The organism is Rhizobium sp. TH135, from assembly GCF_002855515.1.
Lineage (GTDB): Bacteria > Pseudomonadota > Alphaproteobacteria > Rhizobiales > Rhizobiaceae > Allorhizobium.
Window position 1 is genome coordinate 344,393 of record NZ_PKRP01000002.1, and the last position, 57,671, is coordinate 402,063.

52 protein-coding genes (2 of these 52 running past the window's edge) are annotated in these 57,671 nt (G+C 62.2%); 40 read left to right on the top strand and 12 right to left on the bottom strand.

From position 1 onward, the window contains the following. Together C0V73_RS06700 and C0V73_RS06705 are read left to right on the top strand one after the other, a co-directional pair. Positions 1 to 629: the final stretch of a GMC family oxidoreductase N-terminal domain-containing protein gene (locus C0V73_RS06700; protein WP_102019227.1), read on the top strand. 1,036 nt of this gene lie to the left of the window's left edge; only the last 629 of its 1,665 coding nucleotides appear in the window; the start codon falls outside the window, past its left edge; the stop codon is at positions 627 to 629. A gap of 50 nt (positions 630 to 679) precedes the next feature. After that, complete coding sequence (locus tag C0V73_RS06705; protein ID WP_102019228.1) at positions 680 to 1,213, top strand: gluconokinase; 534 nt, start codon at positions 680 to 682, stop codon at positions 1,211 to 1,213. A 3-nt stretch (positions 1,214 to 1,216) separates the two neighbouring features. On the opposite strand, the gene aguB is transcribed toward C0V73_RS06705, so the two are convergent. The 4 genes from aguB to C0V73_RS06725 all read right to left on the bottom strand — a co-directional run bounded on the left by aguB (position 1,217) and on the right by C0V73_RS06725 (position 6,302). Next, positions 1,217 to 2,086 carry an N-carbamoylputrescine amidase gene (gene aguB / locus C0V73_RS06710; RefSeq protein WP_102019229.1) on the bottom strand — a complete coding sequence of 290 codons (870 nt, stop codon included), beginning with the start codon at positions 2,084 to 2,086 and terminating at the stop codon, positions 1,217 to 1,219. An 11-nt stretch (positions 2,087 to 2,097) separates the two neighbouring features. Continuing rightward, the gene (locus C0V73_RS06715) at positions 2,098 to 3,396 is read right to left on the bottom strand and encodes an FAD-binding oxidoreductase (RefSeq protein ID WP_102019230.1); all 1,299 of its coding nucleotides are present in this window, start codon (positions 3,394 to 3,396) and stop codon (positions 2,098 to 2,100) included. A 9-nt stretch (positions 3,397 to 3,405) separates the two neighbouring features. After that, positions 3,406 to 4,764: a glutamine synthetase family protein gene (locus C0V73_RS06720; RefSeq protein WP_102019231.1), complete on the bottom strand. Its 1,359-nt coding sequence runs from the start codon at positions 4,762 to 4,764 to the stop codon at positions 3,406 to 3,408. Between the two features lie 284 nt (positions 4,765 to 5,048). Continuing rightward, complete coding sequence (locus C0V73_RS06725) at positions 5,049 to 6,302, bottom strand: FAD-binding oxidoreductase (RefSeq protein ID WP_102019232.1); 1,254 nt, start codon at positions 6,300 to 6,302, stop codon at positions 5,049 to 5,051. A 165-nt stretch (positions 6,303 to 6,467) separates the two neighbouring features. On the opposite strand from C0V73_RS06725, the gene C0V73_RS06730 reads away from it, so the two are divergent. Next, the gene (locus C0V73_RS06730) at positions 6,468 to 6,830 is read left to right on the top strand and encodes a YbaN family protein (protein WP_102019618.1); all 363 of its coding nucleotides are present in this window, start codon (positions 6,468 to 6,470) and stop codon (positions 6,828 to 6,830) included. On the opposite strand, the gene C0V73_RS06735 is transcribed toward C0V73_RS06730, so the two are convergent. Continuing rightward, complete coding sequence (locus tag C0V73_RS06735) at positions 6,805 to 9,639, bottom strand: EAL domain-containing protein (RefSeq protein ID WP_102019233.1); 2,835 nt, start codon at positions 9,637 to 9,639, stop codon at positions 6,805 to 6,807. The two genes, C0V73_RS06730 and C0V73_RS06735, sit on opposite strands and share 26 nt — an antisense overlap. A gap of 39 nt (positions 9,640 to 9,678) precedes the next feature. Further along, on the bottom strand, positions 9,679 to 10,587 hold the full coding sequence (locus C0V73_RS06740) for a FecR domain-containing protein (protein ID WP_102019234.1): 909 nt from the start codon (positions 10,585 to 10,587) through the stop codon (positions 9,679 to 9,681). A gap of 280 nt (positions 10,588 to 10,867) precedes the next feature. Between C0V73_RS06740 and C0V73_RS06745 the strand changes: the two genes are divergently transcribed. Together C0V73_RS06745 and C0V73_RS06750 are read left to right on the top strand one after the other, a co-directional pair. Further along, complete coding sequence (locus tag C0V73_RS06745; protein WP_102019235.1) at positions 10,868 to 12,379, top strand: FAD-dependent oxidoreductase; 1,512 nt, start codon at positions 10,868 to 10,870, stop codon at positions 12,377 to 12,379. Further along, the gene (locus C0V73_RS06750; RefSeq protein ID WP_102019236.1) at positions 12,376 to 12,993 is read left to right on the top strand and encodes a CDP-alcohol phosphatidyltransferase family protein; all 618 of its coding nucleotides are present in this window, start codon (positions 12,376 to 12,378) and stop codon (positions 12,991 to 12,993) included. The genes C0V73_RS06745 and C0V73_RS06750 overlap by 4 nt, the downstream gene beginning before the upstream one ends. A 17-nt stretch (positions 12,994 to 13,010) precedes the next feature. Here C0V73_RS06750 and C0V73_RS06755 read toward each other — a convergent pair whose 3' ends face one another. Further along, entirely contained in the window at positions 13,011 to 13,619 is a 609-nt protein-coding gene (locus C0V73_RS06755) for a sigma-70 family RNA polymerase sigma factor (protein WP_172450083.1), read from the bottom strand. Positions 13,620 to 13,773: 154 nt separating this feature from the next. Here C0V73_RS06755 and C0V73_RS06760 point away from each other — a divergent pair, with 154 nt between their 5' ends. The 29 genes from C0V73_RS06760 to secD all read left to right on the top strand — a co-directional run bounded on the left by C0V73_RS06760 (position 13,774) and on the right by secD (position 48,132). Continuing rightward, positions 13,774 to 14,565, top strand: a complete 792-nt coding sequence (locus C0V73_RS06760) for a TVP38/TMEM64 family protein (RefSeq protein ID WP_102019238.1) — start codon at positions 13,774 to 13,776, stop codon at positions 14,563 to 14,565. A 35-nt stretch (positions 14,566 to 14,600) separates the two neighbouring features. Continuing rightward, positions 14,601 to 14,846 carry a zf-HC2 domain-containing protein gene (locus C0V73_RS06765; RefSeq protein ID WP_102019239.1) on the top strand — a complete coding sequence of 82 codons (246 nt, stop codon included), beginning with the start codon at positions 14,601 to 14,603 and terminating at the stop codon, positions 14,844 to 14,846. A gap of 87 nt (positions 14,847 to 14,933) precedes the next feature. Then, positions 14,934 to 16,163, top strand: a complete 1,230-nt coding sequence (locus tag C0V73_RS06770; RefSeq protein ID WP_102019240.1) for an ABC transporter substrate-binding protein — start codon at positions 14,934 to 14,936, stop codon at positions 16,161 to 16,163. 96 nt (positions 16,164 to 16,259) lie between these two features. Beyond that, the gene (locus C0V73_RS06775) at positions 16,260 to 17,894 is read left to right on the top strand and encodes an ABC transporter permease subunit (protein WP_245407898.1); all 1,635 of its coding nucleotides are present in this window, start codon (positions 16,260 to 16,262) and stop codon (positions 17,892 to 17,894) included. A 2-nt stretch (positions 17,895 to 17,896) separates the two neighbouring features. Next, positions 17,897 to 18,568, top strand: a complete 672-nt coding sequence (locus C0V73_RS06780) for an ATP-binding cassette domain-containing protein (RefSeq protein ID WP_102019241.1) — start codon at positions 17,897 to 17,899, stop codon at positions 18,566 to 18,568. Further along, positions 18,561 to 19,664, top strand: coding sequence for an FAD-dependent oxidoreductase (locus tag C0V73_RS06785; RefSeq protein ID WP_102019242.1), 1,104 nt, complete (start codon positions 18,561 to 18,563; stop codon positions 19,662 to 19,664). The genes C0V73_RS06780 and C0V73_RS06785 overlap by 8 nt, the downstream gene beginning before the upstream one ends. A gap of 100 nt (positions 19,665 to 19,764) precedes the next feature. Further along, positions 19,765 to 21,549, top strand: coding sequence for an SLC13 family permease (locus C0V73_RS06790; RefSeq protein ID WP_348627172.1), 1,785 nt, complete (start codon positions 19,765 to 19,767; stop codon positions 21,547 to 21,549). Between the two features lie 111 nt (positions 21,550 to 21,660). Further along, positions 21,661 to 22,467, top strand: coding sequence for a transglutaminase family protein (locus C0V73_RS06795; protein ID WP_102019243.1), 807 nt, complete (start codon positions 21,661 to 21,663; stop codon positions 22,465 to 22,467). An 89-nt stretch (positions 22,468 to 22,556) separates the two neighbouring features. Further along, the gene (locus tag C0V73_RS06800) at positions 22,557 to 23,609 is read left to right on the top strand and encodes an AI-2E family transporter (protein ID WP_102019244.1); all 1,053 of its coding nucleotides are present in this window, start codon (positions 22,557 to 22,559) and stop codon (positions 23,607 to 23,609) included. A 204-nt stretch (positions 23,610 to 23,813) separates the two neighbouring features. Further along, positions 23,814 to 24,059 carry a hypothetical protein gene (locus C0V73_RS06805; RefSeq protein ID WP_102019245.1) on the top strand — a complete coding sequence of 82 codons (246 nt, stop codon included), beginning with the start codon at positions 23,814 to 23,816 and terminating at the stop codon, positions 24,057 to 24,059. A gap of 2 nt (positions 24,060 to 24,061) precedes the next feature. Next, positions 24,062 to 24,349 carry a DUF1488 family protein gene (locus C0V73_RS06810; protein ID WP_102019246.1) on the top strand — a complete coding sequence of 96 codons (288 nt, stop codon included), beginning with the start codon at positions 24,062 to 24,064 and terminating at the stop codon, positions 24,347 to 24,349. A gap of 669 nt (positions 24,350 to 25,018) precedes the next feature. Further along, positions 25,019 to 25,282 (top strand): hypothetical protein, encoded by a 264-nt coding sequence (locus tag C0V73_RS06820; protein WP_102019248.1) that lies wholly within the window; start codon positions 25,019 to 25,021, stop codon positions 25,280 to 25,282. A 78-nt stretch (positions 25,283 to 25,360) separates the two neighbouring features. Further along, the gene (locus tag C0V73_RS06825; RefSeq protein WP_102019249.1) at positions 25,361 to 25,564 is read left to right on the top strand and encodes a hypothetical protein; all 204 of its coding nucleotides are present in this window, start codon (positions 25,361 to 25,363) and stop codon (positions 25,562 to 25,564) included. Between the two features lie 97 nt (positions 25,565 to 25,661). Then, positions 25,662 to 27,941, top strand: coding sequence for a glycosyltransferase family 4 protein (locus C0V73_RS06830; protein WP_102019250.1), 2,280 nt, complete (start codon positions 25,662 to 25,664; stop codon positions 27,939 to 27,941). Between the two features lie 38 nt (positions 27,942 to 27,979). Further along, positions 27,980 to 29,293, top strand: a complete 1,314-nt coding sequence (locus tag C0V73_RS06835) for a glycoside hydrolase family 130 protein (protein ID WP_102019251.1) — start codon at positions 27,980 to 27,982, stop codon at positions 29,291 to 29,293. Positions 29,294 to 29,327: 34 nt separating this feature from the next. Continuing rightward, positions 29,328 to 30,494, top strand: a complete 1,167-nt coding sequence (locus C0V73_RS06840; protein ID WP_102019252.1) for an AGE family epimerase/isomerase — start codon at positions 29,328 to 29,330, stop codon at positions 30,492 to 30,494. A gap of 139 nt (positions 30,495 to 30,633) precedes the next feature. Continuing rightward, entirely contained in the window at positions 30,634 to 31,815 is a 1,182-nt protein-coding gene (locus tag C0V73_RS06845) for an FAD-binding domain-containing protein (RefSeq protein WP_102019253.1), read from the top strand. Beyond that, the gene (locus C0V73_RS06850) at positions 31,812 to 33,131 is read left to right on the top strand and encodes an AarF/ABC1/UbiB kinase family protein (protein ID WP_102019254.1); all 1,320 of its coding nucleotides are present in this window, start codon (positions 31,812 to 31,814) and stop codon (positions 33,129 to 33,131) included. Before C0V73_RS06845 ends, C0V73_RS06850 begins: the two co-directional genes overlap by 4 nt. Before the next feature lie 390 nt (positions 33,132 to 33,521). Next, positions 33,522 to 34,535, top strand: coding sequence for a substrate-binding domain-containing protein (locus C0V73_RS06855; protein WP_102019255.1), 1,014 nt, complete (start codon positions 33,522 to 33,524; stop codon positions 34,533 to 34,535). A 75-nt stretch (positions 34,536 to 34,610) separates the two neighbouring features. Further along, on the top strand, positions 34,611 to 36,167 hold the full coding sequence (locus tag C0V73_RS06860) for a sugar ABC transporter ATP-binding protein (RefSeq protein ID WP_102019256.1): 1,557 nt from the start codon (positions 34,611 to 34,613) through the stop codon (positions 36,165 to 36,167). Between the two features lie 13 nt (positions 36,168 to 36,180). Then, complete coding sequence (locus C0V73_RS06865; RefSeq protein WP_102019257.1) at positions 36,181 to 37,182, top strand: ABC transporter permease; 1,002 nt, start codon at positions 36,181 to 36,183, stop codon at positions 37,180 to 37,182. Between the two features lie 30 nt (positions 37,183 to 37,212). Further along, on the top strand, positions 37,213 to 38,178 hold the full coding sequence (locus tag C0V73_RS06870; RefSeq protein ID WP_172450084.1) for a sugar-binding transcriptional regulator: 966 nt from the start codon (positions 37,213 to 37,215) through the stop codon (positions 38,176 to 38,178). Positions 38,179 to 38,182: 4 nt separating this feature from the next. Continuing rightward, positions 38,183 to 39,181: an aldo/keto reductase gene (locus tag C0V73_RS06875; RefSeq protein WP_102019622.1), complete on the top strand. Its 999-nt coding sequence runs from the start codon at positions 38,183 to 38,185 to the stop codon at positions 39,179 to 39,181. Positions 39,182 to 39,241: 60 nt separating this feature from the next. Then, positions 39,242 to 40,969, top strand: coding sequence for a glycerol-3-phosphate dehydrogenase/oxidase (locus C0V73_RS06880; RefSeq protein ID WP_102019258.1), 1,728 nt, complete (start codon positions 39,242 to 39,244; stop codon positions 40,967 to 40,969). Next, a complete protein-coding gene (locus tag C0V73_RS06885; RefSeq protein WP_102019623.1) occupies positions 40,969 to 41,811 on the top strand; it encodes a class I fructose-bisphosphate aldolase in 843 nt (280 codons plus the stop codon). The genes C0V73_RS06880 and C0V73_RS06885 overlap by 1 nt, the downstream gene beginning before the upstream one ends. Continuing rightward, positions 41,804 to 43,303, top strand: a complete 1,500-nt coding sequence (locus C0V73_RS06890) for an FGGY-family carbohydrate kinase (RefSeq protein WP_172450085.1) — start codon at positions 41,804 to 41,806, stop codon at positions 43,301 to 43,303. Before C0V73_RS06885 ends, C0V73_RS06890 begins: the two co-directional genes overlap by 8 nt. A 59-nt stretch (positions 43,304 to 43,362) precedes the next feature. Next, a complete protein-coding gene (locus C0V73_RS06895; protein WP_102019259.1) occupies positions 43,363 to 44,988 on the top strand; it encodes a GMC family oxidoreductase N-terminal domain-containing protein in 1,626 nt (541 codons plus the stop codon). A gap of 140 nt (positions 44,989 to 45,128) precedes the next feature. Next, a complete protein-coding gene (locus tag C0V73_RS06900) occupies positions 45,129 to 45,533 on the top strand; it encodes a hypothetical protein (protein WP_143708313.1) in 405 nt (134 codons plus the stop codon). 82 nt (positions 45,534 to 45,615) lie between these two features. Continuing rightward, positions 45,616 to 48,132, top strand: coding sequence for a protein translocase subunit SecD (secD, locus tag C0V73_RS06905; protein ID WP_102019261.1), 2,517 nt, complete (start codon positions 45,616 to 45,618; stop codon positions 48,130 to 48,132). Positions 48,133 to 48,470: 338 nt separating this feature from the next. Here the strand turns inward: secD and C0V73_RS06910 are convergent, their stop codons facing one another. Further along, entirely contained in the window at positions 48,471 to 49,931 is a 1,461-nt protein-coding gene (locus C0V73_RS06910; protein ID WP_102019262.1) for an FAD/NAD(P)-binding protein, read from the bottom strand. Between the two features lie 140 nt (positions 49,932 to 50,071). On the opposite strand from C0V73_RS06910, the gene C0V73_RS06915 reads away from it, so the two are divergent. Continuing rightward, positions 50,072 to 50,626: a flavin reductase family protein gene (locus C0V73_RS06915; protein ID WP_102019263.1), complete on the top strand. Its 555-nt coding sequence runs from the start codon at positions 50,072 to 50,074 to the stop codon at positions 50,624 to 50,626. A gap of 29 nt (positions 50,627 to 50,655) precedes the next feature. Beyond that, positions 50,656 to 51,534: a hypothetical protein gene (locus C0V73_RS06920; protein ID WP_102019264.1), complete on the top strand. Its 879-nt coding sequence runs from the start codon at positions 50,656 to 50,658 to the stop codon at positions 51,532 to 51,534. On the opposite strand, the gene C0V73_RS06925 is transcribed toward C0V73_RS06920, so the two are convergent. Further along, the gene (locus C0V73_RS06925; protein ID WP_102019265.1) at positions 51,510 to 51,956 is read right to left on the bottom strand and encodes an Rrf2 family transcriptional regulator; all 447 of its coding nucleotides are present in this window, start codon (positions 51,954 to 51,956) and stop codon (positions 51,510 to 51,512) included. The genes C0V73_RS06920 and C0V73_RS06925 overlap by 25 nt on opposite strands. Before the next feature lie 265 nt (positions 51,957 to 52,221). Between C0V73_RS06925 and C0V73_RS06930 the strand changes: the two genes are divergently transcribed. The 4 genes from C0V73_RS06930 to C0V73_RS06945 are packed head-to-tail and all read left to right on the top strand — an operon-like array spanning position 52,222 to position 56,225. Next, complete coding sequence (locus tag C0V73_RS06930; protein WP_102019266.1) at positions 52,222 to 53,574, top strand: LLM class flavin-dependent oxidoreductase; 1,353 nt, start codon at positions 52,222 to 52,224, stop codon at positions 53,572 to 53,574. Positions 53,575 to 53,585: 11 nt separating this feature from the next. Next, entirely contained in the window at positions 53,586 to 54,425 is an 840-nt protein-coding gene (locus tag C0V73_RS06935; RefSeq protein WP_102019267.1) for an ABC transporter permease, read from the top strand. Positions 54,426 to 54,471: 46 nt separating this feature from the next. Further along, positions 54,472 to 55,449: an ABC transporter substrate-binding protein gene (locus tag C0V73_RS06940; RefSeq protein ID WP_102019268.1), complete on the top strand. Its 978-nt coding sequence runs from the start codon at positions 54,472 to 54,474 to the stop codon at positions 55,447 to 55,449. Positions 55,450 to 55,451: 2 nt separating this feature from the next. Beyond that, positions 55,452 to 56,225: an ABC transporter ATP-binding protein gene (locus tag C0V73_RS06945; RefSeq protein ID WP_102019269.1), complete on the top strand. Its 774-nt coding sequence runs from the start codon at positions 55,452 to 55,454 to the stop codon at positions 56,223 to 56,225. 406 nt (positions 56,226 to 56,631) lie between these two features. On the opposite strand, the gene C0V73_RS06950 is transcribed toward C0V73_RS06945, so the two are convergent. The 3 genes in view from C0V73_RS06950 to C0V73_RS06955 are tightly spaced (at most 35 nt apart) and all read right to left on the bottom strand, a layout consistent with a single transcriptional unit that may run on beyond the window. Beyond that, a complete protein-coding gene (locus C0V73_RS06950; protein ID WP_172450086.1) occupies positions 56,632 to 57,087 on the bottom strand; it encodes a periplasmic heavy metal sensor in 456 nt (151 codons plus the stop codon). Between the two features lie 35 nt (positions 57,088 to 57,122). Next, the gene (locus C0V73_RS23055) at positions 57,123 to 57,494 is read right to left on the bottom strand and encodes a hypothetical protein (protein WP_172450087.1); all 372 of its coding nucleotides are present in this window, start codon (positions 57,492 to 57,494) and stop codon (positions 57,123 to 57,125) included. Then, on the bottom strand, positions 57,481 to 57,671 hold the 3' end of the coding sequence (locus C0V73_RS06955) for a sigma-70 family RNA polymerase sigma factor (protein ID WP_210200154.1). It continues 526 nt past the right edge of the window; 191 of the gene's 717 nt are visible here — the last part of the coding sequence; its start codon lies beyond the right edge, outside the window; its stop codon occupies positions 57,481 to 57,483. Before C0V73_RS06955 ends, C0V73_RS23055 begins: the two co-directional genes overlap by 14 nt.

Below are 57,671 nucleotides of genomic sequence, written 5' to 3' on the forward strand. Positions count from 1 at the left end.
GTGCCTTCCTGAAGACCGATCCGTCACTCGATCGGCCGGATATCCAGCTGCATTTCCTGGTCGCCATGGTCGATGATCACGTGCGCAAGATGCATTGGGGCTACGGCTATTCCTGCCATGTCTGTGTGCTGCGCCCCCATTCGCGCGGCACCGTCCGCCTCGCGAGCGCCGATCCCATGGCCGCACCGCTGATCGATCCCGCCTTCCTCTCGGATGCACGCGACCTCGAGGCGCTGCGAAAGGGCGCCCGGGTGATGGCGCAGATCATGGCCGCCCCGGCGCTCAACAAGTATCGCGGTGCCGAACTCTATCCCGCCGGCCCGTCCGACGCGGAACTCGACGCCGTCATCCGTGCCCGTGCCGATACGATCTATCACCCCGTCGGCACCTGCCGCATGGGCTCGGATCCGGCCGCGGTCGTCGATGTCAGCCTGAAGCTCAACGGCGTCGAAGGGCTGCGCGTCGTCGACGCTTCCGTCATGCCGCGCCTGATCGGCGGCAACACCAATGCACCTGTCATCATGATGGCGGAAAAGATCGCGGCCGCTATCCGGGCGGAGGTCCGACCGGCAAGGGAACGGGTGGCCGCGAAGGGCGCGAACAGCGAGAGCGGATTGCATTTCGCCTGAACCTTCCTATTGTCGCCACCCTTGGATGAGGGTGCATAAAGAGGAAGAGAATGCCGCCAGAAATTCTGCCAACCGCCCCGCAGGCGGTGATCGTCATGGGCGTCAGCGGCTGCGGGAAGTCTTCGGTCGGCGAGGCGCTGGCACAGCGGCTCGGGCTTCCCTTCATTGAAGGCGACGTGCTGCATCCGGAAAGCAATGTCGCAAAGATGGCGGCCGGAACGCCGCTCACGGATGAGGATCGCTGGCCCTGGCTCACCGTGATCGGCGAGCGCATGGCGGATGCTCTGGCGCGCGGGGAGGGGATCATCGTGTCCTGCTCGGCGCTGAAGAAGATCTACCGCGAGCATCTGCGCGCCGCGACTGGCGGCCGCCTGTCCTTCGTCTATCTCGATGGTTCGCGGGAATTGCTCGGACGCCGCATGGGCGCCCGCACAGGTCATTTCATGCCGCTGACGCTGCTCGATAGCCAGCTCGCTACCCTGGAAGTGCCAACGGGTGAGCCGGGCGTTGTCACAGTCTCCATTGATCAGCCGGTCGAGGGCATCGTCGCCGATGCGCTCAACGGTCTGAAGGCGGAAGCCTGAGCCTCAGCCCTCGTAGCCCATCAGCGGACCGTAAAGCTCCGGCCGGCGGTCTCTAAAGAGGCCCCAGCTGGCACGCTGCCTTGCGATGCCATCGAGGTCGAAGGTCGCCGTCAACACCGTCTCCGTCTCCCGGTCGGCGGTCGCCACCATCGCACCCGTCTGGTCGCAGATGAAGGACGAGCCGTAGAAGGTGAGCGAAGTGCCCTTGCGGCCGTCTTCCTTGCCAATGCGGTTCGACGCGATGACCGGCATGATATTGGCCGCCGCATGCCCCTGCATCACCCGCTGCCAATGGCCGGAGCTGTCGAGGCTCGCATCCTGCGGCTCCGAGCCGATCGCGGTCGGATAGAACAGAAGTTCGGCGCCTTGCAGCGCCATGGCGCGGGCCGCTTCCGGGAACCACTGATCCCAGCAGATGCCGACGCCGATCGCCGCATGCCGCGTCTCCCAGACATCAAAACCGGTATCGCCGGGCGAGAAGTAGAACTTCTCGGTATATCCAGGACCATCCGGAATATGGCTCTTGCGATATATGCCGAGCACGTCGCCGGTCGCATCGACAATGGCCACGCTGTTGAAGAAGGTCTGCCCCGCCTTTTCGAAGAAGCTGACGGGAATGACGACGTTGAGCTCTTCGGCCAGTGCTGAGAAGTGGTCGATCAGCGCGTTGTCATGCGCAGGCTTGGCGAGATCGAAGAACTCCGCGATCTGGTCCTGGCAGAAATAGGGTGCCTCGAACAGCTCCTGGATCAGCACGATCTGCGCACCCTTGGATGCTGCCTCGCGCACGAGCTTTTCGGCCCGTGCGATATTGCCGGGCAGATCCCATGTGCAGGCCATCTGGGTGGCGGCGACGGTGACGGTACGGGTCATCTCTTCTCTCCTCAAACGCCGAGCCGGTCGCGCATGCCGTAATACCAGGCACCAAGCGCCGTGAACGGCACGCGGAACATCCGGCCGCCCGGGAAGGGATAGGCCTGCAGCGACGACCAGACGTCAAACCGGCTCATCTGGCCGTGCACCGCTTCACCGAGGATCTTGCCGAGCAGATGCGTCGTCGTCACGCCATGGCCGCTGTCGCCATGCGAGAAGTAGACGGTGTCCGACAGCTTGCCCATATGCGGGATGCGCGTCAGCGTCAGCGCGAAATTGCCGCTCCAGGCATAGTCGATCTTCACGTCCTTCAGCTGCGGGAAGGTCTTGAGCATGTTCGGACGGATGACGCCCGTCAGGTTCTTCGGATCCTGGCCGCCATAACCGATGCCGCCACCGTAAAGCAGGCGGTTGTCGGCCGTGCGACGATAGTAGTCGAGCACGTAGTTCGCATCTTCGACGCAATAGTTGGACGGCAGCAGTTCCTCGATCAGCTTCCGATCGAGCGGCTCTGTCGCCATCACCTGGCTGGAAACCGGCATCATCTTCTCGGTCACCTTCGGAGCTATGCCGGCCATATAGGCATTGCCGCAGACCAGGATGTGCTTGGCCCTGACGATGCCGCCTTCCGTGCAGACGAAGGGCTGCGGGCCGGTGTCGAGATGCACGACCTTTGAGTTTTCAAAGATCTTGGCGCCGAGGCTTTCGGCCGCTGCCGCCTCGCCGAGCACGAGGTCGAGCGGATGGATATGGCCGCCATGCCGGTCGATCATGCCACCGACATAGCGGTCGGTCTTGGCATACTTGCCGACCTCGGACTTGGAGACCATCTCCAGCCCGTCATGCCCGTGCTTCATCCAGTGTGCCCGGACGTCCGCCATCTCCTTCACCTGCTTGTCGGTGAAGGCTGCGAAGAAGCCGCCGTCGACGAGATCGCATTCGATCCCGTATTTGGCCACACGCTCACGAATGATCCGGCCACCCTCGAGCGACATCTCGCCGAGACGATCCGCCTTTTCCTGGCCATAGCGGCGGGCGATAGTCTCAAGGTCGCGGCTATAGCCGTTGACGATCTGGCCACCATTGCGCCCCGAAGCGCCGAAGCCGATGCGATCGCCTTCGAGAACGATGACGGCATAGCCCTTTTCCGACAGCTCAAGGGCTGCCGAAATGCCGGTGAAGCCGGCGCCGATGATGCAGATGTCTGCGGTGTGCTGGCCATCCAGCTTCGGGCGCACCCGCTTGTCGCGGGCAGAGGCTGCGTAATAGGTGGCCGCATGGCCGGGATTGGGTCCGATCGACTTGGTCATGGCTTCACCTCACACGGTCCGGATATAGGCGTCGTATTCGACGTCGGTAACGCGCAGCGAGAACTCCGAGAGTTCCTGCTGCTTGCAGGCGGTATAAAGGCTTCGGTATTTCGGCCCGAGCGCCGCATAGGCGAAGCTCGACTTGGCAAAGCGCTGCAGCGCGTAGTCCCAGTTGGTCGGCAGCGGCTCGTGGTTGACGGCATGGTCGTCGCCGGAGATCGCGCCACCGGGCGAAAGCTTCTCCTTCATCCCGGCGAGCGCCGCCGACAGGATCATCGCCAGAACGAGATAGGGATTGGTGTCGGATCCGGCTACGCGATGCTCGATGCGGGTCGCAGGCTTTGACGCGGTGATGACGCGCACGGCAGCCGACCGGTTGTCGAAGCCCCAGGATGCATAGGTCGGTGCATGTTCCGATGGGCGCAGCCGGCGATAGGAGTTCTGGTGCGGCGCAAAGATCGCCATGCTCTCGCCCATGCTTTCCAAGAGACCGCCGACCGAATGGAAGAGGGCGTCCGATGGGCCGTTCTCGCCGACATAGATGTTCTCGCCCCTCTCGTTGAGAACGGAGAAGTGCACATGCATGCCGCTGCCGGCCTGGGTGCCGTAGGGCTTGGCCATGAAGGTGGCGTCGAGGTCGCTGGCGCGCGCCACGCCCTTGACGATCCGCTTCAGGAGGACCGCGTAATCGGCAGCCGCCAGCGCATCCGGCACGTGGTTGAGATTGATTTCGTACTGACCAGGACCGTTTTCGCGCAGCGTCGTATCCGCTGGCACATTCTGGGCGCGGGCGGCCGTCGAAATGCCGTGGAAGACCTCTTCGAAGTCCTGCAGTTCGGAGATCGACAGCACCTGCGTCTGGCCGGTATGCCAGCGACCGTCTCGTGTGTTCGGCGGGCGCACCGGGTCGAGCGCCGAGCGCACCGGGTCGATCAGGTAGAATTCGAGTTCGGTGGCAACTACGGGGGTCAGTTTCGCCGCCTTGAAGCGGTCGAGCACATGGCCAAGCACCTGACGCGGGTCGGCATAGAAACTCTCGCCTTCCGGCGTGTACATCTGCAAGAGCACCTGCGCCGTCGGGCGCGACAGCCAGGTCACGCGGGACAGTGTGCCGGGAACGGGGAAGCAGATGCCATCAGGATCGCCCGTACCTTCGGCGAGGCCCGCTGCATTCACGTCACGGCCCCAGACGTCGAGCGCATAGACCGAGCGGGGCATGGCCATGCCCTTGGTCAACACGTCGATGGCCCGCTCACGCGGGATCCACTTGCCGCGTGGCACGCCGTTCACGTCGATGACGAATGCTTCAAGTACTTCAATATCGGGATTTGCCGCGAAGAATTCGCGTGCCTCTTCGGCCATGTCCATGGATCACCGTGTGGCTGATGTCGATCGGGTTCGAAACGCGCAATGGAGCACGAACGGATGCTGGTCCGCTAACGATAGACGCTTTTCGCGTTATGGATCAAACACCGGCGCATGCCACTGTCCGTCTCTTCCTAATCCCCTCGACCGGCGGCGTTCTTGCGACGCGTGCTTCGTTCCGGCCTGTTTCCACCGGGAAACAATTTGATCAAATTATTCGGAATGACTACCACCTCGGCGCCAAAAAGGCTAGCCCCCTGAGAAGGGGGCTAGAAAAGCTTTGTTTTTCAGGGGCGAAAACGCTCAGGGCTCCAGGCCTTGGCGTCGATGAATGTCTTTTCCCCATCCATCATTTCCCCGATTAGACGGCCCGTCACTGGCCCCAGCGTCAGGCCGTGATGCGCATGGCCGAAGGCGAACCACATGCCCTCGTGACGCGGCGCCTTGCCGATGACCGGCATCATGTCGGGCGTGCAGGGGCGTGCGCCCATCCAGGGTTCGGCGTCGAGCCGGTCGGCGAGCGGGAAGATCTCGCGCGCCACCTTTTCCGCCCGGGCGAGCTGGACGGGAGACTTGGGCGCATCGCGATTGGCAAACTCCGCACCCGTCGTCAGGCGGATGCCCTTTTCCATTGGTGCCAGGAAATAGCCGCGCTCGGCATCCATCGTCCAGTTGTTGAGAACGGCATTGCCTTCTGGCGCATAATGCATGTGGTAGCCGCGCTTGACGCCGAGCAGGAAGCGGTAGCCGAACTTACGGGTGACTTCCTCCGACCAGGGGCCGAGTGCCAGCACCACATCGTCGCCCTCGACCATGCCGTCATCGGTCTTCACGCGCCAGCCCTTGCCGGATGCGCTTGTTTCCAGTGATGTGGCATCACCCTTGACGAAGCGCCCGCCGAGCGACTGGAAATAAGTGAGATAGGCTTGCGTCAGACCATGCGGATTGGTGACCGACCAGGGGTCGTTCCACTTCAGACCACCGACGAAATCGCCGCGAATATGCGGCTCTTCCTTGGCAAGCTCTTCGCGGTTCAAGGCCCGGTAGCTGACGCCGTATTCGCGGGCGAGGCGAGCCGCTTCGGCAAGCTCGCTGTCGCGCTTGGCCGTCGTCCGGAAGATCTCCATCCAGCCGTCCTTGCGGATCAGGTGGTCGGCTTTGGCCGCCTGGATCAGGTCCTGATGCTCGGTGATCGAATTTTCGATCAGCGGCGCATAGGCGCGGGCAATCACCTCATGCCGGCTCTTGTTCGAATGCCACCAGTAGCGCGACAGGAACGGCACGAGCTTCAGGATGGCGCTCGCATGATAATGCGCGTCGATCCGGTTGTTGAAGCCGTAGCGGATCAGCAGGCTCAAGTCCTGCGGGAAGCCATAGGGCACGACGCCCTCACGCTGGATCAGGCCGGCATTGCCGAAAGAGGTTTCCTCGCCAGCGCCGCGGCGGTCCACCAGCACCACCGAACGCCCGCGACGGGCGAGATGGATGGCTGTGGAAACGCCGATAATGCCGGCGCCGAGCACGAGGGTAACCTTGGACATGTCAGTTGAATTCCTGAAGGTGGGATTGCCGGGCAAGGATGCATTTCAGCCTGTTGCGGCGCAAACGAAAAATCGCCGCATTTGCCGCAATCCTCAAAATCCTTGCCGATCCCGAATCATGCCATATCTCCAGTCGAAGCGACGGCAGCCAGCGAAGGGGATTTGATGCGCCTGCTCATTCTTGGCTGCGCCTGGCTGATGGTCGGGATCGGTGTCATCGGCATCTTCCTGCCGGTCCTGCCCACGACACCCTTCATGATCCTGGCGGCAGCGCTGTTCGCGCGCTCATCTCCGCGCTTCGAGCAATGGCTGCTGGACCACCCGCGTTTCGGCCAGCCGCTCATCGACTGGCGCCGTGAAGGGGCCATCTCCCAGAAGGCAAAGATCGCCTCGGTCTCGCTGATGGCGGTAAGCTACGGCATCGTTCTCTTCTTCGGGCCGCCCCAGCACTGGCTCAAGCTCGTGATCGGATTGATCCTCGTCGCTTGCGCGGCTTTCGTGCTCACCCGGCCTGCGCCAGGCCACTGACACCGATCTCATCGCTGCTTGCCAGCAGCGAATGGGCTGCCGAAAGCGCCTGGATCTGGCGGGCTGATTGCGGTCGCCCGAAAAGATAGCCCTGTCCTTCTTCACATTGCATCGCGGCCAGCATTTCACACTGCAGGGCATTCTCGATGCCTTCACAGACAACTTTGAGACCGAGACCATGCGCAAGTGTGGTGACCGTCTGCACGATGGTCTGTGCTGCGCTGTCGCTCACCATCTCGCGAATGAAGGACTGGTCGATCTTGAGCTTGTCCAGCGGCAAGCTGGAGATGTAGCTGAGCGACGAATAGCCGGTGCCGAAATCATCGAGCGCGATGGTCACGCCGAGACCGCGCAGTGCCTCCAGCTTATCCAGAAGCTCCTCCGACTTTTCGAGGAAGATCGATTCCGTGATCTCGACATGGAGGCGGTGCGGTGCGAGCCCGCTGATGGCGAGCGCCGCGCGAATATCGGAAAGCAGGTCGCCGCGCAGAAACTGCACCGGTGAAATGTTGACGGCGACGCTGACATGCGCCGGCCAGCTGGTGGCCGCCTTGCAGGCTTCCTTGAACATGAACTGACCGAGATCGCAGATGAAGCCGTTGGCTTCTGCGATGCTGATGAATTCCGCCGGCGAGATCATGCCGAGTGTGGGATGTTGCCACCGCAACAGTGCCTCTGCCCCGACCAGTCGCCCGGTCTTCAGCGCGACCTGCGGCTGATAGAGCAGGAAGAACTGGCCCTGTTCCAGGGCGCCACGCATCTCCGCTTCCAGAAGTCGCGAGCGCGCTCGGCGCAGCGCCGATGAGGGATCATAGGCCCGCCAGCCGCTGCCGCCGACCCGCTTCGCTTCGATCAGCGCGAGTTCTGCTGCCTCCACCCATTTGCCGGGATCGCCGAGATCGAACGACCCGCTGCAGGCGCCCACCCGTGCATTCAGTTCGATCTTGATGCCTTCGACGCCGAAAGGCGCATCGAAGAGGGCTAGCAGCCCCTCGGCGCTTTCGGCCAGAGCGGACTCACCTTCAATGCCCGGCGTCGCCAGACAGAGCACGTCCCCTGCAAGCCGCGCGCAAAGGCCATCGATACCGGCATGGCGACGCAGGCGCGCAGCCACGGCCTGCAGCACGCTGTCACCCTTTTCCCGGCCGAGCGTTTCATTCAGATGGCCGAAGCGGTGGAGGTCGATGGCAAAAACCGAGAAACCACGACCATCCTTCGCCATGGCATCGCCGAGGCCCCGCCGGGTGAGAAGCCCCGTGAGATCGTCGACGCGGGCCATCTCCTCGAGCTTGGTCTCGTAAAGATGCCGTGCAGTCATGTCCCGCAGGCTGATGCAGGTGACATGGGTTCCGACGGAAGAATGGCCCTGGCCTTTGCCGCTCTCGTAGGGCGAAATGGTGATGACAGCTTCGAGATGACGGCGCCCGGTCCGTCCCGGCATGCTGAAGGACAGAGGCGCGCTATGCGCCCGGTCGGGCTCGGCAGCATGGTTTGCTTCGAGGGCAAGGACTGCGTCCATCAGTGCGCGCGGCACGAAGCTGCTCAGATTGGTGCCGCGGGTGACCGGCTCGTCCAGTTCCAGCATGTCGGCAGTGGTGTGGCTGGCATCGAGCAAATTGCGCTGCTGGTCAAGCACGATGACCGGGTCGACACTGTCGTTGATCACCCGCTTGAGCACTCGGCGAATGTCCCGGTTCTCGGTGATCGCCAGTTCGGCAAGCCAGCCATTGAGACCGATCTTCTCCGCCATCAGCATCAGGAAACCGAAGGCCAGCACTGCCCAGATCGTGGCTGTCTGAAAGACGATCGCTTCGTTCTTGTAGAGGAGAAAGGCCGCCGCCTCTCCGATGGTCACGATCGCCGCCGAGGCTGCGAGCGGTACGGCCAGCGAAAGGCGATGAAAGGTCAGCGTATAAGCGATGATCAGGGCTGCGAGCAGCAGGACGATCGGCTCTGCCCGCAGGCGCGTCAGTAACCGGTCCTGCACCAGGGTCTCGGTCGCAAGCACATGCAGCATCGGCCCGCTCAGGATGCCATAGACCGGCACGGCAAAGAGATCCTTCAGTTCGGTGGCATAGGCACCGACCACCACGGCCTTGTCCTTCAGAGCGTCGCCTGCCACTGCCCCGGACAGGACGTCCGCGACGGAATAGGTGGGCACGGTCTCCGGGTTGATGGAAAAGTCGATGTCGAGCCGGGTCGTGCGCGCATCGCTGTAGCCGGCCAGGACCGCCGGTGCCGATTGTGTCGGGATGCCGTCAACGAGATCCGTCACTGGGAAGGATCGCATCAGGCCGTCTGCATCCAGTGAAACGTCCACCAGTGCCGTCCAGGCGTTTTCCGCAAAGAGCGGAATGGGGGAGGTCAGCGTCAACGGAGCGTTTGATTGTGCTCCGAACTGCTGACGAAACATCGGCAGGATCACGCCGCCGCCGGCATCTTCGAGCGCCTTTGCCAGCCGGGCATCGCTCTTCGGCCGGGAAGGCGTGCTGAAATCGATGTCGAGGAAGATGTCTCGGGCGCCGGCCGCGACCAGCCGGTCGATCAGCTCGGCATGCACATCCCGTGGCCAAGGCCAGGTCCCGACCTCGATCAGGCTTTTCTTGTCGATGGCAACGAAGACGAAGTCGCCGCTGGCGTCACGAGGAGCCGCAGCGGCACGGAAGGCAATCAACTCGTTGTCGACATGCTGCACGACGGAGAGCGATGGCAGCAGGAAGGGGAGCGCCATGATCATCGCGATCATGGCGAGTCTGAGTGAGGTCAGGGACGACAGGGTGCCGCGCAAAGTTGTGGCGCGACCCGTCATGCGCAGACCGAAGGCTCGCCGACGGCTGAAGCGCTCGGGTCAGTCGTCATCGTCATCGTTACCGCCCTTGCCTTTGCCCTTGCCGTGTCCGCCGGCATTGCCGTTACCGTTGCCACCAGCGTTGCCATTGCCGCCAGCGTTGCTGCCGCTTGAGCTGCCGTTTTCTCCGGAATTGCCATTTCCATTACCGCCGGAATTGCCCTTGCCGTTGCCGTCGGCATTGCTGTTCGACGACGAATTGTCCTTGTCCGAGGATTTGCCAGCGCTCTCGGCCTTGGACTTGCCATTTGATGTGCTGCTGGCTTTGTCCGACATCGCGGCATCGCTCTTCACGCTTCCGACGGCAGGCACTGCAGGAGACGAGGGAGCGACACGGCTGATACTTGGTTTCTGCGAAATCCCCGCGACCGTCATTCCTTTAGCATCGACCCGGGCGCCCTGGCCGGCGGAAAGCTCGCTGCGTTCGCCGCTGCGGAAGCTGGTCACCTGCACGAGGCCGCGATCGACGGCGACGGCCGCATCCCTCTTGCCCACCTGGACGGTGAAACGCGTGCCCTTCACCACGGCGGCGAGGAACGGTGTCTGCACAGTCGTATGCGGCTTTTGTCGCTTTTCGATTTCCAGACTGATCTCGCCAACCTGCTGCACGACTTCGGTCTTGCGGTTGGCCGTGCTGCCCCGGGTGATGATCGAGGCGAGCGTATTGGGCTGGAAAGCGATGCTCTCGCTGCCCCGAACCAGTTGCAGGCGTCCGCGCGGACCTGTTGATATCCAGGCCTTGTTCGGAACTGCCATGCCCTTGCGCAGCGGAACCCAAGTTTCCTTGTCGGTCGTGTAAGAGACTTCGCTCGTGGAGCGCGCGGCGACCCAATCCTCGGCGGCCGCCGCAACGGACGCGGAAAGGCACGCAAAAACAAAACAGACGATGGTGGAAACGATGACGCGCATGTTGGGCACTCCCTTGAGTGCCTAATTGAGCATCTGTTCCTTAAGATTCTTCTGAATTCGATACCTCGGTTTTATCAACTGGCCCATTTTTGGTCGCGAGCTGTACGGTTCTGAGAAAGCGGGCGCCCGCGCATCGTCTTTGTCTATGTTTGAAGCGGCTTGCAGTGTCGCTTGGCCTGCCCGTTTTCGAGGAGCTGCAGAAAAATGACCGTGGCCGTGTAACAATCGGCTTGGTTGCGTGTCATGTCACTACAAGCCCCCTTATCTCGCAGAGGTACGCATGGATCGCACAGAGCCGAAAACGACCCGACCCGGCTCCGACTGGCAACGGCCCAAGCGCTTCGATCGCAACCTGGTTGTCATCGGTGCGGGCTCTGCCGGTCTGGTCTCGGCCTATATCGCGGCCGCCGCCAAGGCGAAGGTGACGCTGGTCGAGGCGAACAAGATGGGCGGCGATTGCCTTAACTTCGGCTGCGTGCCCTCGAAGGCGCTGATCAAGAGCGCCAGGGTGGCGCACCAGATGCGCCACGCCGACCATTATGGTCTGGAGCCGGTCGAGCCCAAGGTGCCTTTCTCCGCCGTGATGAAGCGGATCCACAAGGTGATCGCCGAGATCGAGCCGCACGACAGCGTCGAGCGCTACACCGGCCTCGGCGTCGAAGTCCTGCAGGGCTATGCAAAGCTGATCGATCCCTGGACGGTGGAGATCGCGCTGAACGATGGCGGCACGCAGCGTCTGACGACACGCGCAATCATCATCGCAACCGGTGCGCAGCCTTTCGTGCCCCCGATCCCAGGCCTCGCCGAGATCGGCTATCTCACCTCGGACAACATGTGGGAGCGGCTCCGCGATCGCCCTGCCGTGCCGCAGAGGCTCGTCGTTCTGGGCGGAGGGCCGATCGGCTGCGAGCTGGCGCAGAGTTTCGCGCGGCTCGGTTCAAAGCTCACGCAGATCGAGATGGCACCGCGCCTGATGATGCGCGAGGACGAGGATGCAGCCGCGCTGGTCGAGGCTTCGATGAAGGCCGATGGCGTCAATGTCCTGACCAGCCACAAGGCGGTCGCCTGTGGAACAGATGCCGGCGAGAAGTGGATCGAGGTCGAGAAGGAGGGGACCAAGTTCCGCATCGGCTTCGACGAGATCATCGTTGCGGTAGGACGCGCGCCGCGGCTGAAGGGCTTCGGGCTCGAAGACCTCGGCATCAAGGTCGACAGGGTCGTCGAGACCAACGACTACCTCCAGACACTGCATCCGAACATCCTGGCGGCAGGCGATGTGGCAGGACCCTACCAGTTCACCCATGTCGCCGGGCATCAGGCCTGGTTTGCGGCGATCAACGCGCTTTTCGGGGATATCAAGCGCTTCAAAGCCGATTACAGCGTCATCCCCTGGGCGACCTTCACCGATCCGGAAGTGGCCCGGGTGGGCTTGTCCGAGGCCGAGGCGAAGGAGAAGAATATCCCGCATGAGGTAACGCGCTTCGGTATCGACGATCTCGATCGCGCAATTGCGGACGGATCCGCCCGTGGCTTCGTCAAGGTGCTGACCGTGCCGGGCAAGGACAAGATTTTGGGCGCCACCATCGTCGGTGAACATGCCGGAGATCTGCTCGCCGAATTCGTCTTCGCCATGAAACATGGCCACGGCCTCGGCAAGATCCTCGGCACGATCCACATCTATCCGACGCTCGCCGAGGCCAACAAACTAGTCGCCGGCCAATGGCGACGCAATCACATCAACGGCTTTCTCCTGTCACTGCTCGAACGCTTCCAGACCTGGAGGCGCGGATGATCGATGCGAAAATCCTGCCGCTGCAGAAGGCAGCGCTGCAGCCCGTCGCCGAATTCCTGGCGCATCGCGGGGTGCGGGCAGATCAGATCAGCCTTGTCGGCTTCCTCACAGGGCTCGGAGCCTTCGCCGCACTCTGCTTCGGCTATTTTCTTGTGGCGCTTCTGCTGATCCTCGTGAATCGTGCGCTGGATGGCCTCGACGGCGCCGTCGCCCGCATTTTGGGGCCGACGGATCGTGGCGCCTATCTCGATATCGCGCTCGACATGGTCTTCTATGCGCTGATCCCGCTTGGCTTTGCGGTGGCGATCCCTGAGGTCAATGCGCTGCCAGCTGCCGTCCTGATCGTTTCCTTCGTCGGCACAGGCTCTTCCTTCCTCGCCTTCTCGGCGGTCGCCGCGAAACTTGGTCGCAAGGCGCCGGAATTCCCCACCAAGGGCATCTACTACGCCGGCGGTCTGGCCGAAGGCTTCGAGACGATCGCGGTCTTCGTCGTCATGTGTCTCCTGCCGCACCATTTCCCGCTGATCGCCTATGGCTTTGCTGCCCTTTGCGCGCTGACGACAGTCATCCGCTGGCGCCAGGGCTGGCTTGCCTTTTCGGGAGGTGACCGATGAGCCTTGCCCTATCTCGGTCAGAGGCCCGCATTCAGCCGGTCGAGCGCATTGCGCACCGTCAGCCGTGCCCGGTGCAGAAGCACGCGCATATTGCCCTCGGAGATGTCGAGCAACGCGCAGACCTCCGCCGGATCGAGCTCCTGCTGGCCGCGCAGGATCAGCACCGCCCGTTGCGCGGGCGGCAGCGTTTCGATGACCGCCTCGACGTGTTGCAAAACGCTTCGACCCTCGATGTGGCGCTCGGGCGTCAGGTCTTCCCAGAGCTCGGGTCTGGTGCGCCAGTGCCCGCGCCCGTCGAAAGCCTCGCCGAGACCGTTGCCATCCCCCAGATCGTCGAAGGATACGATGCGGCCTTCGCGGCGAGCGCGACTGCGCGCCTTGTTGAGGAGGATCGTGTAGATCCAGCTTGCGAGCGACCCGCGTCCCTCGAAGAGATCGATGCGGCCGAGCACAGCCACCCAGGTGTCCTGGACGACTTCTTCCGCGATGTCGCGCGACCGGACGATGCCCGCGCAAAAGCGGATCATCGCGGCATTGTGCCGGCGATAAAGCAGCTCGAAGACTGCGGCATCCCCGTCAACGAGGTGCCGCGCCAGAGCCAGATCGTCACCTTCATCCTGCGCCACGCCGCCCCCTGCCTCAGCCCGGGCGCCATTAGCAAAACAATCGCCTTCCATGTCCAGCAGCATTCGACCCCATCAAGCCATAGTGACCATGGGGGATCAGTCGCGCCGGAACCGGTGATCTTACAAGGCGCGCGGGCGTTTCAAGGAAACCACGATGACTGACAGCCGTTCCCCGCAGCACGGCCGTCCCCCGGAGGACGCACCCACCCCCTCGAAGGAGGCTATCGGCCGCCGCAGCCTCTGGCGTTACACGCCTGTCGTCCTCATCGTCGCGGGTCTGGCACTCGGTTATGCCTTCGGCCTGCAGGACTATCTCAGCCTCGGATTTCTGGCCGAACAACGTCAGGCTCTGAGGGCCTATGTCGATGCCAATTTTCTCTGGTCCGCGCTGGTGTTCCTCGCCGTCTACATTCTGGCTGTCGCCTTCTCCTTTCCGGCAGCCTCCGTGCTGACCATCTTCGGCGGCTTTCTCTTCGGCTGGATGATCGGCGGCGCGCTGGTTGCCATTGGTGCCACGATCGGTGCGGCGCTCCTGTTTCTCGCCACGCGCTCTGCCTTCGGCGACTTTCTGCGCCACCGGGTCGATGGCGTGGTCAAGAAGATGGCGGATGGGTTTCGTGAGAATGCCTTCGGCTATCTCTTCGTCATCCGTCTGGCGCCGGTCTTTCCCTTCTTCGTCGTCAACATCGCGGCCGCCCTGTTCGACATCAGCCTCGGCCGGTTCATCGCCGCGACCTTCTTCGGCATCCTGCCCGGCACCTTCGCCTATGCCTATCTCGGCCAGGGTGTCGACAGTGTGCTGGTGGCGGCACAGGCGAGCGGTCGGGAAGCGCAGATCTCGGATCTCGTGACACGCGACATCACGCTCGCCTTCTTCGCGTTGGCGCTGGTGGCGCTGATCCCGACGCTCGTGCGCCAGATCCGCAAGCGCAGGACGTCGCCATGAGACTTCGTTTCACCATGTCCGGGGAGGGCTGAACCATGTTTCGATGCAGTGAAGTCGCCGAGCGTGCCAGCCTTCTGATCGATGGCGATCTCGGCTTCTGGCCGCGGCTGAACATCAAGCTGCATCTGGCCATGTGCCGGGGATGCCGGGCCTTCGTCGAGCAGATGCGCATCACCCATGATCTGACCGCCATGGCAGGCGCCATGCATGATCCGGCGCCGAGCGAGGAGATCAAGGCCGCACTCGCACGACGACAGATGGGGTCTGGCAAGAAAACGTGAGATCCGCCGGATTTCTGAACCGTAATTCAAACAGGAGCCGCAACGCCTCAGCGTCCGGCGGTCGATTTTGAGGGAGTAGGGCACACAATGCGATTGATGACAGGGATTTTCGCCGCCGCACTGATGGCAGCCACAAGTATCATTCCGGCGAAGGCCGCTGGCCCCGAGCTGACCGATTGGGCTGCCCTCGAAAAGGCAGCGTCCGGCCAGACGGTCTATTTCAACGCCTGGGGCGGGTCTGAAAACATCAACGCCTATCTCGAATGGGTCGGCGCCGAAATGCAGTCACGCTACGGTGTGACCGTGGTGCAGGTAAAGCTCGAGGATACCGCAAGCGCGGTTGCCAAGGTGATCGCCGAGAAAGCCGCCGGCAAGAACGAGGGCGGGTCGGTCGATCTCATCTGGATCAATGGCGAGAACTTCGTCTCGATGAAGCAACAGGATCTGCTTCTCACCCCCGGCTGGGCAACGGCGCTGCCAAACTGGCGTTATGTCGATATCGAGAACCAGCCCACCATCTTGACCGACTTTACGGAGCCGACGGACGGGCTGGAAAGCCCCTGGGGCGGCGCGAAGATGGTCTTCTTCTACGACAGCGCCCGCACCGACGCATCAAACCTGCCGGACAATGCCACCCAACTGCTCGACTGGGCGAAGAACAACCCCGGTCGCTTCTCCTATCCCGCGCCCCCTGATTTCATTGGCTCCTCATTCCTGAAACAGGTGCTGAGTGAAGTGATCGCCGATCCCGCCAAGCTGGCAAAGCCCGTGGCCGAGGAGAGCTTCGAGCAGGATGTCGAGCCGCTGTTTGCCTATCTCGACCAGTTGCATCCGGTGGCCTGGCGTTCGGGCAAGACCTTCCCGCAGAACTATCCTGATATGAAGCAGAAGCTGGCTGACGGCGAGTTGGACATCATCTTCGCCTTCAATCCGTCCGAAGCCTCTGCCGGCATCAAGGCGGGCGAGCTGCCTGAGACGGTACGCTCCTTCACCTTCTCCGGCGGCACGCTCGGCAACACCCATTTCGTCGCCATTCCCTACAATGCCAATGCCAAGGAGGGGGCGCTGCTGACAGCGAATTTCCTCATCTCGCCGGAAGCCCAGCTTCGCAAGCAGGACCCGACCTATTGGGGTGACCCAACCGTTCTTGCCATGCCGAAGCTTCCGGAGGCGGATCGTGCCGCCTTCGCAGCCCTAGACCTCGGCGTCGCAACGTTGACACCGGACAAGCTCGGCCCGGTGATTGCCGAGCCGCATGCGAGCTGGATGGTGCGTATCGAGGTCGAATGGCGCCGGCGCTACGCCAGCGGCAACTAAGCTGTGACAGCCCGAGCGACCGATTGCTCTTTCTTAGCCGGACTGACCGCACGTCTCCCGAGGAGTGCGGTCGCCCTCACGCTTGGCCTTCTGGTCTTGCCGATTACGTTCGGGCTCCTCGGCACGCTGCTGCCGGCCTTCGGCTATCTGCCCGCGCTCGGCGGAGATGACCTCAGCCTGCAACCCTTTCGAGCCCTTGTGGCGACACCGGGTCTGGCCACAGCCTCAGTCTTGAGTGTGGCAACTGGGCTCGCCGCCACGTTCATCTCTCTCGGCATCACGCTGATCTTCATTGCGAGTTACGCGGGCACACCGACGCTGTCGCGCCTGCAGCATCTGCTGTCGCCCCTGCTGGCGGTTCCGCATGCGGCCGCCGCCTTCGGCTTTGCTTTCCTGATTGCCCCGTCAGGCTTCCTCATCCGCCTCGTCGCGCCACTTCTCGGCATCGACCGGCCGCCGGATATTCTGATCCCGCATGATCCGATGGGCCTGACGATGATCGCGGGCCTTGTGATCAAGGAAACGCCCTTCCTCTTTCTCGTCACGCTTGCAGCCCTGCCGCAGGTCGAACTCCCGGCGGCTCGGAGGCTTGCAGCCTCTTTCGGCTATGGACGCATCGCAGGCTTCGTCTACCTGCTCTGGCCGGCGCTCTACCGCCAGATCCGTTTTGCCGTCTATGCTGTCATTGCCTACTCGTCCTCTGTCGTGGACGTGGCCCTGATCCTCGGCCCTAACTTGCCCGGCACGCTGGCAACCCGGCTCGTCCAGTGGATGAATGATCCGGATCTGTCCGCGCGTTTCCTCGCCTCGGCCGGTGCCGTTCTGCAACTCGGCCTAACGCTGTCCGCACTGCTCACCTGGTTTGTCCTGGAGCGGCTGGCGTCCGTCCTGCTTCGCCGCACGAGAGAAAAAGGATGGCGGTTCCTGCGTGACCAGTTCCTGCGCCGCGCATCGATCCTGGCCGTCGGCCTGATCGGCGGCGCGGTGTTTGCAGGCCTTGCAACTCTGGCCCTCTGGTCTCTCGCCGGCCTCTGGCAGTTTCCCGATCTCCTGCCGCAGAGCTTCACGCTGAGGAGCTGGATGAGTGCCCTGCCGCGCATCGCCGACCCGCTGGTGACGACGCTGGTGACAGGCCTTGCCTCAACGCTCATGGCCATCCTGCTGACCATCGGGTGCCTCGAACGCGAGCTTCAGACGGGACGCAGCGTCGGCGAGAAGGCGCTGTTGATGCTCTATCTGCCGCTGATCGTGCCGCAGATCACCTTTGTCTTCGGCCTGCAGCTTCTTTTCATTGGCAGTGGCGGCGGCGAATACAGGCTCACAGCCCTCGTGCTCGTCCACCTCGTCTTCGTGCTGCCTTATGTCTTCCTCTCGCTGGCCGATCCCTGGCGGGCACTCGACCGCCGTTACGAGATCATCGCCGCGGCCCTTGGCCGGTCGCGGATTTCGGTGCTCCTGTCGGTCCGTCTGCCCATGCTGATCCGTCCGATCCTGACGGCGCTCGCCGTTGGCTTTGCCGTCTCGGTCGGGCAGTATCTGCCGACATTGCTGATTGGCGAGGGGCGGCTCTCGACCATCACCACGGAGGCCGTCGCTCTCGCCTCTGGCAACAACCGTCGCGTCATCGGAGTCTATGCCCTGCTGCAGACCATCCTGCCCTTCCTCGCCTTCGCGCTCGCGGCTCTGATCCCCGCGGCCCTCCACCGCAATCGCCGGGACATGAGGGTGTGACGATGCTCCAGCGACAGCCCACCCCCGGCCTTTCACTTGCGAATATCCTGATCCGCCTCGGCGATGTCAGCCTGATCGAGCTCACAGCAGACGTGCCTTCCGGTTCGGTCTTCACCGTCATGGGACCATCGGGATCCGGCAAATCCACCTTGCTGTCTTATGTCGGTGGGTTCCTCGATCCGGCGTTCCACGCGAAGGGCGCCGTCTCCGTCGACGGCGTCGATCTGCTGTCGCTGGCACCAGAAGCGCGCCGGGCCGGGATCCTCTTTCAGGACCCGCTGCTCTTCCCGCATATGTCGGTCGGGGCGAATGTTGCTTTCGCCATTCCGGCAGATGTCGCGGATCGCCGCCAGCGCCGGCAGATCGCGGCAGACATTCTGGCCGACATGGACCTCACAGGTTTTGCCGACCGCGACCCGGCCACGCTTTCCGGCGGACAGAAGGCGCGGGTGGCGCTAGCCCGCGTTCTCGTCTCGCGGCCCCGATTGCTGCTGCTCGACGAGCCCTTCTCCAAACTCGACATGGAGCTGCGTGCCCAGATGCGCGCCTTGGTGTTCGAGCGCGCAAGGACCGCCGGCCTACCGGTCATTCTCGTCACCCATGACGAAGCCGATGCCGAGGCTGCGAGCGGTCCTGTTCATCGGATCGGCATCAAGGAAACCTCGGATGGCTGAGACGAGTGCACGGACAGGCCCAGTCGTCCTTCTCGGCGGTGGCCACGCCCATGTCGAAGTGGTGCGCCGGCTGGGCGAGCTCGGCTTCGGCGCGCAGATCACGCTGGTTTCACCCTCTCGCCATGCACCGTATTCCGGCATGCTGCCGGGCCACATCTCGGGGGAATACAGTTTCGACGACTTCCACATCGATCTGGCCGCCCTATGCAAAAGCGCTGGCGTTACCTTCCTCGAAACCTCCGCAACTGGCATCGACCCGGAACGCCGCGTGGTCTCGCTCGCGAGCGGCGAAAGCCTCGGATACGGCCTGCTCTCGATCGATATCGGCTCCACCCCATCACTGCCCGAGGGTATATCGACCGGCATCTCCGTGAAGCCGATCGCGAGATTTGCCGATCGGCTTGCGCGGCTCGATGCGCTGGCGAGAGAGGGACGGCTCTCGACACTGGCGGTGGTCGGGCAGGGGGTGGCGGGTGTGGAGGTGGCCTTTGCGCTGAAACGCCGGTTGCAGGGACGCGGTATCGGTGTTTCCCTCGTCGGGCGTGCCGCAGAGCCGGTTCCGGAGCGTAGCCGCTGGTCGCGGCGACTGCTCGAACGCGAAATGCGCAAAACAGGCATCGCTCACCATCCGGCTTTCGATGTCGTGGCTTTTCGCGACGGCGAGCTCGTGTCGCGGGACGGACGGCGGCTCTCGGTGGACGAGGTCGTCTGGACGACGTCGAGCGGCGCGCCCGCCTTCCTGCGCGAGACGGGCCTCCAACTCGACGAAAAGGGTTTCATCCGCGTCGACGAGACATTGAGATCCCTATCCCATCCGCAGATCTTCGCGGCTGGCGACGTTGCATCCCTGCCGAGCCCCCGTCCGAAGGCCGGCGTTTTCGCCGTGCGTCAGGGACCGGTGCTGGCCGAGAACATCCATCGGAGCCTCGTGGATAAAAGCCTCGCGCCCTATCGTCCGCAAACCTTCTGGCTGGTCCTGATCTCGCTCGCCGACGGACGGGCCATTGCCGACAAATGGGGCTTCGCGATCCTCGGTCGTTGCGTGGCCCTTTGGAAGCACCGCATCGATAGCCGGTTCATGCAGCGCTACCGCTGAACGCGGCGCCTAGCGCCGGTCTCCGATATTTTTTCCGACCCGTGGAGCCAGCATCGGGGCTGCGCGTTTAGCAACGTGATTATTCGGGGGCTTTACATAAATGATGATGACGTACTTCGCGGGCTATGAGGCTCAGGTTGCGCTTGGGCTGGTGGTCTTGCTCTTTGCGATGTTCGTTTGGGAGAAATATCCGGCCGAAGTGACAGCCTCGGCCGGTGCGGCGCTGTTCATCGTGCTCGGTTTCGTGCCGACCGACAAGGCGATGGCGGTCTTCTCCAATTCTGCACCGCTGACCATCGCGGCCATGTTCGTCCTGACGGGCGCACTGGTCCGCACAGGGGTGCTGGAAAGCGTCGCAGGCATCGTTCTCGAACGGGCCAAGACCTATCCGAAGCTGGCGCTCGCCGTCTTCCTGTTGACGGCACTCGCAGCCTCCGCCTTCATGAACAATACGCCGGTGGTCCTGGTGCTGATCCCGATCGTGATCCGGCTTGCCGCAGCGCTCGACATCGCCGCCACGCGCCTCCTGATCCCCGTATCCTATGCAGCGATCCTGGGTGGCACATTGACCTTGCTCGGCACTTCCACCAGCCTGCTGGTCGATGGCGTCGCGCGCAGCCAGGGCATGGAGCCGTTCTCGATTTTCGAGATCACGCCGGTCGGTCTCGCTGCGGCCGGGACGGGCATCCTCACAATGCTGGTCCTGGGCAAGTTCCTTCTGCCGGATCGGCGCGAAGAGGGCAGCGAACTGGCCAGCCAGGATGATGCCGAATACCTCTCGGAACTGACCGTGATGACCGATGGTCCCTTCACCGAAAAAACCATCGGTGAGATCGCGGAATTCAAGCAGCCCGGTCTGCGGATCGTCGGTCTGCGATCTGAGGGCAATGTTGTTCGCAAGGACGTGCCGTCCCTTAAACTCAAGAAAGGTGACGCGCTGATTGTGCTTGCCAAGTCCCCCGAGCTGCTCACCTTGAACAACCTCGAAGGGTTGCGGGTCGGGCAACGGCGAGGAACGGCGGGCGACGGCGAGAAGGTTGTCGTGGAAGCCGTCGTGGCACCCGGCCGCTTCAGCTACGGTACGCTCCTCTCCAGTCTGTCCCTTGGCCGCCGCTTTGGCGTCCGCATCCTGGGTGCCCATCGTCACCGGCATGTTCCGGGACCCGATCTCGGCAATGTCCGTTTGCGCCCCGCAGACAAATTGCTGCTCGAGGGGACTGCCGAAGCGCTCGACGAACTGTCACACGAAAGCGATCTGGTATCCGTCACCCGCTCGACGGCGCGTGCCTTCCGTCCGACCAAGGCGCCGCTTGCGCTTCTGGCGCTGGGGCTTGTTGTTGTACTTGCAGCCTTCAACGTCATGGACATTGCGATCCTTGCGATGATCGCTGTCCCGGCCATCCTCATCCTGCGCTGCATCGATGCGGATGAAGCCTGGGGTTCGATCGAGGGTGGGATCCTGATCCTCATCTTCGCGATGCTGGTCATCGGCCAGGGTCTGCAGGAGACAGGTGCGGTCACTCTCGTGGTCGATGCGGCCATGCCGATCATGTCGACGGTGTCGCCCTTTGCCGTCTTGCTTCTCGTCTATGTGCTTGCCTCGACGCTGACGGAATGCGTGACCAACAATGCGGTTGCCGTCATTCTGACGCCCATCGTCATCAGCCTCGGACAGCAACTGGGTGTCGAACCGCGGGCACTGGTCGTGGCCGTGATGTTTGGTGCAAGTGCCAGCTTTGCAACGCCGATCGGCTATCAGACAAACACGCTTGTCTATGGTGCGGGCAACTACCGCTTCAGCGACTTCGTCAAGATCGGACTGCCGATGAACATCATCGTGGGTTTCGCGTCGTGTTATGCAATCTATCTGTACTATGGTCTCTGAGGAGGCCGAAACGGCAAGGTCTGGGATCAGCGCAGCGATCGAACGGAACGCCAGCGCCTGCGGATCGTTGCGTCCCTTGAGTCCGGCCAGCTATTGCAGAAAGGCGGTATCATGAGGATCCGCGCAGGGTTTCATATCGAATATGAATGCCAGAACGAGACGCCGATGCTGCTCGTCCTGAAAATTCACCCATCGCGAGAACGGGATCTCTTTACCGAACAAAACCTCTCCTTTAGCCGCCCGATTTCCCATCGCGACTATCTCGATGCCTATGGCAATGCCTGCAGCCGGATCGTGGCGCCGCCCGGCCGGACGGTGATCTCGGCCAATTTCGAGGTGAGCGATAGCGGATTGCCGGAGTTTCTGCCCGAACAGGCCGTGCAACTCCCGATCCAGGACTTGCCCGATCATGTCTTGGTCTTCCTGCTGGGCAGCCGCTATTGCGACACCGACCGCTTGGCCGATTTCGCCTGGCAGCAGTTTGCCGAGACGCCTTTGGGCTGGCCGCGGGTGAAAGCCATCTTGGACTTCGTCCACGGCCATCTCGTTTTCGACTATGACAGGGCTGACCCGATGCGAACGGCCTATGGCGGCTTTACCGAGCGGACGGGTGTTTGCCGCGATTTCGCGCATCTCACCATCACGCTTTGCCGCTGCCTGAACATCCCCGCCCGCTACTGCACCGGATACCTCGGCGATATCGGCGTGCCCAGGGATCCGCACCCCATGGATTTCAGCGCCTGGTGCGAGGTCTATCTCGGCGGCCGCTGGTGGACTGTCGACGCGCGGCACAACAAGCCCCGCATCGGGCGCATCCTGATGGCGAGAGGTCGCGATGCCACCGATGTCGCCCTCTCGACCGCATTCGGCCCTGCTACACTCACCCATTTCGAGGTCGTGACGGAAGAGATTGCGTGACGGGTTACGCAGCGCGTGAGCCGGGCGACCACTGAGCCTCGATGAATTCCAGATGCTCTTGCGAGCACTGACAGAAGGAACGTGCCGCCATGTCCATCCAGAGAGCGAGCTTCTATGTGCTGCTTGTCGTCGTGACGGTCGCTTTCCTGTGGCTTCTCGTTCCCTATTACACGGCCGTGCTCTGGGCCGTTATTCTGGCGATCCTGTTTTTCCCGCTGCACAAGCGCCTGGAGCGCTTTCTCGGCGGCCGAAGCACCATCGCGGCATTGCTGACGGTCCTTCTTTGCATATGCCTCGTCATCCTGCCGGCACTCGCCCTCTTGGCTTCGCTCGTCCAGGAGGGGACCAGCCTCTATCAGCGCGTCAGCAGCAATGAGATAGACCTTAATGCGCATCTCCTGCGCCTTCAGTCGGTGCTTCCAACATTCGTCGACGATTGGCTGAACTCGTTGAAGCTCGGCGGCTTCTCCGAGCTCTGGGCAAAGCTCTCCTCCGGCGTCATGGAGGCGGGGCAGTCGATCGCAGGCGGTGTGTTAAGCTTCGGGCAGAACACGCTTCAGTTCTTCATCAGCATGGGCCTGATGCTTTATCTCTTGTTCTTCCTGTTTCGCGACGGCGCCTCTTTGGGACGGATGATGCGCCATTCCATCCCGCTGAGCGACGACTACACGCGGCAGTTCCTCGACAAGTTTGCCGCCGTGGTGCGTGCGACCGTCCGTGGCAATGTCATTATCGCGATCATCCAGGGGACCATCGGCGGGATCAGCTTCTGGGCGCTCGGGATCGAGGCTGCACTCTTGTGGGGTGTGGTCATGACCTTCCTGTCGATGCTGCCGGCCGTCGGCGCCGCGATCGTCTGGATCCCCGCTGCGATCTGGCTTTTCCTTGTCGGCGCATGGATCAAGGGCATCATCATGGTGGTGATCGGCTCCCTCGTTATCGGCCTGGTCGACAACCTGCTTCGCCCGCCACTGGTGGGGCAAGGGGCAAGGCTTCCGGACTATGTGGTCCTCATATCGACCGTTGGCGGGATCTCGCTGTTCGGCATCAGTGGTTTCGTCATCGGCCCCTTGATTGCAGCGCTCTTCATTTCCGCCTGGTCGCTGTTCACCCAGCAGCAAACGCAGGCGCCGAAGGCATAGAATTCGATAGTTCCGACCTGAATCGGACTGTCGTCATTTATAAGCGGAACAAAACAAGGGTGATCGCGGTTACACCTTTTGAACGAAGGTTGCTGTCCTTGCAATTTTTGATTTAGACGCCATATTGAGTGCAATGACAGCCATTGTAAGGGCGTTGTCATTTTCCGGGCGGCACTCACCCGAGCCCCAACAAAGGAGGACGACATGTCTTCCGACGACATCAAGCAGTCCATCGACAATGCGGACGTCAGCATCATCAGAGATGTGCTGCGACAAACGGGTTTTCAGTTTGAAGAGCCCATGGCTGAGCTTGACCGGATCGCCGCACGCCATGTCATGGAGCTTTATCAGAAGGGAATTCGGGAGCCCGACCGTCTAATTGCTGCGCTCAGCGCCTGGGCAACAAGTGTCTCGACAACACGGTATCAATCCAAGTCTGTGGAGATCTAATCATGACGCTGTCCTTTAACAACCCGACCAGAAGCTATGACGAGCGCCGCGGTGTCATCCGGTTTATCGGTCACGACGGATTGAACCAGATCCTGTTTCTGTTTCCCGTCGAACTGCTCGATCAGGCTGCTCCGGCGCCGAGACTGCATGAGCAGGGCTACCTGATGGCCTTTGATCGGTATCGCACCAAGATCATCGCGATCGCGCAGGCGATGTACAAGCAGAACAACCGATCGATGATCGAACTGGACGCGGGTGCGGTAGGTTCGTCCCTTCGCATCGCAAACTGATTTCAGGCAGGTCACGCATACCCGTGCCTTCGGGCTGAGGAGACGTCCATGCATTTGGAAATCGTGTTGCCAATCATGAAGACGGAGACCGGCGAACGTCCTGAAGGACGGTTCTTCGCTTCGTCATGGTAGTCCGGCTGAGTTCGAGGTCTGTCGGCTCGATCACCGATCCGCGCATCCTGTCGGCGCTTCGCAAGCGGTCCACCCACGCGGCTTCCAGTCAGGAGGTCGAGCAAGGCGCGGACGATTTGGCTGAACAGGCACCGGCTGCCCGGATTGGCGAGCGCAGGACCATGCGGATTGGCTTCTCCTTACCGAACAGGCCGGGTGGTCCGTCACAGGAGATCGCCTTGTCGCGGTGGGAAAACGAGGGTGGCAGTGCTTCTGAGGCGCGCACACCCCGGACCTCCGCGTTGGAGGTCGACGATGGAGAAACACTCTAAAATCGTCGTCCTGGCCGATGTTCGCTCAAGCCTCGATGCCGCGCGTGCATCCATGCGGAATGTCGTCAAGATCAGGCGTCCGATCGATCCGCGCGAGGTCTGCAGCATTCTCCTGTTCGCGCACAGGAAACGGCCCTTTCAGACGCCGAAACCATGAAGGTCCTGATGACCCGGCGATATCCGCCAGCGTTTGCCCCCTGGATCGACCAAGAGAATGGAGCTTTGCATGTTTACCCGAACGAAGACCAGGACGGTGCATTTCGATGGCCCTTTCACGCTGGCGGGCCTCGATGGAACCTATCCAGCAGGCGACTACCAGGTTCAGGACGATGAAGAACAGATCACCGGCATCTCCTGGCTCGCCTATCGGCGGATCTCAACCGTGATCGAGGTCGTGACCGGCAAGAAGAAGAGCTTGATCGATATCGATCCCTCCGACCTCGACGCAGCGCTCGAAAAAGACAAGCAGCCGGCCAGCCGGAGAAACTGATCTCGCCATCTGGCCCGCACCGAAGGCCGGTAACCGTCGCGTCTGAACTCACCTTTTGCTCACCAATGGAGAACGCCCATGCCCTCTCATCGCTTTACCGTCGGACAGATGGTTCGTCTCGTTACCACCAAGGGCCTCTCGCCGGCTGCTGCCGTCACCTACACGATCGAAGCCCCCATGCCGGCTTACCAGAACAGCCCGCAATACCGGCTGTGGAATGCCGAACTGCACCAGGGACGCGTCGCCCTGGAGCGGGATCTCGAGGCCGTCGGATCGCTCTGATCCCTGAGCCGAGGCGCATGTATCCACGATCTGGACGCGCGTTGCGCCCCGGCAAATATCGGCGAGATATCGCCACCAAGTTCTGAAGGGAACGCAGATGACAAACCGGACACGTATCGCCTTCATCGGCAATTCCCTTCCGCGCCAATGCGGGATCGCGACATTCACCAGCGATCTCTCCCAGGCAATGGCCGATGCGGCGGAGCCGATCCGCACGAGCATCGTCGCCGTGACCGACCCCAAGCAGAGCTATGCCTATCCGGAGGAAGTGATCTTCGAGATCCGTGAAGACGAGATCGAAGATTACGTGACCGCCGCACGCGTGCTCAATGAAGGGCGCTTCGATGCCATTTCGCTCCAGCATGAGTTCGGAATCTTCGGCGGCCCTGATGGCGAATTCATCCTCGCGCTCCTCGACAATCTGCGTATCCCTGTTGTCACCACCTGCCACACCATCCTCGCCGAACCCACACCCTCGCAACACCGCGTCTTGCAGAAGGTCGCCGCCCACTCCAGCCGTGTCGTCGTCATGGCCGAGAAGGGGCGCACCCTGCTGACGGAAATCTATGGCGTCGCTCCCCAGAAGATCGATGTCATTGCCCATGGCATTCCCGATCGTCCCTTCCACGATCCTGAGATTGCCAAGGTCGAGCGCGGTTACGCCGGCCGCCCCGTCATCCTGACATTCGGCCTTCTCTCCCCGAACAAGGGCATCGAGGTGGTCATCGACGCCATGCCGGCGATCCTGAAGCAGAGCCCCGACGCGGTGTATGTCGTGCTCGGCGCGACGCATCCGACCCTTCTGCGCACGCAGGGCGACAGCTATCGCGACGGCCTGCGCCAACGCACCGAGCGGCTCGGCGTCGATCACGCCGTCCAGTTCCTCAATCGTTTTGTCGACCTGCCGACGCTTCTCGACTTCATCGCCATGAGCGATGTCTACGTCACGCCTTATCTCGATGAGGCGCAGATGACCTCGGGCACGCTCGCCTATAGCTTCGGCATGGGCAGTGCGGTCGTGTCGACGCCCTATTGGCACGCATGCGACCTGCTGGCGGATGGCCGAGGCATCCTCGTGCCCTTCGGCGATGCAGCCGCCACCGGCGAGGCAATTGCCTCCCTGCTTGGTGATGATGTTGCAAGGACGGCGATGCGGAAGCATGCCTATGACGCCGGCCGGTCAATGATCTGGTCGCATGTTGCCACACTCTATCTCGACAGCATGGCGAAAGCCCGCGCGGCCTATCGACCGAAGCTGGTCAGCGATCTGATCTCTTTGCGGATCAAGCGTCCGCCACAGCAGACGGCCCTGAAACTCGGCCATCTGCACACGATGTGCGACGATACGGGCATCTTCCAGCATGCTGTGTTCTCGGTCCCGGACCGATCCCACGGCTACTGCGTCGACGACAATGCGCGGGCACTACTTCTGTCTTCGCTGCTGTCCGCAGTTGGCGAGACTGGCATAGCGGACCGGATGACGGCATCCTTTGCCTCCTTCGTCGAACATGCCTTCAATCCGGATACCGGCCGTTTCCGCAACTTCATGAGCTTCGATCGCCGCTGGCTCGAAGACGAGGGATCCGAGGACAGTCACGGACGCACGCTTTGGGCGCTCGGAGCCTGCACGCTCTCGGACACCGATGCACCTCGTCGTCGCTGGGCGAGTGCCCTCTTCGCGCGGGCCATGACCGCCACGCTCGATTTCCGCTCCCCGCGCGCCTGGGCCTTCACCCTGCTCGGCCTCAACGACTACTGCACCGCCAACCCGCAAGATGCCCACGCCCGCATGCTGCGCGTCCGGCACGCGGAAAACCTGATGGACCTGGAACGCCGGGTGTCGAAAGGCGAGCGCCGCTGGTTCGAGGAGGGGCTGTCCTATGAAAATGCCCGCCTGAGCCAGGCCCTGATCATCACGGGTGAGGCGACCAAGGTTTCCGCCTTCGTCGAGACCGGTGTGGCGACGCTGCAATGGCTCATGACCCAGCAGACGGGGGAGGCAGGCCAGTTCCGCGCTGTCGGCACGGAGGGCTTCTTCGAGATCGGGCAGGCACCGAAACTGTTCGATCAGCAGCCGGTCGAGGCGACGGCCACCGTGTCAGCCTGTCTCGCTGCCTATGAGGCGACCTCCGACAAGACCTGGATCGAGGCTGCCAACAAGGCCTTCGACTGGTTCACCGGCAGCAATGACCACGGCATCTCGCTCGTCGATCCCGAGACGGGCAGTTGCCGGGATGGGCTGCATGCCGATCGTCCCAACGAAAACCGGGGGGCGGAATCCGTCCTCTGCTACCTGATCTCCTGCATCGAGATCGGCCGCGCCAACCAGATGCTGCGCCCCGTGCTTCCGAGGATCGGCGTCAGGCAATTGTCCTGACCCGACCCTCCCATGCCCAGAACTCCGAAGGATCTTCCTTGCCCCATTCAAGCCTTCTCAATCGGCAGGCCCTCTATTTGAAGCCTGATCCCACGCGGGTCATCGTTCGCCCTTTCAAACCGTCGACCGAGCCGCGGCATCTCAATCCGCGTGACAAGACGAGGGCCAACGAAATCGTCGACCGCGTGCTGTCTCTCGACCCGACGGCCACGGCAAACCAGCTGCGCGATATCCTTGCCAATTTCGACGGCCGGCATCGCAATCTGCTGCGCCAGTTCGAGCTGCGGGCCGATGCCATGGAAGATGCCTTCCAGCACCACCAGCAGTTCAGCCAGCAGGAGCGGCAACTGGTCGGCGCCTATTTCATGAACGAATATTCGTTTGAGTCAGCTGCCCTGTTCAACCCGAGCATCGTGCCTCACCCGGATCAATCCGGCATTCCGGATGGCAGCACGCGGGTGATCATCAGTCTGAGGGCTGTCGGCGAGGGGCATATCTCGTCCCTGACCTTCCGCTCCGGTGTTATCGATCCGAAGGGGGCGGTGACCATAGATGCCCCGACGCGGCTGGCTGGCCTGCCCGATATCCACGCAAGCGATGGCCTGGCGCCCGCCGGCTGCATCGGGCTTGCCTTCAAGAGCGAAAGCGAACTCAGCGAGCGGGTCATCTTCCCGGTCACCGAGGCGCAATCCAACGGCATCGAGGATGCCCGTTTTGTGGCCTTCGATGACGATGGCAAGACGATCTACTTCGCGACCTACACCGCCTATAGCGGCTCCTCGATCCGCTCGGAGCTTCTCGAGACCACGGATTTCCTCAACTTCACCCTGACGCCGCTCCATGGTCCGGCCGCCCGCAACAAGGGCATGGCGCTCTTTCCCCGGAAGATCGACGGGCACTACGCGATGATTGCCAGGCAAGACAGCGAGAACCTGTTCCTGCTCTATTCGGATGATCTGCATCATTGGGACGAAGGACGGCTGCTGATGAAGCCGGAATTCGCCTGGCAGTTCGTCCAGATCGGCAATTGCGGTTCACCGGTCGAAATCGACGAGGGGTGGCTTCTGTTCACCCACGGCGTGGGACCGATGCGGCGCTACGCGATCGGCGTGACGCTGCTCGACAAGAACGACCCGAGCATCATCCTGTCGCGCACGGTCGAACCCCTGCTGCAGCCGGAACCGACGGAGCGGGAAGGCTATGTCCCGAACGTCGTCTACTCCTGCGGTGCCATGCGCCATGGCGATCTGATCGCCCTGCCTTATGCCGTCTCCGACACCTATTCCAATTTCACCACGATCAAGATCAGCCGGCTTCTGGAGACTATGCGCCCGATTGGCGCGACATCGTGAGCGGCGAGGGGCTTGGTCCGAAAGGCTCCGGGCCATGACCCTCGCTTTGCTCAAATCCTACTTCTTGGAAGAGATCCTCCCGACCTGGGCTAAGTCCGGTTTCGACGACAGCTGCGGACAGTTCGTCGAGCATCTCGAGCTCGACGGATCGCCCCAGAGATCAGGTGGGGTGCGAACACGTACGGTGGCACGGCAGATCTATGTGCACGCGCATGCCGCCCATCTTGGCGTTGCCCCGTCCGGGTCGCTTGCCATGGCAGAGCGTGCTTTCGCCAATCTCCACCGTGTCGCCTGGGTCGGGGGCAAGCGTAGCGGCTATGCGCGCGCCTTCGACCGCCGCACAAAGACAGTGACCGATCCCGTTCGGGACCTCTACGACAATGCCTGCGTCCTTCTCGCCCTCTCCTGGCTGCTGACAGCGACCGGCAAGGACCTTTATCGCCATCAGATCGACCAGATGGTGATCGCCATCGACCGGACGTTGAAGGATGCCTTCGGCGGCTGGGCCGAAGACAGCGACGGCACCCTGCCACGCCGGCAGAACCCGCACATGCATTACCTCGAAGCCACGCTGGCACTCTGCGAAAACAATCGGACCTCGACGCATATGCGGGCGGAGAGCAAGGCGTTTGCCCTGCTGCGCTCGCATTTCCTCGTAGGACCAAAGGGCCCCTTGCACGAATTCTTCGGCCCTCGTTGGGAACTCGCCGAGCAATATGGATCCGACCGACTGGAACCCGGTCATATGTGCGAATGGGTGTGGTTGACCAAGCGCCACGACACCCTCGCGCACACTGACCACACCGCGATCTGTCTGGACCTGCTGTCCACCGCGCTCACGATCGGACGAACGAATGACTCGCTCTTCCTGGTCGATGCCGTTTCCGCATCAAGACCAGTCAGCCCGTCGCGTCGGCTCTGGCCGCAGGTTGAGATGCTGAAGGCATTCCTGGCGCTCCACGAGCGTCTCGGGCTTGGGATTTATCTGGCTCAGGCGGCCGACGTGGCCTCTGCTATGCTCGCCACATACATGGCCGATGCCCCCGACGGCTGCTGGCATGACTGCCTGGATCTCGCGAATAAGCCGACCGCCGGCACGATCCCGGCGAGCTCGCTGTATCATCTCTGGACGATGGTCGCAGACCTGGTCGAGAGCGACAGGCAGATGGCCCCCATAAGATCAGAAGCAAAAGCCTGCTAGAGGTCTCTCTCGCTCCAGATCTTTCTCCACCCCAAAGTCCGTCTGCCTCCGACATCCGTAGAGGATGTGGCAGGCAAGTCGCTCCATCTCCGGACCGCAGAAGCGTCTGCCATCGGCATTGAAAGAGCTTGGAGCCAGCATGGCAGATACCGGAATTCCCCTGACCCGCGACGCGGCCTTGCGCCGTCTCGATGCCTTCCTGCCGGCTGCGGCCGGGGCTTATGCGCGGTTGCGCAACAAGGAAAACGGGCAGGGCGGCCATGTGCATGTATCGCAGCTGTCTGCCGCGCTGCGCAGGCGTTTGGTCAGCGAACGGGAGGTCGTCGACGCTGTGCTTGAGCGGCATGGCCTGGTCCCGGCCGAAAAGTTCGTCAGCGAGGTGTTCTGGCGCACCTACTGGAAAGGTTGGCTGGAGCAGAGGCCTTCCCTCTGGGAGGATTACGGCAAAGCGCTCGACCGCGCACAAGTGCGCCTGGAGACGTTGAACGATGTCCGGAAGCGCTACGCAGCGGCGGTGGAGGGTCGCACCGGAATAGACTGTTTCGACGCCTGGGCCGACGAGCTGGAGCAAACCGGCTACCTGCACAACTGGGCGCGCATGCAGTTTGCCTCGATCTGGATCTTCACCCTCGGCCTGCCCTGGGAACTCGGCGCCGCCCTCATGTTCGACCGTTTGATCGACGCCGATCCGGCATCGAACACTTTGTCCTGGCGCTGGGTCGCCGGCCTTCATACCGCCGGCAAGGCCTATCTGGCGGATGCCGAGCGGATCAGGTCGATGACCGATGGCCGCTTTGCGCCGAAGGATCTCGCCCGCACGGCCCGCATTCCCGCAGATACCCTGGACGTGCCGCAACCCACACCCATTCGACAGATGCGTGCGCCGGACCCTTCAGCCGCGACGCTGCTCCTGCTCACAACCGAAGACCTGTCCGTCGAGCGGATCGACCAGATCCGCGCGCTCCCTGTGAAGGTGATCGCGGCTCTAGAAGGCCGGAATGACTGGGACCGGATAGCCCTTGCCGACGGCCTCGCACGCGCCTCCGAGGTATGGCCGGAGGCGGCAATTACTCAGGACCTTTCGACCACTGCCCTCCCGGACACGGCCAAGTCGAGCGGCTGCACGCAGATTGCGACCGCTTTCCTGCCCGTGGGACCAGTCGCTTCATCCATCGCGCCGCTTCAGGCAGAGTTCGCCCAACGCGGCATCGTGCTTACAGAATACCTGCGGGACTGGGACCGCAGCAGCTGGCCTTATTGCCGAAAAGGCTTCTTCGGGCTCAAGGAGAAAATTCCAGCCCTCCTGCAGGCGTCGCTATGAGTGACCGTGATCGCTACAGACCGGTCCCGCAGGGCCGATTGAGCCGGTTGGCGGCACTTGGGCAGATCGCCGGGGGCGTCGCCTCGGGAATGGTCGCGGAAGGTTTGAGCCGCCTTGCGGCTGGCGAAAGGCCCCATCTTCGCGATCTTCTCCTGACGCCGTCGAATGCCCTGAAGGCGGCCGACCAGCTCTCTCGCATGCGGGGCGCTGCCATGAAGCTCGGCCAGATGGTGTCGCTGGAGCCCGGTGAGTTTCTGCCGCCGGAGCTCCAGTCCGTCTTCTCGCAGCTTCGAGCCTCTGCGCATTTCATGCCACCTGGCCAGCTTACATCAGCACTATCCAGTGCCTGGGGTCCGGACTGGCGGCGCCATTTCAGCCAGTTCGAGATGACCCCGATCGCGGCAGCATCGATCGGTCAGGTGCATAGGGCAGTGCTTGCCTCTGGTCGCAAGGTTGCCGTCAAGGTCCAATATCCAGGCGTTGCCAGAAGCATTGATTCCGACATCGACAACGTGGCGACCTTCCTGCGCCTGTCGGGTCTGCTGCCGGCCAGCCTCAACATCGCGCCGCATCTGGCCGAAGCCAAGCGCCAATTGCGCGAGGAGGCGGACTACCTGCGGGAGGCCGAGGAAATGCGCAGGTTCGGCGGACTGCTTACTGGCGACCCACGTTTTGTCGTGCCTTCGCCGGTCGAAGAACTCTTGCGGCCGACGGTGCTACCGATGGATTTCGTCGACGGCGTTCCGCTCGAAACCCTTGCGTCGGCGCCGCAAGCAGACCGCGACGCGGCAATGACGGCGATGTCCGATCTGGCGCTGCGCGAACTCTTCACCTTCGGCCATATGCAGACCGATCCGAACTTTGCCAATTATCTCTGGCAGCCTGGGGAAAGGCGTGTCGTCCTGCTCGACTTCGGCGCCGTGCGCCCCGTTTCCGCCGAAAGCGCCGAAGCCTACCGCGTCCTGCTGCGGGCCACGCTTGCCGGCAGCGTCAAATCCGTGTGCGATGCGCTGGTCGATATGCAATACCTGTCGACGGCACAGATTGATCGCCATGGGCGCACGCTGGACAATATGACCTCTATCGTGCTCGATCATCTCCTGAAGGGTCCAGGAGGCCTTGTCGATTTCGGCGACAGGGGACCGCTGGTCGCCGTCAGGGAAAGGTCCGTGCCACTCTTCGCCGACCGGGCACTCTGGGCCCTGCCGTCGCCCGACAAGATGTTTCTGCAGCGGAAGATTACCGGCCTTGCATTTCTCGGCATGAAACTGCGCGTCCGCCTGCCACTGTCCGCGATGCTTGCCGATTATGCTTGAACGCCACGTTCCGTCCGTCTGTCAGATGCCTGCCATGGCTCACGATGCACCCTGCAGCCAGATGAAGCCCCAGCCAGTAGCCTGAATGGCGACAGCCATTCACGAGGCCCGCTCGAGGTGTCAGCCGCGAAGCTGCCACCCACGGCTCGACTTGCGCTCTCGCGGCGCCGCTTTTCCCCTGTGCCGAGCATGCCATCGATCCTCCGAAAAGCCTGTAGTCCCCGTGCGATCTCTCCGTTGCGCTGCCCTTGAGTGAAAAAAATTTCAGCTGTAAAAATATTATGCAGACATGATTGACGCGAGGACCGGCGTGCATTAGAGATCACGTCACGCAATAAATTCTGACAGTTGAATTTTATTGCGCTTGTCTTTGATCTCTGGGAGGGGAAAATGCTGAAGTCTTTGAAGGCCGCCACCGCCATCGGCCTGGTTGCCGCCGCCGCCATTGCCGGGTCCGTTCTGCCGGCCTATGCGGAAGGAAAGTTTGCCTGCGAGCCGGGTGAAACCTATGTCATGAACGTGATGGTCTCCGGCCATCCCTATTGGGTTCCGGTCTTCGAAGGCTTCAAGCAGGCCGCCAAGGCACTCGGCTGCGAGGCTGCCTTCACCGGCACGCCGGAATACGACATCACCAAGCAGATCGCGTCTTTCGAACAGGAAGTCGTGAAGAAGCCGAAGGGCATCCTGCTGCATCCGATGCAGTCAGATCCGTTCATCGAGCCGATCAACCGGGCCATCGACTCCGGCATCTCGGTCACGACCTTTGCGGCAGACTCGCCGAAGTCCAAGCGCACGGCCTACATCACCTCCGACAACGTCGCCGAGGCGAAGTTTGCGGCCGAAGAGATCGTCAAGGCGCTGGGCGGCAAGGGCGAATATGCGGTTCTCGAAAACCCGGGCCAGAGCAACCACGATCTGCGTGTGACCGCGCTCATCGACTACATGGAACGCACCCATCCGGACATGAAGCTGGTCGGTCGCCAGGCGACGAACCAGGATTCCAACGCGGCCTATCAGGCGGTCGCCGCCATGCTGCAGGCCAATCCGAACCTCGGCGCGCTCTGGATCCCTGAAGCCGGCTCTGCCGAAGGTGCGGTTGCGGCCGTGCTCGAAGCCAAGAAGAAGGTCCTGATCCTGCACGCCGACATCACGCCCACCACGCTCGAACACATCAAGCAGGGCAACATCCACATGTCGGTCAATCCGAACCAGGGCATCCAGGGCTTCATGGGCTTCATGAACACCTTCCTCGGCGCCCATCCGGAACTCATCGATCCGTTCAACGACTACAAGGTCTCGGGTTTCAACCCGATGCAGGTGCCGTCGATGGACAATGGCTTTGCCGTCATCACCAAGGCGAACGCCGCATCCTTCGATCTCAACGAATACATGAAGGGGCGCTGAGCGCCGACCTGCATGACCCCGGCGGCGCGTCTCGCGGCGCCGGGGAAGTCGAAGTGATGGAAGGGGAGGGATGTCATGGCCGAGGTCGTCCTCAGCATGACGGATGTGCACAAGTCGTTCGGACCGGTCCAGGCCCTGCGTGGCGCCCAACTGGAACTGCGCCGGGGCGAGATCCATGCGCTGGCCGGCGAAAACGGTGCGGGCAAGTCGACGCTGATGCATATCATCGACGGCATCCTGCAGCCCGACCGCGGCGAGATCCGTCTCGACGGTGCCCCCGTTCGCATCGCTTCGCCGAATGCCGCCAATCGGCTCGGCATTGGCTTCGTCCACCAGGAAATCGCCCTCTGCCCGGAGATCTCTGTCGCCGAAAATATGTTCATGGCCGAAACGGGCCGCAGCCGCACGCTTTTGATGGATTATCGCGCACTGGTCGTCCGCGCCGGTGAGATCCTCAAGGAAATCGGCGATATCGATCCGAGGCGCCGTGCCGGCGATCTCTCGATATCGCAGCAGCAGATCGTCGAGATCGCCAAGGCGCTGACGCTCGACTGCCGTATTCTGATCCTCGACGAGCCGACGGCGGCCCTGACCGAAACCGAAGCGCAGACGCTGTTCAAGATCATGCGTCGCCTCGCCGATCGCGGCATCGCGATCATCTACATTTCCCACCGCATGGCGGAGATCTTCCAGCATTGCGACCGGATCACCATCATGCGCGACGGTTGCCACATCAAGACGGCGGAGGTCGCGGCGATCACCCCGGAAGATGTGGTGAACAGCATGGTCGGGCGCGTGCTCGACAAGCTCTATCCGCCCAAGCAGGCCCCGGACGCCAAGTCGGATGGTGCCATCCTCTCGGTGCGCAATCTGACCGAGGGGCGCAGGGTCTCCAACGTCAGCTTCGACTTACGCAAGGGCGAGATCCTCGGCCTGGCCGGCCTGATCGGGGCAGGACGCAGCGAGATCGTACGCGCCATCTGCCGGCTGGAAGGCAAGGCTGAAGGCGAGGTTGTGCTTAAGGGCCGGAAACTTTCTCTCCGAGACTATCGCGACAGCATCCGCGAGGGGCTGGTCTATGTCTCCGAGGATCGCAAGGGCGACGGCCTGTTTCTCAACATGTCCATCGCCAGCAACGTCTCGGCGCTTGATCTGAAACGCGTGGCCAATCCCTTCGGTCTGATCAGCCGCCGACAGGAAACCGCGCGTGCGGAGCACTACGGGACGCGTCTGAAGCTGCGCTCCAATGGGGTGGGCGACGCCGTCAATACGCTCAGCGGCGGCAACCAGCAGAAGGTTGCGCTCGCCAAGATGTTGTCGGTCGAGCCTGAGGTGGTCTTCCTCGACGAACCGACACGGGGTGTCGATGTCGGCGCCAAGGCGGAGATACACCGTCAGATCCGGGATCTCGCCAATGAGGGCGTCGGTGTCATCGTCATCTCCTCCGAGCTCCCCGAACTGATAGGGGTGAGCGACCGGGTCCTGGTGGTGCGCGAGGGGCGCATCACGGGTGAGGTCACAGGTGCCGAGATGACCGAAGAACGGATCATGCAGCTTGCATCGATCAGCAGTCAGTTGACCCAGGGCGATACTTCGCCCGTGGACGTTACCGCGTCCCAGGGCAAAGCATGAGGGAGTGGGACAAATGGTAACGATCGACACACAGCAGCACGCAGGCTCGGCCGCCGAGCGCCGGGTTCAGTGGTGGACACCCGCAATCAAGGCACGCGAGACGGGCCTGATCGTGATCATCCTGACGCTGTTCACGGTGATGTCTTTCATCTCGCCTTACTTCCTGACGGTCGACAATCTCCGCGCCATGGCCATGGCCTTTGCGGTGGAGAGCATCGTGGTCGTGGGAATGACGATCCTGTTGATCTCGGGCGGCATCGACCTATCGGTCGGCTCCGTCACGGCGCTCGCCATGGTGGTCGCCGGCTGGCTGTTCCTGAACGGGATCGATCCCTGGGCCGCCGCCGCCTTTGCCATCGCGGTCACAACTTGCATCGGCATGTTCATGGGCTTTCTGACCACCGTGGTCGGCCTGCACCATTTCATCGTTTCGCTCGGCGTCATGGTGATTGCCCGCGGCGTCTGCCTGCTGGCGACGGGTGGTCGACCGCTCGGGCTTTTTTCCCTGCCGCCCGAGTTCAAGTTCATCGGCCAGGGCGTTGTTTACGGCATCCCGCTCGTCATCATCATCTTCGTGGTCGTCGTAGTATCTTTCGACTTCCTGCTGCGCCGGACCACGGCCTTCCGCAAGGTCTTCTATACCGGAAGCAATCCCAAGGCGGCCGCCTATTCCGGCATCCGCGTCGGCCGCGTCGTCTTCGCCACCACCACGCTTTGCTCTGCGCTCTGCGGTGTGGCCGGCGTCATCTACATGGCCCGCTTCGGCTCCGCCCAGCCCAGCTTCGGCGTCGGCATGGAGTTGAACGTGATCGCGGCGGCCGTCATCGGTGGCGCTAGCCTATCGGGCGGTGCCGGCACGATCTTCGGTGCCATCCTCGGCGCGGTCCTGCTTTCGGTGGTTTCCAGCTCGCTCTCCTTGCTCAACGTATCCGTTTACTGGCAGGACATCATCAAAGGTAGCATTCTGCTCACCGCAGTGTTGTTCGACCACTACCTGGTCAAGCGTCGCCGCTGAGCACCCGAGAGCAAGAGGAGACGACGCGTCATGGTGGATAACAGGGATGAATTCGATCAGCAGCGCCAGATGTATTCGGTCCTCGTCCTGCATTTCATCGAGGGAGTGAAGCAGTCGGAGATCGCCGAGAAGCTCAACCTCTCGCATACGAAGGTGAACCGCATGATCGCCGCTGGCCGCAAGGCGGGCATGGTCAAGATCAGCATCTCCAGCCCCTTTCAGCGGCTGGTCGATATGGAAAACGACGTGACCCAGCGCTTCGGCCTGAAGCAGTCGGTGGTCACGCCCACCGTCTCCGACAATCCGGAGACGACGCTGCAGATGGTCGGACGGGTCGCGGCCAACCATCTCCTCGAAACGCTTCGGGATGGCGATGTCATCGCCATCACCGGCGGCAAGGCGGTGAGTGCCGTCGTTGAAAACCTCGAGGCCGAGCGTCGTTTCCATGTCCGGGTCGTGCCGCTCACCGGCGGGGTGCAGGGCAAGCATTATACCGATGTCAATCATCTGGCGACGCAACTAGCCGACAAGCTGGGTGGCACGGCGCAACTCATCCACGCCCCCCTGTTTGCCGAGGACGGGCAGCAGCGCGACCTCCTGATGAATGTCGCCTCGATCCGGGAAGTCTTCGATCTCGCCCGGCAGGCGACAGTGGCCCTTGTTGGTATCGGGTCCGTGCAGGCACCGGGCTCCGGCTACTACGACCTTCTGCCGGATCCGGCACGGGGTGGCCAGGCGCTGATCGATGCGGGCATTGCCGGAGAATTTCTGGCACATCTGATCAAGGCGGACGGTTCGCTCGCCGAGATCGATCTCAATTCGCGGGTCGTCGCACTCGACCCGGCAGACCTTGCCAACTGCCCGACCATCATCGGCGTGGCGGCTGGCAGCCTGAAGGCGGGCCCGGTGGCCGCGACCCTTGCCGGGCGGTTTTTGACCTCGCTCGTGGTGGACGAAGAAATCGCCCGGGCACTCGATACACATGGGGAAGGATGATCCGGTGACGGACAAAGGAATATTGACCCGGCCCATCGGCCGAAGCGGCATTGAGGCATCGGCCGTCGGGCTCGGCACCTGGGCGATCGGCGGCTGGATGTGGGGCGGCACCGACGAGCAGCAATCGATCGACGCCATCAGAGCCTCGGTGGATGCCGGCGTCTCGCTGATCGATACGGCACCCGCCTATGGGATGGGGCTGGCTGAAACGATCGTCGGCAAGGCGATTGCAGGCCAGCGCGACAAGGTCGTGCTTGTCTCCAAATGCGGTCTCGTCTGGCATGTGGGAGAGGGGACTTACTTCTTCGAGCAGGCCGGCAAACCGGTTCACCGCTACCTGGGGCCGTCCTCCATCCGCTACGAAGTCGAACAAAGCCTGCGCCGTTTGGACACTGATTACATCGACCACTATGTCACCCACTGGCAGGATACGACGACGCCGATTGCCGAGACGGTCGGAGAACTGCTCCGCCTCAAGGACGAGGGCAAGATCCGCTCGATCGGCGCGAGCAATGTGTCTGAGGCAGATCTGGCCGCCTATCTCGCAACCGGTGCGCTCGACGCGATCCAGGAGGAATACTCCATGGTGAAGCGCGATATCGAGACGAGCTTCGTTCCGACCTGCATCGACAACGGGGTTTCCATTCTCAGCTATTCGTCGCTGGCGCTTGGCCTGCTCTCAGGCAAGATCGGTCCGGACCGTGTCTTTGCGGATGACGACCAGCGGCATGGCAATCCGCGCTTCAGCTTCAGCAACCGGGAGAAGGTCGCGAGATTGATGACGGTGATCGACCCGATCGCGGATCAGCACAAAGCATCGGTAGCCCAGGTCGTCATCGCCTGGACGCTCGCCCAGCCTGGCATCACCTTCTCGCTGTGCGGTGCGCGCGACCCCACCCAGGCGATCGAGAACGCGGGTGCCGCACGCTTGCGCCTGGCAGAACATGAATTGTCGACCATCACGGCCGGCATAAGAGACCATCTGGTCGAACTCGACCGGTAACCACCACAGCCACAACAGAGAATTGGGACGTTGGCGTCAAAACCAGCGAACGGTACTTCCATGTCCACATTCCGCGAGGACGCGCTCAGGCGAATTCGACAGGACGGCGATTTCGATGCCGTCGTGGTCGGCGGCGGCATCAATGGCATTGCCGCTTATCGCGATCTGGCGCTGCAGGGATTGCGCGTGCTTCTGGTCGAGCGGGACGATTTCGCATCCGGCTGCAGTGCCGCCCCCTCGCGCATGATCCATGGCGGCCTGCGTTATCTCGAAAACGGTGAATTCAATCTCGTCCGGGAATCGCTTGCCGAACGCGATGCACTGCTCAGGCTGGCTCCCCACATGGTCCACCCCCTGCCGACGACGATCCCGATCCACTCGATCTTCAGCGGCTTCTTCAACGCTGCCGCCACCTTTTTCGGCTCGGTCGGTAAACCATCGAGCCGTGGGGCGCTTGCGATCAAGGCCGGCCTCTCGCTCTATGATTTCGTCACCCGCAAGAACCGGCTTCTCCCGCGCCACCAGTTCCGCAATGCCCGCAGCACCCGGGCCCTCTGGCCGGCCTTGACGCCTCAGGTTCGCTATTCCGCGACCTATTACGATGCCTGGATCAGCCAGCCGGAGCGCCTCGCGCTCGAACTCGTCCTCGACACGCGAAGCGACGCACCCCAGGCGATCGCGCTGAATTACGCGAAACTCCTGCGCATCGGCGACAGCTACCAGCTCTCGGCAGAGGGCTCGAACGAACTCATCGTCGTGCGTCCCCGCATGATCGTCAATGCCACAGGCGCCTGGATCGACCAGACAATCACGGCGCTGAGCGATGGCGCAGCACCTGCCGAGAAGACGGTCACCGGCACCAAGGGTTCGCATCTCATCCTCGCAAACGACGCCCTTTATCAGGCCCTGAACGGCCATATGATTTTCTTCGAGAATACCGACAACAGGGTCTGCATCCTCTTTCCCTATCTCGGCCGCGTACTGGCCGGATCGACGGATATCAAGGTCGACAAGCCGGGCCGGACGCGCTGCGAGCCGGAGGAACGCGAGTACATCCTCGCCGCCATCCGCACAGTCTTTCCGGACCTCGCCATAGCTGCCTCCGATATCGTCTTCAGCTTCAGCGGCATCCGTCCGCTGCCGCGCAGCGATGCGGAATTCACGGGCAAGATCTCGCGCAGCCATGTCATTCACCGTGTCGAGAGCGATCCGCCACAGCTCTGCATGGTCGGCGGCAAGTGGACGACCTTCCGCGCCTTTGGCGAACAGGTGACCGACGAGGTGCTCGCCTTCCTCGGCCGTCCCCGGATCGCGACGACGGCTGACCGTCCCATCGGTGGCGGCCGGAACTACCCGGCGGATGGCGAGCGGTTGTCGGCGATACTCTCCCGCGAGTTTCCGATCGGCAAGGCCCGCGCCGATCACCTGGCATCCACCTATGGATCGCGCGCCTTCGATCTCATGGTCTTCTGCGACGGACACCCGGACGACGTTCCCTTGTCCTCCACAAATGTGATGACGCTCGCCGAAATCCTCTGGCTCATCCAGGGCGAAGATGTCCACCACCTGGCCGACATCGTGCTCCGCCGCACGAGCCTTGCGATCACCGGCCAGATCGATCTGGAAATTCTCGACACCCTGCTGACCGTCATGGCCCGCGAACTCGCCTGGTCGGGTGAGCAGATGTTGGCGGAGCGGCGGCAACTCATCGATGAACTCGGGACCTATTACGGGGTCTCGGTCGCAATGCTTCAGGACAGATGCAAGGAAAAGGACAAGGCGTCATGATGCGAATATCCAAGAAGGCACGAATGAACAGGCTGTTCCGTCAGGGCGGCTGCCTAGACGTCGCCATCGATCACGGTGTCTGCAACGAGCCGAGCTTCCTGATCGGCCTGGAGGACATGGCAGGCGTGGTGGGCAAGCTCGTCGAAGCAGGTCCCGATGCCATCCAGATGGCCTATGGCCAGGCCGATCTGCTGCAGGCGAGACCCGAGCGCGACAAGCCGGCACTCGTCATGCGCATCGACATGGGCAACCCCTACAATTCCACGCGCCACCGCAGCATGTGGTCGCAACTGCAGAACCATGACGAACCGATCATCGGCGCGCTGGAAATGGATGCGGCCTGCGTCGTCGTCAATCTGTTCATGCTGCCGGACGAGCCGGAACTCTTCCGTCAATGCGTCGAAAACATTTCCCGCGTGCGCGCCGATTGCCACCGTTATGGCATGCCGCTGATGATCGAGCCCTTGGTGATGCTGCCCAATGATATCAGGGGCGGCTATCAGGTGGACGGCGATGCCGAGAAGATCGTCACGCTGGTCCGTCTGGCCTCCGAAATGGGCGCCGATATCATCAAGGCCGATCCGACCAGCGATCCCGAGGATTTCCACAAGGTCATCGAAGCGGCGCGCTGCCCGGTTCTGGTCCGCGGTGGTGGTCGCGAAGATCTGCGCGTCGTGCTCGCCAAATCAGCGGCCCTGATGGCTCAAGGCGCAAACGGGATGGTCTATGGACGCAACATCTATCAGCATGACAATCCGAAGGCGGTCGTGAAGGCTCTGATGGCGATCATCCATCAGCGCGCCAGCGGCGAAGAAGCATGGGACATTTATAACCGTGGCTGAGAAGAACTACATTTTGGGCGTCGATGTCGGAAACACGGTCATCAAGGCCGTGCTTTTCGACACGGAGGGCCACCAGATCGCCCACTGCGCCATCGACGGCCAGTCGAGCTTTCCCGAGCCCGGCCATGTCGAGCGTGATCTCTCCGAACTCTGGGAAAACGGCTGCGCGGCGATCCGAGAGGTCATCGCGAGGTCCGGCGTCGATCCGACCCGGATTCTGGGGATCGGATGTGCCGGCCATGGCAATGGCCTCTACCTGCTCGATCGGGCCTTCCAGCCGCTGAAGGGCATCCAGTCGCTGGACAGCCGTGCTGCCGATATCGCCGCAGAACTCGACCGCGAAAACGGCGACGCGCTCCAGGCACGCTGCCTCCAGCGCCCCTGGCCATCGCAGACCCCGAGCCTGCTCGCCTGGGTCAAGCGCCATGCGCCGGAGACCTATGCGCAGATCGGTGCGGTCCTCTTCTGCAAGGATTTCATCAACTTCCGCCTGACGGATCGACTGGCCAACGACATCTCAGACCTGAGTGGCGCAGGCCTCCTCGCCATGCCGGAGGGCGAACTCGATGGGGCTTTGCTCGGCCTCTACCACCTCGAGGATGCCATGCCGTTCTTCCCCGAGCGTGTGCAGTCCGCAGATATTGTCGGCCGGGTCACCGCAGCGGCCGCCAAAGCAACGGGTCTGGCGCAAGGCACGCCCGTCATCGGTGGCTATTTCGACGTCGTGTCAAGCGCCATGGGTTCAGGCGTGATCCATGCCGGTGAAGCCTCGGTCATCGCAGGGACCTGGAGCATCAACCAAGTCTTTGCCGATGAGCCGGTCATCAGCCCCGACGTCTTCATGGTCACCACCTTCGGTAAGGATCGCTATGTGAACATCGAGTCGAGCGCGACATCGGCCGCCAATCTCGAATGGTATGTGCATCGCATGCGCGGCGACCACGGAGACAAGGCCTTCGACCGCTGCAACGAGGAGGTCGGCAAGGTCGTACCCCGCGCCGACGATCCCTTCTTCCATCCCTTCATCTTCGGCTCGCGCCTCGGCGCCGAATTCCGCGGCGGCTTTTATGGGCTGGCCGGTTGGCATGGCGAAGGCCATATGCTCCGAGCACTTTTCGAAGGTGTCTGCTTCGAGCATCGACGGCATATTGAAGTGCTGCGTAATGCCGGGCTTGCCGTCGACCGCGCGGTGATGTCCGGCGGCGGCTCGCGCAGCCCCCATTGGCCGCAGATGATGGCCGACGTTCTGGAAATCCCGCTCACCGTTGCCGAGGCCCGGGAGACCGGTGCTCTGGGGGCTGCGATCGGTGCCACAGTCGCGATCGGCCTCTATGCCTCCTACGAAGAGGCCGTTGCTGAAATGACCCGCTCTGCCAGAGATTTTCAGCCGAATACCGAGCGGACGGAACATTTTCGCAGGCGATACGGGCTCTACACGGCCCTGGCCGACCAGATGCGGGACTTCTGGAGCGCACTGCGCCTGAAGTCCTAGGCCGGCCCAAGACCACTGACGAACAGAGGCGATCCTAATCGCCAACGAAAGGACAGACCATGCCGGACACGATACGGCTCGATGGCGACTATGACTATGTCATCGTCGGGGCAGGGACCGCGGGCTGCGTACTCGCCGCCCGCCTGACGGAGGATCCGACGATCCGCGTGCTGCTCCTGGAAGCCGGAGGATCGGACCGGTATCACTGGGTGCAGATCCCCGTGGGCTATCTCTACTGCATCGGCAATCCGCGCACCGACTGGATGATGCGCACCGCATCCGAACCCGGGCTCAACGGCCGCAGCCTTGCCTATCCGCGCGGCAAGGTGCTCGGCGGCTGCACCTCGGTCAACGGCATGATCTACATGCGGGGTCAGGCCGCCGACTACGACGGCTGGCGCGACCTTGGCAATCCCGGCTGGGGCTGGTCGGATGTGCTGCCCTATTTTCGGAAGTCAGAGGACTATCACGGGCCTTCAGGAGACATGCACGCAAAGGGTGGCGCCTGGAAGGTCAGCCGCCAGCGCCTGAAATGGGACATACTCGAAGCCGTCCAGGAAGGTGCCCGCGAATTCGGCATCGAACCGCGCGCCGACTTCAACGACGGCAACAATGAAGGATCCGGCTTCTTCGACGTCAACCAGCACAAAGGTGTCCGCTGGAACACGGCCCGCGGCTTTCTAAGGCCGGCCCTGAAGCGACCCAACCTGCGCCTGGTCCAGCATGCCCTGGTTGAACGCCTGACCTTCGAAGGCAAACGCGTGACCGGCGTCCAGTATCGCACGCCCGCAGGCGCCTTCTCTGCAAAGGCGTCAGGCGAAGTGATCCTCGCTGCAGGCGCCATCAACTCGCCGAAGCTTCTGGAACTCTCCGGCATCGGCGACCCCACCCGCCTCTGGTCGCTCGGCATCGATGTTACCATGCCGAAGCCAGCCGTCGGCGCCAACCTTCAGGATCATCTGCAGATCCGCACGGTCTTCAAGGTGAAGAACACGGTGACGCTGAACCAGCTGGCCAATTCCTGGCGCGGCAAGATGAAGATCGCTGCCGAATATGCCCTCTACCGCTCAGGGCCGATGTCGATGGCACCCAGCCAGTTCGGCATGTTCACGCGCTCCAGTCCGGACGAAGACCGGCCCGACATCGAATATCACATCCAGCCGCTCTCCACCGACAAACTCGGCGATCCTCTGCACCCGTTCCCGGCGATCACCGTCTCGGTCTGCCAGTTGCGCCCGACCAGCGCCGGTACCTGCCACATAACGTCGGCTGATCCGGCCCTACAGCCGGAGATCCGTCCGAATTACCTCTCGACCGACCAGGATCGTTCCGTGGCGATCGCCGCCATCCGGCAGGCAAGACAGGTGATGTCGGCTGCTGCCCTTCGTCCCTTCCAGCCCGAGGAAATCCTGCCTGGCCGTGAGTTCCAGGACGACGAAGCCCTGCTGCAAAAGGCGGGCGACATCGCCACCACCATCTTCCATCCCGTCGGAACGTGCCGAATGGGTCCGGACCCGGATGCTGTCGTGGACCCAGCATTGCGCGTGAATGGACTTGAGGGCCTGCGCATCGTGGACGCCTGCATCATGCCCCGCATCGTCTCAGGCAACACCGCCTCACCGGTTGTAATGATCGCGGAAAAAGCGGCAGATCTGATCCGCCAGGCGCGTCTGGCCTCACGGTAGGCACCCCGCCAGCGCGCTCCTAGGATCGAGTCTCTCCTCGCCTGATTGGGCCACAGGCGACCCGATTTGACCGCGTCCGCGCGATTGCCGGGTGGAAAAAGGTCTCGTGATGTGCCACATCCTCCCCTGGAAGGATGTTCATGGACGAACGAAACCTGAGGCAAGACATGCCGCCACAGCGCGGACACGTCCTAGCCGTCATCGCCAGCCTCTTCGCGTCACTGCTCCTGTTACTGGGCGGGGATGCCTCTGGTCGTTTCAATCCTGGCCTGTCGACCACCGGCGCCATGTCGCGTTCGGACAATGGGCAGGTTGCGGCCCGCGGAGCCGGTGACACACGTTTCCTGACAGTCTCCGAGCAATCCTCGCGGCCGAAGCTCCGGCCATCTGGCTCCGGCGATGGCTTTCTCTGCCCCGACATCCAGACGCTCTGGATGTGCCGCCACGGCGACCTTATCCAGCGCTCTGGCACGGACAGCGCCTCCTTCTCTCTGCCGCTAGCCTATCGCTCGCGCGCACCCCCTGTCATCCAGCACACCGCCTGACCGTTTCGCCGCCATCTTGACGATGGCTCGACCCGTTTGTGCCACGGCTTGGATGCCGCGGTCGCAACATGCTGGATTCCATATGAAAAACTCCCTCTCGAAGGTGGTGGGCTACATGCTCGTCATCCTGCTGGGTTTGCTCGTCGCATTGCCGAATGTGCTGCCCGATACGACCCTTTCCCGACTTCCGTCCTGGCTGCCGCATGAGCGTGTATCGCTCGGCCTCGACTTGCGCGGCGGCTCCCACCTCGTTCTCGAAGTCGACCGCCCGGCGCTGACAGACGAATGGCTCCAGAGCCTCACCCAGGAGGTTCGTTCGACCCTTCTGGAAGCCCGCATACAGACCCGCAGCATTCGTCGCGACGGCGGTGCCGTGGTGGTGGTCCTCGCCGATCCCGCACAGATGAGTGCTGCGACCGAAGCGCTCGCGGTTCTGAACAACCCGACGGTCACGCTGACGGGCAGTGGGGCGCCCGAGCTCGATGTCTCCACGAGCGGTTCCGACACGTTGAGACTGGCGCCGAGCGAGCAGGGCATCACCGCACGCATGAGCCAGGCGGTCGAGCAGAGCCTTGAAGTCATTCGCCAACGCGTTGACCAGGTCGGTGTTGCCGAGCCGACCATCCAGCGCGTCGGCGCCGATCGCGTTCTCGTTCAGCTCCCCGGCGAGCAGGATCCGGCGCGACTGCGCGCGCTTCTCGGAACCACCGCAAAGATGAGCTTCCATCTGCTGGGAGAACAAGGAGCAGCCGGTGTCGAGACGCTTCATGATGACGACGGCCGGGCCTATCCCGTCCAGTCGACGGTCCTCCTCGCCGGCGACCGGCTCACCGACGCCCGGGTACAGTTCGACCCCCAGGGCGGCCAGCCCGTCGTCTCCTTCCGCTTCGATGGCGTCGGCGCAGACCGCTTTGCCAGCATCACCCGGGACAATGTCGGCCGTCCATTCGCGATCGTGCTCGATGACAAGGTGCTGAGCGCGCCGGTCATCCGCGAGCCGATCACCGGCGGTGCGGGACAGATCTCCGGAGACTTCTCGGTCGATGAGGCCAATACGCTTGCCGCACTGCTGCGCGCGGGCGCCTTGCCGGCCAAGCTTACCGTCATCGAAGAGCGCACGGTCGGAGCGGACCTCGGCAGCGACGCGATCGAAATGGGCATCATGTCCGGCCTTGCTGGCTTCGGCCTCGTCGTTGCATTCATTCTCGCCCTCTACGGCACCTGGGGCTTGCTCGCCGTTCTGGCGCTGACGCTCAACGTCGTCCTGACCTTTGCGGGTCTGACGATGCTCGGGGCCACGCTCACCCTGCCGGGCATTGCCGGAATCGTGCTCGGCATCGGCCTCGCCGTCGATGCAAACGTCCTGATCAACGAGCGTATCCGCGAGGAGGTCGGCAAGGGGCGAGGGGCCTTTGCGGCCATCGACCACGGTTTTGCCAAGGCCTATTCCACCATCATCGACAGCAATGTTACGGCCCTCATCGCCACCGTTCTGCTCTTCTGGTTCGGTTCCGGTCCCGTCCGTGGCTTTGCCGTCACCATGGGTCTCGGCATCGCAATCTCGATGTTCACGGCCGTCTCGGTCGTGCGGGTCGCGATGGTCGCGATCGCCCGCCGCTACAAGCTGAAGACGATCGCCATCAAGCCGCTGTTGCCGTTCAAGCTGATCAAGGACGGCACGAAGATCGACTTCATGAAAGCGCGGTTGTTCGGCATCGGGGTCTCCGCCTTCCTGTCGATATCCTCGATCATCCTGTTCATCACGCCGGGCCTCAACTACGGCGTCGATTTCAAGGGCGGCATCCAGCTCGAACTCTCGACATCGGGGCCGGCCGACCTCTCTGGTCTTCGCTCCGGTATCGAGGGCCTGAACCTGGGTGAAGTCGCCTTGCAGGAATTCGGCGATAGCAACCACGTCATGCTGCGCCTCGAACGCCAGCCGGGCGGCGAGCAGGCCCAGACCGATGCGGTCTCAAAGGTGCGCGAGACGATCCAGACGATCGATCCCTCGGCGAAGATCGAAAGGACAGAAGTGGTCGGCCCGAAGGTGAGCGGCGAACTGGCGACTGCCGGTCTGACCTCGGTCATCCTCGCCTCGCTCGCCATGCTCGTCTATATCTGGGTGCGGTTCGACTGGCCCTTTGCCGTCGGAGCGATCGCGACGCTCATCCTCGACGTGACGAAGACGATCGGCTTCTTTGCGCTGACTGGCCTCGACTTCAATCTGACGGCGATCGCAGCCCTGCTCACGCTGGTGGGCTACTCGGTCAATGACAAGGTGGTGGTTTACGACCGCATGCGCGAGAACATGCGCCTCTACAAGACCATGCCCTTCCGCGACCTGATCAATCTCTCGATCAACGAAACGCTCGCCCGAAGTATCTACACCTCGGCGACGGCCTTCCTCGCCATGCTGCCGATGGCGATCTGGGGCGGCAGCGCGGTCGAGAGTTTTGCCGTGCCCATGGTGTTCGGCATCTTCATCGCCGCGTCCTCGTCGGTCTTCATCGCGGCTCCCATCCTGCTGTTCCTCGGAGACTGGCGCAGCCGAAGGAAGACACGCCTGGAGCAGGTCGTAGCCGAAGAACAGGCTGCCTGAAGCCACCAAGGCGGGCCTGTCTGAGGCAGGCCCGCCCCAATTCAAACCGCAGCGGCTGACCCGCAATACACCGACAACGCCGCTCGCTCTCATTCTCTTCGCCCGGATGCCTCCAGCGAGATCGCGCTGAGGGCAATCCTAACGTTGCCCAAGCGGAGCGTCGCAACGAGCATCCGTGATGTATGGGGCGCCGGAGCTTTGATGAGTGGACTGGACGGTCCATGCATCGGAGCCCACAGTCTGCTTCCGGCACCGTTTCGGAAATAATTTCCGCTTTGCGCCATCATCTCGGACGTTGAGCTCCCGTCATTATTCACCCAAAAGCAGACGCCAAACGTTCACGCAGATGGGTTGATCACGATCGTCCTCGTCTCGCGGACGCAACAGCGAATGATCCTGTCCACTATATCCGCAACCTGGGTCGCAATTTCAGGTACACCTGTGAGTTCACCGAAAGCCGGGCGGGCGGGAGGGCCAGCGACGAAGAGGCTGGTGACTGGTGCTCCGGTGACGGTGAGTGCGTGGCCTGCCGTGTCGCAGGCAAGGCCGAGGCCCAGTGCGTCTGACTGGATGAAGCCATCCCGGTGCATGCCGAGCAGAAACCTTTGATGGGCTGCATAGTTCCGGAATTCCGGCCCGGTGGCCAGAAGGATGCGGCGACACCGAACCTTGGCCCCGCCGTTGTGGGTTTCGATCCCGGCTAGTAGGTCGTTCCCATCCCGGGTGATGGCTGCGAGATCACCCCGCTCCACGGCGACGCGGCCTGTATCGAGGCCCTTTTCCAGGGCGAGGCTCGCCTGTGGCGGCATGCGGTAGCGGTGGACGTCGTACCAGCGACGCAAGCGGCGCAGAAACTTTTGCCGCTCGGGCATTGGTAGCCCCTGCCAGAGCTCCTGGGCATGCTGGCGCAGCGCATCGAAAACGGATTGCCATGGAATGCCCTGCGCTTGCGCATCTGCGACGGTCGCTCGCACCTTTGCCAGAAGCTTCCTAGCGGAGGTCAGCTCGACGCTGCGATAGTCACCGAAGGGCGAGAAGCCTCCGCCGGCATGCGGCCTTGGTATCAGGCCTGAGCGGGAAAGCAGCGTGACCTCCCCATCGTGGTCAAGGGCATCCAGCCGGCTGAGCGCGTCGAGCGCGGTAAGCCCCGAACCTACGATCAGGATCGGGTCGGATTTTTCAATGCCGTCAAATGCGTTTGGAGCGAAGACATCGGCCACACGAGAAGCCGTGAGAGGATCGAGGTTGTCGAACAAGGCCGGCCTAGAGGCGGGTGGATGCCCGGTCGCAAGGATCAGAATGTCGGCCAGGACGATGGTGCCGTCAGCCCCGCGTATCCGCCACTGCTCATTCTCTCGCTCGACGACCCGAACGACATCGCGGATGTGTCGCACCGCGCCACTGTCGAGATGGGGCGCAAGTTGTGCCTGCGTGAACCGTCCGAAATCGTGGCGCCGAGCAAAGATACCCTCCGGGGTCACGGCATCCGGATCGACGGTGAGCGTTCCGCTGGTCTGCAGCCAGTCGAGGAAGGCTGTCGGAGAGCCGGGGATGGCGCGCATTCTGTGTGCTGCGACATTCAGGCGGACATCGATGTTGTTGACATTATAGGCGAGGCCACATCCGAGCTGCTCGCGGGGCTCGAAGACGGTCACCTCTTCGATGTCCCGAACCCCGCGCTCCACCAGAAGTTTGGCAACAATCGCGCCCGTATATCCGCCGCCGATGATTGCGACACGGGAGCCGGGGCGCGGCGTTTGCGCCTGCAGTCTCGGGGACGACATCCTGATCTTCAACATGGCAGTCTTCCTTCCGGTTCGCGGGTGGTAGAGCTGGGCATATTTTCTATAAAATATATGGAGATTAAAAACGCTTGTCTACTGCTTCGGTTCCTCGGCTGTTACCCATGCTTGAGATGCAGTCTGCACGGAGAGGTCAGATGAACGTTTTTATCGCGAGTGAATTCAGTGAGCCGCGCCTTCGCCCAGCGTCAGATCGACTGGTGTCCGATAGACCAGCCGACGCGGCCGGTCTGAAGGAGGCCTTGAGAACGCTGGGTGGCGGTGTCAGCGTGATCACGGCAGGTGAAGGTGCTGAGCGCTCGGGCGCCACGGTCACCTCTGCGACGGCTCTGTCCGTCGATCCCCCGCGTATGCTGGTGTCCCTCAACAGATCCTCCTCCACCTGGCCCGTCGTGGAGCGTTATCGCCATTTCGCGGTCAATGTGATTGGTGCGGCCCATCAGGATATTGCAAACCGCTTTGCGGGCATCGGTGGATTGAAGGGACCCGAGCGCTATGTTGGGGCCGAATGGACGAGGCTTGCCAGCGGAGCGCCAGTGCTGGAAGATGCAGTTGCAGCACTCGACTGCGAAGTTGAGGAGGCGATCGAGCGACATAGCCATGTCATCCTGATCGGTCGCGTCCTTTCGATACGCTTGAGCGGTGGGAGTTCGCTCCTGTATCAGAATGGCAAATACCACGCAGTGACGTAACTCTGGCTTGAGTGGAGGAGGTCTGTTTGATGGTGGTATCGACGGCCGATCGATTGCGACCCGTACCGGTTGCCTTGACGCGGGAGGCCGATGTCTTGGCCGCACTCGATCGCTTGGGACCCTCTGCGACAGGTCACAATCCGGATCAGGCCTCCAATCTGCCCACGACCGGGCTTCTCGCCATGTCCATTCCCGCGAGCTTCGGGGGAGCAGATATCTCGAACCTCATCGTCGCCGAGGCTGTCAGCCGACTGGCCATCTGGAACGCAAAGGCGGCGGAGCAACTGCTCCGGCATCTTGTGGCCCTGGAACTGGTGCGGACCAGCGGATCGGCAGAACAGCGTAGGGCGATTTACGGACGGGTTGTGCTGGGCGATGTCTTCGACTTGAGCGCCCCTCGCGAGGGTGTCCCGCCACCGAGGCTGGTGCCGTCGGGTCTGGCTTTCGCCTTGGACAATGGTGGTTCGGATTTCGAGATCGGTGCTGCGGACTGGCAAATCATAAGGGCGTCTGGATCAGGTTCTGAACCGATGGCCGCCATTCTCGACAGCAAGCGCGTATTATTTGGCGGCGACGACGCATCACCGGAGTTAACCGTCCATCCCGATTACATTCTCTCCCTCGGTGTGAATGCGGACTGTCTGGCGCAACTGATGACGGCCTTTCTGATGGCTGCCGCAGCCCACGGACGAGTCAGCGCGAAGACACTGACCTCAGGGGCAGATCCTTCTGTCGCAATCGAACTCGAACTTCTGGACGCAATGATCCAGAAGGCAGCCTCCCTGATCGATGGCATTCAGGTGGACGATCCCCCGATCGATCTTGCACAGATCGATCGGTTCTGCCTCGCACTGGACACGGCGCGTTCGCGCTGTTCCGCGGATCACTCGCCGGCGATCAGATCCTGATCGGGCTGTTCCGATGCTACGAATTGCGTCAGCGTCATTGTGTCGAGAACAGCGGCCATGGCATCGCGAACCTGCGTCATGGAAATCCGGATCTGGCATGATGCCGGGTCACGGCAATCGTCGCAGGCTTCGAATGCCGTACGACTGGCGCAGCGTATTGGCGCAAGTGGCCCGTCAAGGGCGCGGATGACCTGGCCGATCATGATCTCATCTGCGGGTTTTGACAGCGCATAGCCGCCATTCGGCCCCTTCTTCGAGCGCAGGAAGCCGTTGTTGCGCAGCTCCAGCAGGATCGTGTCGAGGAACTTCTTCGGAATATTGTTTCGCGTCGCGATGTCGGTGACGAACGCCGTCTGCCCTGGCTCCAGACCCGCGAGGTCGACCAGCGCTTTCAGACCATACTTGCCTTTATTGGTGAGCATTGCGGAGATATCCGGCCGAGGGGGCCCAAGGGTAATTTTGCTCATCGTACATAGTTTTTATGAAGTAAGCGTTCAAGCCGTTTCCCGGATCGAGTGGGCCAAGTGCGTCAGCCTTTTTGCGTCCGTGTCGCAGATGTCTCAGATCGGTGTCACATTCGAAAATCCATTTGCCGAGGGGCTGAATCTTTGCAATCCCATTTCTCTATATAAATTATAGACAATGTAGGCTGACCTCATTCGATAATCGAGTGAGAGAGGATCAGCCATGACACGCAAGATCAGATTAGGCGCATTTCTTCCCGGTGGCGGACAGCATATCGCCTCCTGGCGGCATCCGGATCAGCCGGTGGATGGCGCCGTCAGTTTCGAGTTTCACAAGCAGTTGGCTCTGACTGCGGAGAGGGGGCTGTTCGACGCCTACTTCCTCGCCGACGGTCTGGCCGTCGGCTTCGGCGGCGCGCGCGAAGGTGGCAATGCACGGGTCGCCGGCTTCGAACCCGTGACGCTGTTTTCCGCGCTTGCCCCGTTCACTACCCATCTCGGTTTCATCGCGACGGCTTCGACGACCTATGAGGAGCCCTACAATACGGCGCGCAAGTTCGCCTCGCTTGACCTCATCTCGGACGGCCGGGCTGGCTGGAACGTCGTGACGACGACAGGCGATACCACGGCGCAGAACTTCAACCGTGATCAACAGCTCCCGCATGCCGACCGCTACAAGCGCGCCGCCGAGCATGTCGATGTCGTTAAGAAGCTCTGGGACAGCTTTGAGGATGATGCCTTTATTCGTGACAAGGAAACGGGTGTCTTCTTCGATCCCGGCAAGCTGCATGATGCCGCTCACAAGGGCGAGCACTTCAAGGTCAAGGGACCGCTCAACGTCTCTCGCTCGCGCCAGGGGCATCCGGTCATCGTCCAGGCAGGCCAATCCGATGACGGCCGTGGTCTGGCCGCTGCGACGGCAGAGGTGATCTTCACCGCCCATCAGCACATCGAGACGGCGCAGGAATTCTACCGCGACATCAAGAACCGTGCTCGCGGGCTCGGGCGCAGTCCAGACCACGTGCTGGTGATGCCCGGTGTCTCGCCCTTCGTTGGTCGCACAGAGGAAGAGGCGCGCGAGAAATACGATCGACTGACCTCACTGATCCTGGAGGAAGACGGCATCGGACTGCTCAATGGCCTGACAGGTGGCACGCTCGACCTCAAGGGATATGATCTCGACGGCCCGCTTCCGCCGGCACCGCCAACCGAGGGCATGAAGAGCCGACAGGCGTTGATCCGCCAGATCGCCGACGAGAACAATTTCTCGATCCGCCAGCTCTACCAGTGGGTCGCATCGGCACGCGGTCACTTCACCATCGTCGGAACGCCCGTACAGATTGCCGACACGCTGCAGCAATGGTTCGAGAACGAAGCGGCTGACGGCTTCAACATCCTGCCGCCCTGGCTTCCGACAGGTCTCAACGACTTCGTCGATCTCGTCATCCCCGAGCTGCAACGCCGCGGGCTCTTCCGCACCGCCTATGAGGGCCGGACGCTCCGCGAAAACCTAGGCCTGCCGTTCCCGATCAACCGACATGCCGCCGACCATCAGGTCGTGCAGGCCGCCGAATGAGGAGGTCGCCCATGTCCTATGAAGACATCCATCACGGGAGGGCCTATGGCCTCAATCTCTCCCCGAATGTCGACACCGCACCCCGCTGGCTTATTCAGGCAGCGGCAGCGATCGGGCCGCTCCTGGGCCGCTATGGTCTCGTGATCGCCTTCCTGATCCTCTGGCAGGCCTCGTCGAAACTCGGCTGGGTGAACGCATCCGTCTTCCCGCCGCTCGATCAGATCATCGGTGCCTTGTGGAAGGCGCTCTCCTCGGGCGCCATCGTCGATGACATCGCGATCAGCCTGCAGCGCTCCGGCATTGCCTTTGTTGCTGCCGTTGGCCTTGGCATTCCGCTCGGCCTCTTCATGGGGCAGGTGCGGGCTGTCGAGCGGGCACTCGATCCGCTCTTGCAGTTCTTCCGCCAGACCTCGGCGCTCGCCCTTTATCCGGTCTTCATCCTGCTCCTCGGTCTCGGGGAAGCCTCCAAGGTCTTCGTCATCTTCTGGGCGACGCTCTTCCCGATCCTCCTGTCAACGACCGGTGGGGTGAAGGAGGTCGACAAGAAGCTTATCGAGATGGCGCGCACTTATGGCGCCGGCTCTCTGCAGATATTCCGTCGTGTCGTGCTTCCAGCCTCGGTGCCCGCCATCTTCGTGGGCCTCAGGCTTTCCGCGACGACGGCGCTGCTGCTCCTCATCGCAGCCGAGATGATCGGTGCCAACAAGGGCATCGGCTTCCAGGTGATGAATGCCCAATACAACTTCCAGATCCCGCTGATGTTCGCGGCCATTCTGCTTCTCGCGTTGCTCGGCCTCGCCGCCAATGCCGCTCTCGTCCTTCTGCAGCGGCGACTGTGCCGCTGGGCCTGACCAGATATCGCATGCATCCTCCATCACGTTATCCAAGGAAACTCCCATGACCTTCCACTCCCGCAAGCTCGCTCTTTCCGCAGCGCTCGCAATAGCCCTCTCGGGCTCCGCCTTCGCTGCCGAGGAAGTCAAGTTTCGCTATCTCGCCAGCCAGGGCGGATTGTCCGCCCATGAACTGGCTGCCGAGCTGGGCTACTTCGATGGCACCGGCATCACCATCGAGAATGTCGGCTATGCCACCGGCGGCCCGGCCTCGCTCATCGCGCTGGCCTCCGGCGATGTCGAGATCGGCAGTGCTGCCACCTCTGCTGTTCTGAACTCGATCATCGGCGGCAACGACTTTGTCGCCGCCTATCCCTCGAACGGCATCAATGACGAGGTCCAGTCGATCTTCTACGTGCTGGAAGACAGTCCCATCCGCGAGATCAAGGATATCGCCGGAAAGACCGTCGCCGTGAATACGCTCGGTGCCCATCTCGACTACACGATCCGCGAGGCTCTGCATTCCGTCGGTTTGTCGTCGGATTCCGCCAACCAGATCGTTGTCCCGGGCCCGCAGCTTGAGCAGGTCCTGCGCTCCGGTCAGGTCGATGTATCGGCATTTGGCTACTGGCAGACGACCTTCGAGGGGGCTGCCAAGCAGAAGGGCGGGCTCCGCGCGATCTTCGACGACACGGATGTGCTCGGCGAAATCGCCGGCGGCTTCATCGTCCTGCGCCGCGACTTCATCGAAAAGCACCCCGAAGCTGCTAAGGTCTTCGTCGAACAGTCCGAGCGCGCCCTCGACTATGCCCGCGAAAACCCGGAGGAGACCAAGAAGATCTTCGCCAAGGCCCTGGCCGAACGCGGCGAAAACCCCGATATCGCGCAGTTCTTCCGCGGTTATGGCGTGCGCCCTGGCGGCAAGGCAGTCGAGCGCGACCTCCAGTTCTGGATCGACGTCCTCGTCCGCGAAGGCAAGCTGAAGGAAGGCCAGCTCTCGGCCAGCGATATCCTCTATTCCCCTGAGACGGCGAGCAACTGACCATGGCGCTCGCTCAGTCCAACAGCATTCGCGGAGAGGTGACGATCCGTCACCTCTCCAAAACCTTCACCCTCAATGGACAGCCGCTGCCGGTCCTGAAGGATCTGAACCTCACCATCCGCTCGGGCGAAAGCCTGGCGATCGTCGGTGCCAGCGGTTCGGGCAAGACGACTCTTCTGCGCATTCTTGCCGGCCTTGAAGATGCGGACAGCGGCGATGTCCTGATCGACGGCCGTCGCATCCGCGGCGTCGGCACCGAACGGGCCGTCATCTTCCAGGAACCGCGCCTTCTGCCGTGGCTGACGGTCATCGACAACATTGGCTTCGGATTGGAGACCAGAGGCCTCGCCCGCGACGAGGCGCACTTCATCTCGCAGCGTTACGTCGATCTTGTTGGTCTCAATGGCTTTGAAACCGCCTATCCGCGCCAGCTCTCGGGCGGCATGGCGCAAAGGGTCGGTATCGCCCGCGCGCTCGCTGTCCAGCCGGAAATCCTGCTGCTCGACGAACCGCTCGGTGCGCTGGATGCCATGACCAAGATCGGCATGCAGCAGGAACTCGCCCGAATCTGGAAAGAGGAGGACGTGACAACAGTGCTCGTCACCCACGATCTCGAAGAAGCGATTTTCCTTGCCGACCGAATCCTCATTCTGCCCCGCGAGAAGGGCGGAGAGCCCCAGCTGATCGACATCGACTTGCCCCGCCCCCGCGATCGCAGCGCGCCTGCTTTCGTGCGCCAGCGAGAGGAATTGCTCGGGCTTTTTGGATTGCATTGAAATGGATGAGCGCAAGGGAGGAAGCGTGGTCTTCGGCTGCGCCTCTTTCTTCGACTTTAGCGGGCGTTAAGCGAAGCGAGCCAAACTGTGGCGGCTATTCCCACATGATGCCGATAACCGGAAATTTGCCTTCGCAGCCCTTTGAGGATACGCAATTTTCAGCTGAAAAAGTTTGGCTGGGAGCCCGGATTGTCACGTCGTTTCAATGCCTTAGAATGGAGCCTTTAATTTTCCTATGTTCTCCTGCTGCGAGGCCGACGTCAACATAGCCGGAAGGCGGCAATTATTTCCGCCCACTTGAAGAAGCTGGATATTTGAACGCTTGATACTCAGGCACCCAATTCGGGGCTGGATCATGCTTTCTCTAAGGCATTCATTCCTTGGCCCAATACTCAGCTCTGGATCCTCAGGGGCGGCGTCCAAGCCGTTCTGCCACGTCACGACGATCAATTGGCGTAAGAGTTGCCAGCCGCGTTATGAGTGCGGTCTGAAGCAAGGTCTCAGCAGTCTTCATGCGCTCGGACTTTTCCGATAGCAACCGTTCCAGAGCAGACGGATTGAAAGGTTCTGCCGTCAATACGGTCCGAAGATCGGCGATGTTGGTCTCTGCGAGATCGCGAAAGCTCGGATCTTGGCGCAGCAGATCGGCGACCTGCTCGCGATCTCGTCCTGGAAGTGCGTCAAACAGCATGTTGCGTGAGACTTCGACGGACCGTAGAGGCTGGGGTGGGTGAATAAATAGCGCGTCGCCGATCATGATGCCGATGATCAGGGCGTTGAAGGTTAGCGATCCGATGAAAATGCGTCGATGGATGCGCGATGGAATTGCCTCGATCAGGCGGTTTGACAGTCTATTGGTCATCTCGTCATCCATTTCGTCAGTCACTATGCTTAGGTTTACGGTGTTCCGAGGAGCTGTATGGGATTTTCCGGGAGGTCGAAGGTGACAGCCGGTCGGTCGAGGCCTATGCCGCTGAGAAGCATCGTCAGGTCGCTGCCAACCGCACCGAGCCATATGCCGCAGCACAGCGAAGCCGCCATGCCAAGCGCAGGACGCCAGCCTCCGATCAGGCCGAGCAGGTCTTCGATCAGGATGCGCAGCGAAAAGCCGGTGGGGCTTTCTACGGTGGTGCTGCGCACTGTTGCCAGCAGTTCAGCTTCGCGCCGCGCATCAGCGATGAGTTTGGCAGTTAGAGCGTCCGAGGGCGTTGCCTCAATGCGGCGGAGGTCACCCAGTAGATCTTCCAGTCGGTCGTCATTCATCGGCATAACCCAAAGCCTCCTTCTGCGATGACAATGCTGCGCTCAGAGCACGCTTGCCACGGGCGGTCAGCGATTCCACCGCTTCGACCCCGATATCCATGATCGTGGCGATCTCCGGATTGCCCAGTCCCTCGAGAAAACGCAAGGATACGGCGAGTGCCTGCCGTTCTGGCAACTCGGCCA

Coding starts and splice junctions, on each gene's coding strand:
- C0V73_RS06705 (WP_102019228.1), top strand. CDS start 680: ATGCCGCCAGAAATTCTGCCAACCGCCCCGCAGGCGGTGATCGTCATG.
- aguB (WP_102019229.1), bottom strand. CDS start 2,086: ATGACCCGTACCGTCACCGTCGCCGCCACCCAGATGGCCTGCACATGG.
- C0V73_RS06715 (WP_102019230.1), bottom strand. CDS start 3,396: ATGACCAAGTCGATCGGACCCAATCCCGGCCATGCGGCCACCTATTAC.
- C0V73_RS06720 (WP_102019231.1), bottom strand. CDS start 4,764: ATGGACATGGCCGAAGAGGCACGCGAATTCTTCGCGGCAAATCCCGAT.
- C0V73_RS06725 (WP_102019232.1), bottom strand. CDS start 6,302: ATGTCCAAGGTTACCCTCGTGCTCGGCGCCGGCATTATCGGCGTTTCC.
- C0V73_RS06730 (WP_102019618.1), top strand. CDS start 6,468: ATGCGCCTGCTCATTCTTGGCTGCGCCTGGCTGATGGTCGGGATCGGT.
- C0V73_RS06735 (WP_102019233.1), bottom strand. CDS start 9,639: ATGACGGGTCGCGCCACAACTTTGCGCGGCACCCTGTCGTCCCTGACC.
- C0V73_RS06740 (WP_102019234.1), bottom strand. CDS start 10,587: ATGCGCGTCATCGTTTCCACCATCGTCTGTTTTGTTTTTGCGTGCCTT.
- C0V73_RS06745 (WP_102019235.1), top strand. CDS start 10,868: ATGGATCGCACAGAGCCGAAAACGACCCGACCCGGCTCCGACTGGCAA.
- C0V73_RS06750 (WP_102019236.1), top strand. CDS start 12,376: ATGATCGATGCGAAAATCCTGCCGCTGCAGAAGGCAGCGCTGCAGCCC.
- C0V73_RS06760 (WP_102019238.1), top strand. CDS start 13,774: ATGACTGACAGCCGTTCCCCGCAGCACGGCCGTCCCCCGGAGGACGCA.
- C0V73_RS06765 (WP_102019239.1), top strand. CDS start 14,601: ATGTTTCGATGCAGTGAAGTCGCCGAGCGTGCCAGCCTTCTGATCGAT.
- C0V73_RS06770 (WP_102019240.1), top strand. CDS start 14,934: ATGCGATTGATGACAGGGATTTTCGCCGCCGCACTGATGGCAGCCACA.
- C0V73_RS06780 (WP_102019241.1), top strand. CDS start 17,897: ATGCTCCAGCGACAGCCCACCCCCGGCCTTTCACTTGCGAATATCCTG.
- C0V73_RS06785 (WP_102019242.1), top strand. CDS start 18,561: ATGGCTGAGACGAGTGCACGGACAGGCCCAGTCGTCCTTCTCGGCGGT.
- C0V73_RS06790 (WP_348627172.1), top strand. CDS start 19,765: ATGATGATGACGTACTTCGCGGGCTATGAGGCTCAGGTTGCGCTTGGG.
- C0V73_RS06795 (WP_102019243.1), top strand. CDS start 21,661: ATGAGGATCCGCGCAGGGTTTCATATCGAATATGAATGCCAGAACGAG.
- C0V73_RS06800 (WP_102019244.1), top strand. CDS start 22,557: ATGTCCATCCAGAGAGCGAGCTTCTATGTGCTGCTTGTCGTCGTGACG.
- C0V73_RS06805 (WP_102019245.1), top strand. CDS start 23,814: ATGTCTTCCGACGACATCAAGCAGTCCATCGACAATGCGGACGTCAGC.
- C0V73_RS06810 (WP_102019246.1), top strand. CDS start 24,062: ATGACGCTGTCCTTTAACAACCCGACCAGAAGCTATGACGAGCGCCGC.
- C0V73_RS06820 (WP_102019248.1), top strand. CDS start 25,019: ATGTTTACCCGAACGAAGACCAGGACGGTGCATTTCGATGGCCCTTTC.
- C0V73_RS06825 (WP_102019249.1), top strand. CDS start 25,361: ATGCCCTCTCATCGCTTTACCGTCGGACAGATGGTTCGTCTCGTTACC.
- C0V73_RS06830 (WP_102019250.1), top strand. CDS start 25,662: ATGACAAACCGGACACGTATCGCCTTCATCGGCAATTCCCTTCCGCGC.
- C0V73_RS06840 (WP_102019252.1), top strand. CDS start 29,328: ATGACCCTCGCTTTGCTCAAATCCTACTTCTTGGAAGAGATCCTCCCG.
- C0V73_RS06845 (WP_102019253.1), top strand. CDS start 30,634: ATGGCAGATACCGGAATTCCCCTGACCCGCGACGCGGCCTTGCGCCGT.
- C0V73_RS06850 (WP_102019254.1), top strand. CDS start 31,812: ATGAGTGACCGTGATCGCTACAGACCGGTCCCGCAGGGCCGATTGAGC.
- C0V73_RS06855 (WP_102019255.1), top strand. CDS start 33,522: ATGCTGAAGTCTTTGAAGGCCGCCACCGCCATCGGCCTGGTTGCCGCC.
- C0V73_RS06860 (WP_102019256.1), top strand. CDS start 34,611: ATGGCCGAGGTCGTCCTCAGCATGACGGATGTGCACAAGTCGTTCGGA.
- C0V73_RS06865 (WP_102019257.1), top strand. CDS start 36,181: ATGGTAACGATCGACACACAGCAGCACGCAGGCTCGGCCGCCGAGCGC.
- C0V73_RS06870 (WP_172450084.1), top strand. CDS start 37,213: ATGGTGGATAACAGGGATGAATTCGATCAGCAGCGCCAGATGTATTCG.
- C0V73_RS06880 (WP_102019258.1), top strand. CDS start 39,242: ATGTCCACATTCCGCGAGGACGCGCTCAGGCGAATTCGACAGGACGGC.
- C0V73_RS06885 (WP_102019623.1), top strand. CDS start 40,969: ATGCGAATATCCAAGAAGGCACGAATGAACAGGCTGTTCCGTCAGGGC.
- C0V73_RS06895 (WP_102019259.1), top strand. CDS start 43,363: ATGCCGGACACGATACGGCTCGATGGCGACTATGACTATGTCATCGTC.
- C0V73_RS06900 (WP_143708313.1), top strand. CDS start 45,129: ATGGACGAACGAAACCTGAGGCAAGACATGCCGCCACAGCGCGGACAC.
- secD (WP_102019261.1), top strand. CDS start 45,616: ATGAAAAACTCCCTCTCGAAGGTGGTGGGCTACATGCTCGTCATCCTG.
- C0V73_RS06910 (WP_102019262.1), bottom strand. CDS start 49,931: ATGTTGAAGATCAGGATGTCGTCCCCGAGACTGCAGGCGCAAACGCCG.
- C0V73_RS06915 (WP_102019263.1), top strand. CDS start 50,072: ATGAACGTTTTTATCGCGAGTGAATTCAGTGAGCCGCGCCTTCGCCCA.
- C0V73_RS06920 (WP_102019264.1), top strand. CDS start 50,656: ATGGTGGTATCGACGGCCGATCGATTGCGACCCGTACCGGTTGCCTTG.
- C0V73_RS06925 (WP_102019265.1), bottom strand. CDS start 51,956: ATGCTCACCAATAAAGGCAAGTATGGTCTGAAAGCGCTGGTCGACCTC.
- C0V73_RS06930 (WP_102019266.1), top strand. CDS start 52,222: ATGACACGCAAGATCAGATTAGGCGCATTTCTTCCCGGTGGCGGACAG.
- C0V73_RS06935 (WP_102019267.1), top strand. CDS start 53,586: ATGTCCTATGAAGACATCCATCACGGGAGGGCCTATGGCCTCAATCTC.
- C0V73_RS06940 (WP_102019268.1), top strand. CDS start 54,472: ATGACCTTCCACTCCCGCAAGCTCGCTCTTTCCGCAGCGCTCGCAATA.
- C0V73_RS06945 (WP_102019269.1), top strand. CDS start 55,452: ATGGCGCTCGCTCAGTCCAACAGCATTCGCGGAGAGGTGACGATCCGT.
- C0V73_RS06950 (WP_172450086.1), bottom strand. CDS start 57,087: ATGACCAATAGACTGTCAAACCGCCTGATCGAGGCAATTCCATCGCGC.
- C0V73_RS23055 (WP_172450087.1), bottom strand. CDS start 57,494: ATGCCGATGAATGACGACCGACTGGAAGATCTACTGGGTGACCTCCGC.